51 protein-coding genes and 1 pseudogene (2 of these 52 running past the window's edge) are annotated in these 57671 nt (G+C 70.9%); 21 read left to right on the forward strand and 31 right to left on the reverse strand.

Features of this window, described 5'->3' with window-relative positions; all coding sequences use genetic code 11:
• On the forward strand, positions 1-22 hold the end of the coding sequence (locus tag RBJ65_RS11040) for a serine protease (RefSeq protein WP_306318069.1). The gene continues 1205 nt to the left of window position 1, outside the view; 22 of the gene's 1227 nt are visible here — the last part of the coding sequence; its start codon lies off the left edge, out of view; its stop codon occupies positions 20-22.
• A 95-nt stretch (positions 23-117) separates the two neighbouring features.
• Here RBJ65_RS11040 and hflX read toward each other — a convergent pair whose 3' ends face one another.
• The 6 genes from hflX to miaA all read right to left on the reverse strand — a co-directional run bounded on the left by hflX (position 118) and on the right by miaA (position 8091).
• Positions 118-1626 carry a GTPase HflX gene (gene hflX, locus RBJ65_RS11045; protein ID WP_306318068.1) on the reverse strand — a complete coding sequence of 503 codons (1509 nt, stop codon included), beginning with the start codon at positions 1624-1626 and terminating at the stop codon, positions 118-120.
• Positions 1627-1839: 213 nt separating this feature from the next.
• Positions 1840-3312: a M1 family metallopeptidase gene (locus tag RBJ65_RS11050; RefSeq protein ID WP_306318067.1), complete on the reverse strand. Its 1473-nt coding sequence runs from the start codon at positions 3310-3312 to the stop codon at positions 1840-1842.
• 86 nt (positions 3313-3398) lie between these two features.
• Positions 3399-5522: a bifunctional (p)ppGpp synthetase/guanosine-3',5'-bis(diphosphate) 3'-pyrophosphohydrolase gene (locus RBJ65_RS11055; protein ID WP_306318066.1), complete on the reverse strand. Its 2124-nt coding sequence runs from the start codon at positions 5520-5522 to the stop codon at positions 3399-3401.
• Positions 5523-5661: 139 nt separating this feature from the next.
• On the reverse strand, positions 5662-6531 hold the full coding sequence (gene dapF, locus RBJ65_RS11060; protein ID WP_306318065.1) for a diaminopimelate epimerase: 870 nt from the start codon (positions 6529-6531) through the stop codon (positions 5662-5664).
• 46 nt (positions 6532-6577) lie between these two features.
• Positions 6578-7045 carry a hypothetical protein gene (locus tag RBJ65_RS11065; RefSeq protein WP_306318321.1) on the reverse strand — a complete coding sequence of 156 codons (468 nt, stop codon included), beginning with the start codon at positions 7043-7045 and terminating at the stop codon, positions 6578-6580.
• Between the two features lie 107 nt (positions 7046-7152).
• Positions 7153-8091: a tRNA (adenosine(37)-N6)-dimethylallyltransferase MiaA gene (miaA, locus tag RBJ65_RS11070; RefSeq protein ID WP_306318064.1), complete on the reverse strand. Its 939-nt coding sequence runs from the start codon at positions 8089-8091 to the stop codon at positions 7153-7155.
• A 230-nt stretch (positions 8092-8321) separates the two neighbouring features.
• Here miaA and RBJ65_RS11075 point away from each other — a divergent pair, with 230 nt between their 5' ends.
• Both RBJ65_RS11075 and RBJ65_RS11080 read left to right on the forward strand, forming a co-directional pair.
• Positions 8322-8558: a gliding motility protein gene (locus RBJ65_RS11075; protein ID WP_306318063.1), complete on the forward strand. Its 237-nt coding sequence runs from the start codon at positions 8322-8324 to the stop codon at positions 8556-8558.
• Between the two features lie 36 nt (positions 8559-8594).
• Positions 8595-8888, forward strand: coding sequence for an antitoxin (locus RBJ65_RS11080; protein WP_306318062.1), 294 nt, complete (start codon positions 8595-8597; stop codon positions 8886-8888).
• Here RBJ65_RS11080 and RBJ65_RS11085 read toward each other — a convergent pair.
• The 5 genes and pseudogenes from RBJ65_RS11085 to RBJ65_RS11110 form a co-directional block, all read right to left on the reverse strand.
• Entirely contained in the window at positions 8864-9550 is a 687-nt protein-coding gene (locus RBJ65_RS11085; protein ID WP_306318061.1) for a class III extradiol dioxygenase subunit B-like domain-containing protein, read from the reverse strand. The two genes, RBJ65_RS11080 and RBJ65_RS11085, sit on opposite strands and share 25 nt — an antisense overlap.
• 46 nt (positions 9551-9596) lie before the next feature.
• Positions 9597-11120: a tRNA (N6-isopentenyl adenosine(37)-C2)-methylthiotransferase MiaB gene (gene miaB, locus RBJ65_RS11090; protein WP_306318060.1), complete on the reverse strand. Its 1524-nt coding sequence runs from the start codon at positions 11118-11120 to the stop codon at positions 9597-9599.
• Between the two features lie 50 nt (positions 11121-11170).
• A pseudogene (locus RBJ65_RS11095) lies at positions 11171-12246 on the reverse strand (Ldh family oxidoreductase).
• A gap of 40 nt (positions 12247-12286) precedes the next feature.
• On the reverse strand, positions 12287-12757 hold the full coding sequence (locus tag RBJ65_RS11105; protein ID WP_306332127.1) for an alpha/beta fold hydrolase: 471 nt from the start codon (positions 12755-12757) through the stop codon (positions 12287-12289).
• Positions 12691-12960 (reverse strand): VOC family protein, encoded by a 270-nt coding sequence (locus tag RBJ65_RS11110; protein ID WP_306318341.1) that lies wholly within the window; start codon positions 12958-12960, stop codon positions 12691-12693. Before RBJ65_RS11110 ends, RBJ65_RS11105 begins: the two co-directional genes overlap by 67 nt.
• Before the next feature lie 186 nt (positions 12961-13146).
• Here RBJ65_RS11110 and RBJ65_RS11115 point away from each other — a divergent pair, with 186 nt between their 5' ends.
• Positions 13147-14142: a TAXI family TRAP transporter solute-binding subunit gene (locus tag RBJ65_RS11115; protein ID WP_306318059.1), complete on the forward strand. Its 996-nt coding sequence runs from the start codon at positions 13147-13149 to the stop codon at positions 14140-14142.
• 110 nt (positions 14143-14252) lie between these two features.
• Here RBJ65_RS11115 and RBJ65_RS11120 read toward each other — a convergent pair whose 3' ends face one another.
• Both RBJ65_RS11120 and RBJ65_RS11125 read right to left on the reverse strand, forming a co-directional pair.
• Positions 14253-15848 (reverse strand): HAMP domain-containing sensor histidine kinase, encoded by a 1596-nt coding sequence (locus RBJ65_RS11120; RefSeq protein ID WP_306318058.1) that lies wholly within the window; start codon positions 15846-15848, stop codon positions 14253-14255.
• A 21-nt stretch (positions 15849-15869) separates the two neighbouring features.
• Positions 15870-16556, reverse strand: a complete 687-nt coding sequence (locus RBJ65_RS11125) for a response regulator transcription factor (RefSeq protein ID WP_306318057.1) — start codon at positions 16554-16556, stop codon at positions 15870-15872.
• Positions 16557-16805: 249 nt separating this feature from the next.
• Between RBJ65_RS11125 and RBJ65_RS11130 the strand changes: the two genes are divergently transcribed.
• The 8 genes from RBJ65_RS11130 to RBJ65_RS11160 all read left to right on the forward strand — a co-directional run bounded on the left by RBJ65_RS11130 (position 16806) and on the right by RBJ65_RS11160 (position 23419).
• On the forward strand, positions 16806-17585 hold the full coding sequence (locus tag RBJ65_RS11130; RefSeq protein WP_306318056.1) for an amino acid ABC transporter ATP-binding protein: 780 nt from the start codon (positions 16806-16808) through the stop codon (positions 17583-17585).
• A gap of 93 nt (positions 17586-17678) precedes the next feature.
• On the forward strand, positions 17679-18599 hold the full coding sequence (locus RBJ65_RS11135) for a glutamate ABC transporter substrate-binding protein (protein WP_306318055.1): 921 nt from the start codon (positions 17679-17681) through the stop codon (positions 18597-18599).
• 156 nt (positions 18600-18755) lie between these two features.
• Positions 18756-19403, forward strand: coding sequence for an amino acid ABC transporter permease (locus tag RBJ65_RS11140; RefSeq protein WP_306318054.1), 648 nt, complete (start codon positions 18756-18758; stop codon positions 19401-19403).
• A complete protein-coding gene (locus tag RBJ65_RS11145) occupies positions 19400-20398 on the forward strand; it encodes an amino acid ABC transporter permease (protein ID WP_306318053.1) in 999 nt (332 codons plus the stop codon). The genes RBJ65_RS11140 and RBJ65_RS11145 overlap by 4 nt, the downstream gene beginning before the upstream one ends.
• Positions 20399-20585: 187 nt before the next feature.
• Complete coding sequence (locus RBJ65_RS11150) at positions 20586-22244, forward strand: FAD-dependent monooxygenase (protein ID WP_306318052.1); 1659 nt, start codon at positions 20586-20588, stop codon at positions 22242-22244.
• A gap of 76 nt (positions 22245-22320) precedes the next feature.
• Positions 22321-22392, forward strand: coding sequence for a putative leader peptide (locus tag RBJ65_RS42080; protein ID WP_372342327.1), 72 nt, complete (start codon positions 22321-22323; stop codon positions 22390-22392).
• An 80-nt stretch (positions 22393-22472) separates the two neighbouring features.
• Positions 22473-23021, forward strand: coding sequence for a cysteine dioxygenase (locus RBJ65_RS11155; protein WP_306318051.1), 549 nt, complete (start codon positions 22473-22475; stop codon positions 23019-23021).
• The gene (locus RBJ65_RS11160; RefSeq protein WP_306318050.1) at positions 23018-23419 is read left to right on the forward strand and encodes a rhodanese-like domain-containing protein; all 402 of its coding nucleotides are present in this window, start codon (positions 23018-23020) and stop codon (positions 23417-23419) included. Before RBJ65_RS11155 ends, RBJ65_RS11160 begins: the two co-directional genes overlap by 4 nt.
• A gap of 249 nt (positions 23420-23668) precedes the next feature.
• On the opposite strand, the gene recX is transcribed toward RBJ65_RS11160, so the two are convergent.
• Both recX and recA read right to left on the reverse strand, forming a co-directional pair.
• Positions 23669-24454, reverse strand: a complete 786-nt coding sequence (gene recX / locus RBJ65_RS11165; protein ID WP_306318049.1) for a recombination regulator RecX — start codon at positions 24452-24454, stop codon at positions 23669-23671.
• A 6-nt stretch (positions 24455-24460) separates the two neighbouring features.
• The gene (gene recA / locus RBJ65_RS11170) at positions 24461-25579 is read right to left on the reverse strand and encodes a recombinase RecA (RefSeq protein ID WP_306318048.1); all 1119 of its coding nucleotides are present in this window, start codon (positions 25577-25579) and stop codon (positions 24461-24463) included.
• Between the two features lie 228 nt (positions 25580-25807).
• Here recA and RBJ65_RS11175 point away from each other — a divergent pair, with 228 nt between their 5' ends.
• From RBJ65_RS11175 to RBJ65_RS11185, 3 genes are all read left to right on the forward strand, one after another.
• The gene (locus tag RBJ65_RS11175; RefSeq protein ID WP_306318047.1) at positions 25808-26284 is read left to right on the forward strand and encodes a hypothetical protein; all 477 of its coding nucleotides are present in this window, start codon (positions 25808-25810) and stop codon (positions 26282-26284) included.
• Positions 26285-26394: 110 nt separating this feature from the next.
• A complete protein-coding gene (locus RBJ65_RS11180; RefSeq protein ID WP_306318046.1) occupies positions 26395-27309 on the forward strand; it encodes an aminoglycoside phosphotransferase family protein in 915 nt (304 codons plus the stop codon).
• Between the two features lie 167 nt (positions 27310-27476).
• On the forward strand, positions 27477-28259 hold the full coding sequence (locus tag RBJ65_RS11185; protein ID WP_372341236.1) for a hypothetical protein: 783 nt from the start codon (positions 27477-27479) through the stop codon (positions 28257-28259).
• 47 nt (positions 28260-28306) lie between these two features.
• Here the strand turns inward: RBJ65_RS11185 and RBJ65_RS11190 are convergent, their stop codons facing one another.
• Positions 28307-29563, reverse strand: a complete 1257-nt coding sequence (locus RBJ65_RS11190) for an AI-2E family transporter (RefSeq protein WP_306318045.1) — start codon at positions 29561-29563, stop codon at positions 28307-28309.
• A gap of 57 nt (positions 29564-29620) precedes the next feature.
• Positions 29621-29815, reverse strand: coding sequence for a DUF3046 domain-containing protein (locus tag RBJ65_RS11195; RefSeq protein ID WP_306318044.1), 195 nt, complete (start codon positions 29813-29815; stop codon positions 29621-29623).
• Between the two features lie 79 nt (positions 29816-29894).
• On the opposite strand from RBJ65_RS11195, the gene RBJ65_RS11200 reads away from it, so the two are divergent.
• Positions 29895-30845, forward strand: a complete 951-nt coding sequence (locus RBJ65_RS11200) for a hypothetical protein (protein WP_306318043.1) — start codon at positions 29895-29897, stop codon at positions 30843-30845.
• 71 nt (positions 30846-30916) lie between these two features.
• Here RBJ65_RS11200 and RBJ65_RS11205 read toward each other — a convergent pair whose 3' ends face one another.
• The gene (locus tag RBJ65_RS11205) at positions 30917-32095 is read right to left on the reverse strand and encodes a CdaR family transcriptional regulator (protein ID WP_306318042.1); all 1179 of its coding nucleotides are present in this window, start codon (positions 32093-32095) and stop codon (positions 30917-30919) included.
• A gap of 155 nt (positions 32096-32250) precedes the next feature.
• On the opposite strand from RBJ65_RS11205, the gene RBJ65_RS11210 reads away from it, so the two are divergent.
• Positions 32251-33654, forward strand: coding sequence for an alkyl sulfatase dimerization domain-containing protein (locus RBJ65_RS11210; protein ID WP_306318041.1), 1404 nt, complete (start codon positions 32251-32253; stop codon positions 33652-33654).
• Positions 33654-34943, forward strand: a complete 1290-nt coding sequence (locus tag RBJ65_RS11215) for an MFS transporter (RefSeq protein WP_306318040.1) — start codon at positions 33654-33656, stop codon at positions 34941-34943. The genes RBJ65_RS11210 and RBJ65_RS11215 overlap by 1 nt, the downstream gene beginning before the upstream one ends.
• On the opposite strand, the gene RBJ65_RS11220 is transcribed toward RBJ65_RS11215, so the two are convergent.
• The 3 genes from RBJ65_RS11220 to RBJ65_RS11230 are packed head-to-tail and all read right to left on the reverse strand — an operon-like array spanning position 34933 to position 36889.
• Complete coding sequence (locus RBJ65_RS11220) at positions 34933-35241, reverse strand: AzlD domain-containing protein (RefSeq protein WP_306318039.1); 309 nt, start codon at positions 35239-35241, stop codon at positions 34933-34935. The genes RBJ65_RS11215 and RBJ65_RS11220 overlap by 11 nt on opposite strands.
• Positions 35238-35990 (reverse strand): AzlC family ABC transporter permease, encoded by a 753-nt coding sequence (locus RBJ65_RS11225; protein WP_306318318.1) that lies wholly within the window; start codon positions 35988-35990, stop codon positions 35238-35240. Before RBJ65_RS11225 ends, RBJ65_RS11220 begins: the two co-directional genes overlap by 4 nt.
• Positions 35885-36889, reverse strand: a complete 1005-nt coding sequence (locus RBJ65_RS11230) for an AraC family transcriptional regulator (protein ID WP_306318038.1) — start codon at positions 36887-36889, stop codon at positions 35885-35887. The genes RBJ65_RS11225 and RBJ65_RS11230 overlap by 106 nt, the downstream gene beginning before the upstream one ends.
• 89 nt (positions 36890-36978) lie before the next feature.
• Between RBJ65_RS11230 and RBJ65_RS11235 the strand changes: the two genes are divergently transcribed.
• The 3 genes from RBJ65_RS11235 to RBJ65_RS11245 all read left to right on the forward strand — a co-directional run bounded on the left by RBJ65_RS11235 (position 36979) and on the right by RBJ65_RS11245 (position 43492).
• A complete protein-coding gene (locus RBJ65_RS11235) occupies positions 36979-41733 on the forward strand; it encodes an ATP-dependent helicase (RefSeq protein ID WP_306318037.1) in 4755 nt (1584 codons plus the stop codon).
• Between the two features lie 102 nt (positions 41734-41835).
• Complete coding sequence (locus tag RBJ65_RS11240) at positions 41836-42642, forward strand: DNA-formamidopyrimidine glycosylase family protein (protein WP_306318036.1); 807 nt, start codon at positions 41836-41838, stop codon at positions 42640-42642.
• A gap of 73 nt (positions 42643-42715) precedes the next feature.
• Positions 42716-43492: an SDR family NAD(P)-dependent oxidoreductase gene (locus RBJ65_RS11245; RefSeq protein ID WP_306318035.1), complete on the forward strand. Its 777-nt coding sequence runs from the start codon at positions 42716-42718 to the stop codon at positions 43490-43492.
• On the opposite strand, the gene RBJ65_RS11250 is transcribed toward RBJ65_RS11245, so the two are convergent.
• The 10 genes from RBJ65_RS11250 to RBJ65_RS11295 form a co-directional block, all read right to left on the reverse strand.
• Entirely contained in the window at positions 43440-43775 is a 336-nt protein-coding gene (locus RBJ65_RS11250) for a hypothetical protein (protein WP_306318034.1), read from the reverse strand. The two genes, RBJ65_RS11245 and RBJ65_RS11250, sit on opposite strands and share 53 nt — an antisense overlap.
• A 110-nt stretch (positions 43776-43885) precedes the next feature.
• Entirely contained in the window at positions 43886-44359 is a 474-nt protein-coding gene (locus tag RBJ65_RS11255; protein WP_306318033.1) for a Dps family protein, read from the reverse strand.
• 163 nt (positions 44360-44522) lie between these two features.
• Positions 44523-44903 carry a helix-turn-helix domain-containing protein gene (locus RBJ65_RS11260; protein WP_306318032.1) on the reverse strand — a complete coding sequence of 127 codons (381 nt, stop codon included), beginning with the start codon at positions 44901-44903 and terminating at the stop codon, positions 44523-44525.
• Between the two features lie 109 nt (positions 44904-45012).
• Positions 45013-45582, reverse strand: coding sequence for a CinA family protein (locus RBJ65_RS11265; RefSeq protein ID WP_306318031.1), 570 nt, complete (start codon positions 45580-45582; stop codon positions 45013-45015).
• Positions 45579-46259 carry a CDP-diacylglycerol--glycerol-3-phosphate 3-phosphatidyltransferase gene (pgsA, locus tag RBJ65_RS11270; protein WP_306318030.1) on the reverse strand — a complete coding sequence of 227 codons (681 nt, stop codon included), beginning with the start codon at positions 46257-46259 and terminating at the stop codon, positions 45579-45581. The genes RBJ65_RS11265 and pgsA overlap by 4 nt, the downstream gene beginning before the upstream one ends.
• Entirely contained in the window at positions 46256-47716 is a 1461-nt protein-coding gene (rimO, locus tag RBJ65_RS11275; RefSeq protein WP_306318029.1) for a 30S ribosomal protein S12 methylthiotransferase RimO, read from the reverse strand. Before rimO ends, pgsA begins: the two co-directional genes overlap by 4 nt.
• Positions 47717-47792: 76 nt before the next feature.
• Positions 47793-48647: a helix-turn-helix domain-containing protein gene (locus RBJ65_RS11280; RefSeq protein ID WP_306318028.1), complete on the reverse strand. Its 855-nt coding sequence runs from the start codon at positions 48645-48647 to the stop codon at positions 47793-47795.
• Between the two features lie 220 nt (positions 48648-48867).
• Positions 48868-51633 (reverse strand): DNA translocase FtsK, encoded by a 2766-nt coding sequence (locus tag RBJ65_RS11285; RefSeq protein ID WP_306318027.1) that lies wholly within the window; start codon positions 51631-51633, stop codon positions 48868-48870.
• Between the two features lie 137 nt (positions 51634-51770).
• The gene (locus RBJ65_RS11290) at positions 51771-52457 is read right to left on the reverse strand and encodes a two-component system response regulator (protein ID WP_306318026.1); all 687 of its coding nucleotides are present in this window, start codon (positions 52455-52457) and stop codon (positions 51771-51773) included.
• A 274-nt stretch (positions 52458-52731) separates the two neighbouring features.
• A protein-coding gene (locus tag RBJ65_RS11295; RefSeq protein WP_306318025.1) for a HAMP domain-containing protein crosses the window boundary here: on the reverse strand, positions 52732-57671 show its 3' portion. The gene runs 610 nt beyond the window's last position; only the last 4940 of its 5550 coding nucleotides appear in the window; the start codon falls outside the window, past its right edge — the gene reads right to left on this strand; the stop codon is at positions 52732-52734.

The following is a 57671-nucleotide window of genomic DNA, read 5'->3' on the forward strand; positions in this document are numbered from 1 at the left end:
CAGGAAGTTCGCCGGTCAGTAGGCCACGACCGCACGCACGACCGAGCCCCTCTCCGGTGGACCGGAGAGGGGCTCAGCCTTTGTACGTACGAGCCCGTCAGCCCGCGGCGCGAGTTCTCAACCCGCGACGGACGCCGGAACGTACGGCGCGAGTTCCGCCGCGAGTTCCTCGTGGACGCGTGCCTTCAGGAGCGTGCCCTCCGGGGTGTGCTCCTCGGAGATCACCTCGCCGTCGGCGTGCGCCCGCGCGACCAGCTGGCCGTGCGTGTACGGCACGAGGGCCTCGATCTCGACCGCGGGGCGCGGCAGTTCGTCGTCGATGAGCTGGAGCAGCTCCTCGATGCCCTGGCCCGAGCGGGCCGAGACGGCGATCGCGCGCTTCTCCACGCGCAGCAGCCGCTGCAGCACCAACGGGTCGGCCGCGTCCGCCTTGTTGACCACCACGATCTCGGGCACGTTCGTCGCGCCGACGTCGCGGATGACCTCGCGTACGGAGGCGAGCTGCTCCTCCGGCGCCGGGTGCGAACCGTCGACCACGTGCAGGATCAGGTCGGAGTCGCCGACCTCCTCCATGGTGGAGCGGAACGCCTCGACGAGGTGGTGCGGCAGGTGTCGTACGAAGCCGACCGTGTCGGCCAGCGTGTACAGCCGGCCGCTCGGGGTCTCGGCCCGGCGCACGGTCGGGTCGAGGGTGGCGAACAGCGCGTTCTCCACCAGCACGCCCGCGCCCGTGAGGCGGTTGAGGAGCGAGGACTTGCCGGCGTTCGTGTACCCGGCGATGGCCACCGAGGGCACCTTGTGCCTGCGGCGCTCCTGGCGCTTGATGTCGCGGCCGGTCTTCATCTCCGCGATCTCACGGCGCATCTTCGCCATCTTCTCGCGGATCCGGCGCCGGTCCGTCTCGATCTTGGTCTCGCCGGGACCACGGGTGGCCATGCCGCCGCCCGAGGAGCCGGAGCCACCGCCACCCATCTGCCGGGACAGCGACTGACCCCAACCACGCAGGCGCGGCAGCATGTACTGCATCTGCGCGAGCGCGACCTGCGCCTTGCCCTCTCGGGACTTGGCGTGCTGGGCGAAGATGTCGAGGATCAGGGCGGTGCGGTCGACCACCTTGACCTTGACGACGTCTTCGAGGTGGATGAGCTGGCCGGGGCTGAGCTCACCGTCGCACACGACGGTGTCCGCTCCGGTCTCGAGCACGATGTCGCGCAGCTCCATGGCCTTGCCGGAGCCGATGTACGTCGCCGCGTCGGGCTTGTCGCGGCGCTGGATGACGCCGTCGAGCACGAGCGCGCCCGCCGTCTCGGCGAGGGCGGCGAGCTCCGCGAGAGAGTTCTCCGCGTCATGAACCGTTCCCGACGTCCACACGCCGACGAGGACCACGCGCTCCAGGCGGAGCTGTCGGTACTCGACCTCGGTGACGTCCTCGAGTTCGGTGGAGAGGCCCGCGACGCGGCGCAGAGCCGCGCGCTCGGAGCGGTCGAACTGCTCGCCGTCCCGCTCTCCGTCGATCTCGTGGCTCCAGGCGACGTCCTCTTCCATCAGGGCATCGGCCCGAAGACTCTCGGGGTTGTTCTGCGCCATGTGCTGCGCGTCCTGGGAAGGGGAAGAAGAGGAGGTCATTGGATCCTTACGTCTGTGGGATTCGGGATACGTGACGGGCGCCTCGCCCGTCATCTTTCACAACGCGCGGACCACTCGGGGGATTCCCGCGATTCCCGCGAGGGCCGATCCGCGGGGCCCGCGCCGTCGACATCGTCGATGTTCGCACGGTACGGGGCGTCTCGTCACTCGGATTTTTCCCGCTGTGACCGGGTCGACGCCCCGCGCTCGCGGCTATTTCGGCACCGGGTCGGACGTCCACTTCGGGTGCCCCGGCATGGGCGGGGTCTTCTTCCCGTACAGCCAGGCGTCGAAGAAGCCGCTCAGGTCCTGCCCGGCGATCTGGGAGGCGAGCCTGGTGAAGTCCGCGGTCGTGGCGGTGGAGTCACGGTGCGTACCCACCCACGCGCGCTCCAGGCGCTGGAAGGCGTCCTTGCCGATCTCCTGGCGCAGGGCGTAGAGGACGAGGGCGCTGCCGTCGTAGACGACGGGCCTGAAGATGCTGATCTTGCCGCCGGAGGGTGCCTTGGGCCTGGCGGGCGGTCCGCCCTCGGCGCGCCAGGCGTCGGAGGCGCGGTAGGCGGAGCGCATCCGCTTCTCCATGGGCTGGTCGGCCTTCTCCTCGGCATACAGGGACTCGTACCAGGTGGCGTGGCCTTCGTTGAGCCACAGGTCGGACCAGGTGCGGGGGCTGACGCTGTCGCCGAACCACTGGTGCGCCAGCTCATGCACCATGATCGATTCGATGTACCACTTCGGGTAGCCGTCCCGCAGGAACAGGTCTCTCTCGAAGAGAGAGAGCGTTTGCGTCTCGAGCTCGAAGCCGGTGGACGCGTGGGCCATCAGCAGCCCGTAGTTCTCGAAGGGGTAGCGCCCGACCTTCCCCTCCATCCAGGAGATCTGGCCCGGCGTCTTCTTGAGCCACGGCCGCAGCGCCTTGGCGTCCTTGGCCGGTACGACATCGCGTACGGGAAGTCCGTGCGGCCCCTCCTGGTGCAGCACGGCGGAGCGCCCGATGGAGACCTGGGCGAGTTCCGTGGCCATGGGGTGGGCGGTGCGGTAGGCCCACTGCGTGGCGCCTCCTTGTCGCGTCTTCGCGACAGGAAGGCCGTTGGCGACGGCCGTGTACCCCTTGGGGGCGGTGATACGGAAGGTGAAGTAGGCCTTGTCGGAGGGGTGGTCGTTGGACGGGAACACGCGGTGCCCGGCGTCGGCCTGGTTGGCCATCGCGAGCCCGTCCTTGGTGCGCACCCAGCCGTTCTCCTTCTTGCCCGGCCGCGGGTCACTGGTGTGCCGCACGGTGACGTCGAGCGACTTCCCCGCGGCCACGGGCCGGTCGGGCGTGACGATGAGGTCCTCGCCGCTGCTGGTGAAGTGCGCCGACGCCCCGTTGACCAGCACCGAACTCACGGTGCCGTGCGAGAAGTCGAGGTTGATCCGGTCGAGCCGGGAGGTCGCCCGCGCGTCGATCTTCGTGATGGCGCTGAGGGGCTTGCTGTTGTCACCGTGGTACGTGAAGGAGATGTCGTAGTCGGTGACGTCGTAGCCCGGGTTGCCCAGGTGCGGGAAGAGCCGGTCGCCGATGCCGAGCGGCTCGGCGGGTCCTGGCGCGGCCGCGGCGACGAGGGCGAGCGAGGCGCCGGCGGCGAGCAGCGCGGCCGCGCGGGGCGTTCGGGAACTTCGGGACCTTCGGGAACTGGGCAGCATGACTTACCGCTATCAGCGCCCGCCCTTGTACGTGGTGCGGGGCGCGCCGCACCACCCGAACGAGGGTTCTGGGTGGGCGGTTGGACCTACAGGGCGCCCGCCGCCGCGTGCCGCGTGCGCCCGACGTCGTACACGCCCGGCACATTGCGCATGGCCCGCATGAGGCCCTGGAGGTGTCCTGCGTCCGGGAGTTGGAGCGTGTACGTGTGCCGGACGCGGCCCTGGTCGGGCGGGTCGACGGTCGCCGAGATGATGGCGACGCCCTCCAGCGCTATGGCCTCGGTCAGGTCGGCGAGCAGGTGCGGGCGGCTGAAGGACTCGGCGATGAGGGTCACCCGGTACTCGGCGGCCTCGGCGTCCGCCCAGCGCACACCCACCTCGGCGCGTCCTGCGTCCTTCATGCGCGCCACTCCGGAGCAGGCGACGCGGTGCACGGTGACGACTCCGCCGCGTACGGAGAACCCGGTGACCTCGTCCGGCGGTACGGGCGTACAACAGCCCGCGAGCCGCACCGTGGCGCCCGGCTGGTCGACCACGGCGTTCGCCGTCGAGGGGCGCGCCGAGGGGCCGTTGTACGGGGCTCTGGGCGCCGAGGCGGGCGCGCTCGGCCCCTCCGGGTGGGTGGCGAGCCAGCGGCGGATGGCGATGCGCGCGGCGGGCGTACGGGCGTGGTCGAGCCAGGCGACGGACGGCTCGGAGGCGGCGGCGCCCTCGGCCCCCGCCATGAGCAGCTGCACCGTGTCGCCGTCGCCGAGGACCGTACTGAGCGTCGCCAGGCGGCCGTTGACACGCGCGCCGATGCAGGCGTGCGCGTCCTCGCCGTACTGCGCGTAGGCGGCGTCTACGCAACTGGCGCCCGCGGGGAGGCCGATGGAGCCGCCGTCGGGCCGGAAGACGGTGATCTCGCGGTCCTGGGCGAGGTCCTCGCGCAGCGTCGACCAGAAGGTGTCGGTGTCCGGCGCGGACTGCTGCCAGTCGAGCAGCCGGTTCAGCCAGCCGGGGCGCGTGGGGTCGGAGCGCTCGCCCACGGTGTCCAGGTGTTCCTCTGCGGAGGGCGCGTACGGATTGCCGAGCGCCACCACGCCCGCCTCCGCGACCTTGTGCATCTGGTGCGTACGGATGAGGACTTCGGCGACCTCGCCGTCGCCGCGGGCCACGGCGGTGTGCAGCGACTGGTACAGGTTGAACTTCGGTACGGCGATGAAGTCCTTGAACTCCGAGACCACCGGCGTGAAACAGGTGTGCAGTTCACCGAGGACTCCGTAGCAGTCCGCGTCCTCGTTCACGAGGACCAGGAGGCGTCCGAAGTCGGCGCCGCGCAGCTCGCCGCGCTTGCGGCGCACCCGGTGGACGGAGACGAAGTGCCGCGGCCTGATGAGGACTTCGGCACTCAGTCCGGCATCGCGCAGGACGCCGCGCACCTCGGTCGCGAATCCGGCGAGGGAGTCCTCGGTGCGCTGCGCGTAGGCCGTCATGAGCTCGCGGGTCTGCGTGTGCTCCTCGGGGCGCAGGATCGCGAACACGAGGTCTTCGAGCTCGGTCTTCAGGGCCTGCACGCCGAGGCGCTCGGCGAGCGGGATCAGGACGTCGCGGGTGACCCTGGCGATCCGTTCCTGCTTCTCCTGGCGCATGACGCCGAGGGTGCGCATGTTGTGCAGGCGGTCGGCGAGTTTGATCGACATGACGCGCACGTCGTTTCCGGTCGCCACCAGCATCTTCCGGAACGTCTCCGGCTCGGCCGCCGCTCCGTAGTCGACCTTCTCCAGCTTGGTGACGCCGTCGACGAGGTAGGCGACCTCCTCGCCGAACTCCTCGCGCACCTGGTCGAGCGTGACCTCGGTGTCCTCGACGGTGTCGTGCAGCAGGGAGGCCGTCAGCGTCGTGGTCTCGGCGCCCAGCTCGGCCAGGATCAGCGTCACGGCGAGCGGGTGCGTGATGTACGGCTCGCCGCTCTTGCGCATCTGGCCCCGGTGCGAGGACTCGGCCAGTACGTAGGCGCGGTGCAGCGGGTCCAGAGCGGCGTCGGGGTAGTGCGCGCGGTGGGCCTCCGCCACGTGACCGATCGCGTCGGGGAGGCGGCCGCGGGCGGGGGCGCCCAGGAGTGCGGCGCGGCCGAGACGGCGCAGGTCGATCCGGGGGCGGCCACGTCGACGATGCGATCCGGGCGTGATCGGCCCCGTATTCGCGGGGTTGGTCGCCTCCGCACTCATGAGCACCTCCGGCTTTGTCGACCGGCGGCGGGCTGGCGGCGGCACCCGTCCGGACCGGTGCTTGATGCTACCGAGCCCATCACGTGGCGCAGTCCCGCTCTCGCCGAGCGTGAAACGGATCACCCATTCGAGCGAAGGTTCACTGGTTTACGGTTTCGATCGCAGAGAACCAGTCGGCGTCGATGTCACCCTCAGCGACGATCACCGCCGGTCCCGTCATCTCGATCTCGCCGTCCGGACGCTCGGTGATCGTCAGCCTGCCACCGGGCAGATCGATCTCGTACGTGACAGAAGACCCGGTCACGGCCGGGTCCAGGCCGTCCCTGCGGGCGGCCGCGACGGCCACGGCGCAGGCGCCGGTGCCGCAGGAGCGGGTCTCGCCCGAGCCGCGCTCGTGCACGCGCATGGCGACGTGCTTCGGGCCGCGGTCGATGACGAACTCGACGTTCACACCCTCCGGGTACGCGTTCGCCGGAGCGAAGGCGGGTGCGGCGTACAGGGTGCCCGCGTGCGCGAGGTCGGCCACGAAGGCGACCGCGTGCGGGTTCCCCATGTTCACGTTCGTCGCGGGCCAGGTCCGCTCGTCGACGGTGACCGTGACGTCGCCCTCGGGGAGCGCCGCCTTGCCCATGCCGACCGTGATCAGGCCTTCCTTGTCGATGTGCACCGTCTTGACGCCGCCTCGGGTGGCCACGGCGAGGTCGCCCTCGCCGATGTGTCCGGCGTGCTGGAGGTAGCGGGCGAAGACCCGCACTCCGTTGCCGCACATCTCGGCCACCGAGCCGTCGCCGTTGCGGTAGTCCATGAACCACTCCGCCTCGTCGGCCATGTGCCGCGCCTCGGGGTGGGCGGCGGCGCGCACGACATGGAGCACACCGTCGGCCCCGATGCCGGCCCGGCGGTCGCACAGGGCGGCGACGGCGGTCGGCGAGAGCGCGATGGCGTTCTCCGGATCCGGGATGATCACGAAGTCGTTCTCGGTCCCGTGACCCTTGAGGAAGGTCGTCATTTCTCGATCGTACGAGATGGGTCGGACATCCCGGCCGCCGGTGTGGTCAGCGCAACCGTGCGACGCGCCACACCGCGAGCACGGCGACGGCCGCGACCACGACGACGTACGCGCCCACGACCCGCCAGTCCGGCCAGCTGCCCGAGCCGCGCGGCGGGAGGCCGGGCAGCGTGTAGCCCACCTTGCGGGCCGCCATCATGCCCCAGCCCGCGGCGCAGGAGCTGATCAGGAGGCCGAGCATGGCCACGACCGCGCCGCCGTCGCCGAACTCGAAGAACAGCGGGAACGCGAACATCAGGGAGCCGATCGCGGCCAGCATCACGATGGGTGCCAGCTGCCAGATGCGGAGCCTGCGCTGCGGGCGCAGCTCGACCTCGACCTCCTGGGCCTCGTCCTGCGCGGCGAGCTCGTCCACGCTCGGACCGTCGGCGATCACGCCGTCGGCGGTCGCCTCCGGGCCGTCGGTGCTGAGCTGCTCTCCGCCTGGTGCGGTGTCACGAGGGCCGGCCTCCATCGCCACGCGCCCTCCCACTCCGGACTCCACTGGTCGATCGATGGTCGATGATGGCACGCCCACAGAGGCCGGGATGACGAGCGGAGCGTCCCGATGCCATCACGTGATCAGGCTGTAACCGGTCGTTCGACCAACGACATTGCGCGAGCCGGGAGTTCCCCGCGTTCCGCCGCGGCCCCACTGAGCCAATGCACCCGCGGGTCGCGCCTGAACCACGAGTCCTGGCGGCGCGCGAAGCGCTTGGTGGCGCGGACGGTCTCCGCGCGCGCCTCGTCCATCGTGCACTCGTCGGCGAGGGCCGAGAGGACCTGCTGGTAGCCGAGGGCCCGGGACGCCGTGCGCCCCTCGCGCAGGCCCTGGCCCTCCAGCGCGCGCACTTCGTCGACGAGTCCGGCCTCCCACATGCGGTCCACGCGCGTGGCGATGCGTTCGTCGAGTTCGGGCCGCGCCACGTCCACGCCGATCTGGACGGTGTCGTAGACGGAGTCGTGTCCCGGCAGGTTGGCGGTGAACGGTTTGCCGGTGATCTCGATGACTTCGAGGGCGCGGACGACGCGCCGCCCGTTGCTCGGCAGGATCGCCGCGCCCGCCTCCGGGTCGGCGGCGGCGAGGCGCGCGTGCAGGGCGCCGGAGCCGCGCAGCCGGAGCTCGTCCTCCAGGCGGGCCCGGACCTCGGGGTCGGTGCCGGGGAACTCCATCTTGTCGACGGCGCCCCTTACGTAGAGCCCCGATCCGCCGACGAGGACGGGCCAGCGGCCTGCCGCGAGCAGCCGGTCGATCTCCGCGCGGGCGAGGCGCTGGTACTCGGCGACGCTGGCGGCCTCGGTGACGTCCCAGATGTCCAGGAGGTGGTGCGGCACGCCGTCGCGCTCCTCGGGCGTCAGTTTCGCGGTGCCGATGTCCATCCCCCGGTACAACTGCATCGAGTCGGCGTTGACCACCTCGCCGCCGAGTTCCTTGGCGAGGAAGACGCCGAGATCTGACTTTCCTGCCGCGGTCGGCCCGACGACGGCGATGACCCGCGGGGCGGGAGCTGCGCTACTCACCGCCCCAGTCTCGCAAACCCGGACGCCTGTTCACGAATGAGCTACGTGACGCCACAGGTTCGGGTTCGTTGCCTGTTGCGAGGTTCCAGCCGCCGGATTCAAGGACCGGCGCCCCGGTCGCCGCAATGAGACGCACCGGGTAGGGCGGGATTTCGCCCACACGAGTAACGTATGGAGTTGAAATGGGCGTGTTTTCCAGGTTTCGTCGGAAGGCCAGCGAAGCGGGCGAGGTGTCAACCACCGAGGCACAGGGCTCCACTCTGACGGCCGCTCCGGAGACGGAGGACGCCGAGGGTTCCGGTGAGGCCACCGAGGCCGCCACGGCGGAGCAGGAGGCCACGGAGGCCGCTGCCGAGGGCGCGACGGCGGAGGCCGCCGCCCCGGAGGCGGAGAGCGTGGAGATCCCGAAGCAGCAGTCCGCGGAGCAGGCCGCCGACAACGAGGCCGGCGAGGGCGTCCGCAAGTAGCTCCCACGGGAGCTCTGGGCAACAGAAGGTGCAGTCATGGGCTTCCTGGACTCTTTGAAAGCCAAGCTCGGCCCCGCCAAGGGCAAGGTCTCCGACCTCGCGCAGCAGCACGGGGACAAGATCGACCAGGGCTTGGACAAGGCCGGCAAGATGGTCGACGAGAAGACCAAGGGCAAGTACAGCGACAAGATCCAGATGGGCACGGACAAGGCGAAGGACGCCGTCGACCGGATGTCCGCGTCGGACGGCAAGAGTCCCAAGGACAGCGACGGCGGGGACACCCCACCGTCGCCGTGTGTGCCGCGTTACGTCCAAGAAGCCACGAAGTAGCCCACTCCGTAGGGCGCGTCCTCGTACAGGAGGCGGCCCGTGCCGTCACGCTTGTCCCAGGCGGCGCTGAGGAGTTGCCAGGGGGCGCGGCCGGAGATCTTCAGTTCGCGGGCGAGGTCGGCGTCGAGGTTCGCGAGCGTGCCGTCGGCGTCGAGGTCGCGCAGGGCGGCGCCGATGGCGGCGTCCACGCCCGCTGCGCGCTCGTCCAGATAGCCGGGGGCCTTGAGCGTGCGGCAGGCCGTGCCGTCGCCCATGACGAGGAGCGCCACGCGCTCCGCTCCCCCCTCGGACGGGTCGAACGCCGGGCCGTCGCCCGTCACCTCGTAGCCGCGTACGTCGCCGGTCCATCCGGCGCGCGCGAGCAGCCACGCGCCTACGGAGAGGGACGGCGGCAGCGTCGCCTCAGTGGCGTCGGACGGGGCGCCCAGGTGCACGTCGAGGTCGACGCCGAAGGGGCGGAAGGTGCCGCGGGCGCCCGGCTCGTGGACGGTCGCACGCGGGCCCTCGCCGATGACGCACACCAGGTCGGGCTCCGCCGCGAGCAGCGCCGCGAGCGCCTCGTCGCAGGCCGCGCGCGCGGCGTCCAGTTCGGGCGCCGCGCCCGCGGCGACCTCGGGCACGAGCAGGGGCGGGCACGGGCAGGCGGCAGCGGCGACAAGCATGATCGACAGCCTAACCGGTCGGCCGGCCCGTGAACCGCCCCGTAGGTCAGTCGACGGCGCAGCCGCCGGTGACCGCGGGCAGCGGTTCGGGGACGCCGACCTGCGGGAGGCCGAGGAGCACGCCCTGCTTCTTGTCCTGCTCCTCCTGGTTGCGCTTCTCCCAGGCGTCGCCCGCGCGCGTGCGGCGCACGTCCCGGACCTCGCCCTCGGCGAGCAGGTGGTGCGGGGCGGCGTACGTGATCTCGACGGTCACGACGTCGCCGGGGCGCACCTCGGCCTCGGGCTTGGTGAAGTGCACGAGGCGGTTGTCGGGGGCGCGGCCGGAGAGGCGGTGGGTGGAGCCGTTCTTGCGGCCCTCGCCCTCGGCGACCATGAGGTCCACGGTGCGGCCGATCTGCTTCTTGTTCTCCTCCCAGGAGATCTCCTCCTGGAGGGCGACGAGGCGCTCGTAGCGGGCCTGCACGACCTCCTTGGGGATCTGGCCCTCCATGGTCGCGGCCGGGGTTCCGGGGCGCTTGGAGTACTGGAAGGTGAAGGCCTGCGCGAAGCGGGCCTCGCGCACGACGTGCATCGTCTGCTCGAAGTCCTCCTCGGTCTCGCCGGGGAAGCCCACGATGATGTCGGTCGTGATGGCCGCGTGCGGCATGGCCTCGCGGACCTTCTTGATGATGCCCAGGAACCGCTCCTGACGGTACGAGCGGCGCATCGCCTTCAGGACCGTGTCCGAACCGGACTGCAGCGGCATGTGGAGCTGCGGCATCACGTTCGGCGTCTCGGCCATGGCGGCGATCACGTCGTCCGTGAAGTCGCGCGGGTGCGGGGACGTGAAGCGGACGCGCTCCAGGCCGTCGATGTCGCCGCAGGCGCGCAGCAGCTTGCTGAAGGCCTCGCGGTCGCCGATGTCGCTCCCGTAGGCGTTCACGTTCTGGCCGAGCAGCGTGATCTCGGAGACGCCCTCGCCGACCAGGGCCTCGATCTCGGCGAGGATGTCGCCGGTCCTGCGGTCCTTCTCCTTGCCGCGCAGCGCCGGGACGATGCAGAAGGTGCAGGTGTTGTTGCAGCCGACCGAGATCGACACCCAGGCCGCGTACGCGCTCTCGCGGCGGGTGGGGAGCGTGGAGGGGAAGGCCTCCAGGGACTCGGCGATCTCGACCTGCGCCTCCTCCTGGACGCGGGCGCGCTCCAGGAGGACGGGCAGCTTGCCGATGTTGTGCGTGCCGAAGACGACGTCCACCCAGGGCGCCTTCTTCACGATGGTGTCGCGGTCCTTCTGGGCGAGGCAGCCGCCCACGGCGATCTGCATGCCCGGACGCGCCGCCTTCTTGGGGGCGAGGTGGCCGAGGTTGCCGTAGAGCTTGTTGTCAGCGTTCTCCCGTACCGCGCACGTGTTGAAGACCACGACGTCGGCGTCGCCGTCGGAGCCTTCGGGGGCGCGCACGTAACCCGCGCCCTCCAGGAGACCCGACAAGCGCTCGGAGTCGTGGACGTTCATCTGGCACCCGTAGGTGCGTACTTCGTATGTCTTGGGTGAACGGTCGTCCACGGCCGGACGCGGGTCGCTGCTGCTCATAACCATCAAGGGTATGGGGTTCGCGGAGTGGTCATGTGCCGCCTTCGGGACTACGCCCGCTCCGCCGTGCTCGTCCCCACCGTCGGCGGCAGCGCCACCCCCCGCTCCCCCGCCGCCTCGGTCAGCCGCTGCCACACCTTGGGGGCGAGCGGTATCCCGTGCTCGGCGCGCTCCCGTGCCGTCGCCGCGCCGCGCTCGCCGGGGTAGTGCGCGCCGTCCGCGGCGGGGAGGCCCTTGAGGGTGCTCAGGGTGGCGTCCACGTCCGCCAGGAAGCCGTCCGTGGCGCCGCCGAAGGCCGCCGGGTCCACGGCGATGAGGAGGGCGCTCTGGCGGTGCTCGCGGCCCGCCGGGTCGTCCCAGTGGAAGGCCGTGAGGATCGGGGCGCCGACCATGACGCTGGTGAGGAGCTCGAAGGCCAGGGACATGCCCGAACCCTTGGCGCCGCCCAGCGGGAGCGGCAGCGCCGCCCGCTCCGGGTCGGTGGTCGGGGTGCCGTCCGCGGTGGCGGCGGCGACCTCGGGCAGCGGCGTCCCGGCGGCCTTCGCCTGGCGGATCTTCCCCAGGGCGATGGTCGCCGTGGCCATGTCGAGGAGCAGCGGCGCGTGCTCCCGCGCGGGGACGGCGACGGCGAGCGGACTGGTGGCGACGGCCCGGCCCTTGGCGCCGGTGTAGCCCATGTTCGGCATGCCGGCGACGAAGCCGATGCCGACCAGACCCGCCTCGGCGATCTTCGCCACGTAGTAGCCGATGGCCCCGGTGTGCACGGTGGTGCGCACGCCTACGGAGGCGATGCCGTACGTCTTCGCGCGCGTGGCCGCCTCCTCGGCCGCGGCGGTCATGGCGACGGGGCCCGGCGCCCGGGCGGCGTCGAGGACGGCGGCGGCCGGGGTGGTCGAGGTGATCTTCATGTCGGGGCGGCGTTGGCGACGCCCTTGGCGAGCAGGCCGAGATACGGGGGCACGCGCGCGATGCCGTGCGATTCGACGCCGCGCCGGGCAGCCCAGACGAAGACGTCGGCCGTGGTGGCGGCGTGCTCGGCGCTCAGTCCGCCCTTCTCCAGGAGGGCGGCGGCGAAGGCGCGGAGGTCGTCGGGGGCGACCAAGGTCCTTTCTGGCATGGGGCGCATCCTTAGGGGGCCTGGGGAGAGATCCTGAGCGGTCCTTGGCTCAGCGGCTGACGAGCACGTCCACCACGGCCGTGGTGCCGGACGCGACCGCCTTCAGCGCCCGTGCGAGCCCGGCGCGCAGCGCGGCGACGGAGCCGATGGACTGGCCCACCAGCATGGCGTCGTGGACGTCCTCCTGGTCGAGGACGGCGACGACGTCGCCGGGGAAGTCCTGGCCGTCGGACTCGGCCATGGACGAATCGGACCCGCCGAAGCCGCGCAGGTCCACCGTGGGGACGGTGAACTCCTCGCGGAGTGCCGCGACTTGCTGCCACCAGGCGGCGTGGTGGCAGCCGGAGCCGTGCACGAACAGGATCGGCGGCCCGGCACTCCTGGAAACAACACAGCAGGTCGGTCGGGTCAGCCCGGTCGGTCGGGTCAGCCGAGTCGGTCGAGTCAGCCGGGTCAGTTGGGACGCTTGGCGTGGTGCACGAGTTCGATCATGGTGTGGTCGGGATCGTGGATGTAGCAGAACTTCGACTGGTTCTCGGGGCGCTGGACGGGCCGGGTGTGCCGGATCCCCGGCTCCTTGAGGTGGCCGAGGAACTCGTCCCAGTCGTCGACCTCCACGGCGAAGTGGTAGGGCGCCATGCGCTCCATCTCCTCGACCGGGGTGAAGTGCAGATCGAAGTTCCCGCGGGTCATCAGGACCACCCGGGTGTTGGACTTGGGCATGATCCGCTCCGGGTACGTGACCCGGACGTTCACGGAGACCGGGAGGACGGTGGAGCACCTGTCGGCCGAGGACCAGATGGGCGAGGACTGAACCCGGCCCGACACCCGGACAGGCTCTACGGAGCGTGACGACACCGGGACCCTCCGAACCTGGTCACCGCGCACCCCAACTGGCAGGATCGCGCCATGCCGCAGCCACCCTTCCGGGTCACCCGCAGCCGCGCCCTCATGGGGTCGGCGGCGGCGTTCGTGGTGTGCGGGCTGCTGCTGTGGTGGCTGCTGCCGCTCGGCGAGCAGTCCCCGCAGGGCCGGGTGACCTTCAGTACGGGCGCGCGGACCGGCGTCTACGAGAAGTACGGCAATCTCCTGAAGCGGGCCATGGACCGCGACCTGCCGGACGTCGGCGTCACCCTCAACGGCAGCCAGGGCTCATGGGAGAACGTGCGGCGCGTCGCCACCGGCCGCGCCGACTTCACCATCGCGGCAGCGGACGCGGTCGCCAAGTACCGGTCCGAGAAGCAGACCGGCGCGGACCGCCTGCGCGGCTGCGCCCGCCTCTACGACGACTACATGCAGCTCGTGGTCAAGCGGGACTCCCCCGTGGAGAAGGCCGCCGACCTGCGCGGCATGAAGGTGGCCGTGGGCGGGCGGAGTTCGGGGGTGCGGCTGATCGCCGAGCGGATCCTGAAGGCGGCGGGGCTCGACGTCGCCAAGGACGTCACGGAGGTCGGCATCGGCATAGACGCCATGCCGCGCGCCCTGGAGTCCGGCGACATCGACGCGTTCTTCTGGTCCGGGGGCCTGCCCACCAACCACGTACGGGAGCTGTCCGAGGACGCGCCGATCCGGCTCGTGGAACTCGGCTCGCTGGTCGACAAGTTGCACGCCATGGGCGGGTACTCGCGCTACTACCGGGCCGCCGTGATGCCCGCCGACGCCTATCCCGCGGCTCAACAGGGCGATCCCGTCGATACGTTGGCCGTGGCCAACCTCCTGGTCACGACCGACCGGGTGGATCCGGAGCTGACCGAGGCGGTCACCCGTACCGTCATCGACAGCCGCGACCACATCGGGGCGCAGGTGCACGCGGCCCAACTCGTCGACCTCAGAACGGCCGTCTACACGGACCCGCTCACCCTGCACGAGGGCGCGCGCCGCTACTACCGCTCGGTCAAGCCCTGACGATCAGCCGGCCCGGCTCCGACTACCGCTCGGTCAAGCCCTGACGATCAGCCGGCCCGGCTCCGACTACCGCTCGGTCAAGCCCTGACGATCAGCCGGCCCGGCTCCGACTACCGCTCGGTCGAGCCCTGAGCGGCCGTCTCCTGCCCCGAACCGTTCTCCTCGTCCTCCGCGCCGCGGCCGTCCTCCGCGGCCGCCTGCGACGGCACAGGAGCCGTCCTGGGAACACGCAGCGTGACCGCGAGCCCGTGCGGTTCCCGGCGCGCGTAGCCGATGGCGCCGCCGCCCGCGGTGAGCAGGGCCCGCGAGATGGACAGGCCGAGCCCGGAGCCCTTGATGTTCTGGTGCCGTCCGCTGCGCCAGAACCGGTCGCCGATCCGGGCGAGTTCCTCCTCGCTCAGGCCGGGCCCGCCGTCCGCGACCTCGATCACCGTCGCGTCGCCGGTGGCCCGGGCGGAGACGGTGACCCGCTCGCCCTCGGGGGTGAACTTCAGGGCGTTGTCGACCACGGCGTCCAGGGCGCTGGACAGCGCGACCGGATCGGCCCAGCCCGTCACCGCGGGGCAGTCGGCCACGAGCCGGACGCCCTTGTCGTCCGCGGTCGGGCGCCAGGCCTCCACCCGCTCGGCGGCCAGCTCCCCGATGTCGGTCAACTGCAGGTCGGCGGCGGCGTGTTCGGCGAGGGCCAGGTCGAGCAGGTCGTCGAGGACCCGGCCGAGGCGCTTGCCCTCGGCCTTCACGGACGAGATCTCCTCGTTCCCCTCCGGTAGTTCGAGTGCCAGTACGTCGATGCGCAGCAGCAGGGCGGCGAGCGGGTTGCGCAGTTGGTGCGAGGCGTCGGCGACGAAGGCGCGCTGCTGCTCCAGGACGTCTTCGACGTTGTCCGCCATCTCGTTGAACGACCGAGCCAGGCGCTGGAGTTCCGGCGGGCCGCCGGCCGCCGCGACCCGTGACTTCAGGCGGCCCGTGGCGATGTCGTGGGTCGTCGCGTCCAGGATCCGTACCGGCCGCAGCACCCAGCCGGTCAGCCGCAGCGCCGCGCCCACGGCGAGCAGCATCGCGGCCACCTCTCCGGCCCCGATGACCAGCCAGCCGCGCAACGTCTTGCTGCGCATCGCGCCGGTCGGCGACTCGGTGACCACGACGGCGACGACGTCACCGTCCCGGATGACGGGGGACGCGACCACGAGCGTGCCCCGCTGCCAGGGCCACACCTGTGGCGGGTCGTGGCTGCCGCGCGAGTACAGCGCCTCGTCGAACGCGGCGCGCAGGTCTCCGCCGGAGCCCGCCGGCGGCACCCGGAAGTCGAGGGGCGCGCGCCCCATGGGCTGCTCGTCCCGGTAGAAGACGCCCGCCTTGATGTCGTACACCTCGTGGTAGCGGGCGAGTTCGGCCCGCAGCGTCTGCTGCCGCTCGTCGCTCACCAGCGCCGTCCCCTTGGACCCCGCGGAGCCCTTGGCGCCTGCGGAGCCGTTGGACCCCGCGGAGCCCTTGGCGCCCGTCGCGCCGGTGGCCCCCTTGCCCGCCTTGTCCGGGCGCGTGGTCACGAACTGCGCCAGGGAGGCGAACCGCGCGGTGTCGTCGATGCGGTCGACGACGACCTTCTGCTGCTGGGCGGAGGCCACGCTCACGGCCAGCGGGAAGCCGAGCGCGAGCAGCACACCCGCCATGAGGACGATGAGCAGGGGAAGCAGGCGGGCGCGCACGCCAGGACTCTACGGCTTCTGTTACGCGGCCGGGGCGACGAGCCGGTAACCGACCCCCCGCACGGTCTCGATGAGCGTGGGCATCCGCAGCTTGGAGCGCAGCGAGGCGACATGCACCTCCAGGGTGCGCCCCGTGCCTTCCCAACTGGTCTGCCACACCTCGCTGATGATCTTCTCCCTACGGAAGACGACGCCCGGCCGCTGCGCCAGGAGGGCGAGCAGGTCGAACTCCTTACGGGTGAGTTGAACGACCTCGCCCGCGACCGTGACCTTACGGGTGGGCAGTTCGATGCCCACGGCCCCGAACCGCACCTCGTGGTCGACGACCGCGACGGGCTCCTCCTGCGCCGTGCGGCGGCTCACCGCGTGGATACGGGCGAGCAACTCCCCAATGTCGTACGGCTTCACTACGTAGTCGTCCGCGCCGAGGTTGAGCCCATGGATGCGCGAACGTACGTCCGCACGCGCCGTCACCATGATCACGGGCGTCGCGGTGCGCTTGCGGATCTTGCCGCACACCTCGTAGCCGTCCAGGTCGGGCAGGCCCAGATCGAGCAGCACGACACCGAAGGCGTCCGCCTCGGGCACCAGCGCCTGGAGGGCCTCTTCGCCGCCACGCGCGTGCTGGACCTCGAAGCCGTGCCGGGAGAGGACCGCCGAGAGGGCGCCCGCCACGTGGTCGTCGTCCTCGACGAGAAGCAGTCTCATTTCGGCCCCCTCACCTCTCCCGCACGGTTCACCAAGGCATCCACGCCGATAAGTAAGGACGACGTCAAGAGCCTTCTGGTTACGGCCGTGTTCCGTTACGCAGCCGGTATCCGCACCCCCGCGTCCCCTTCACGCATAGTGTCCGGTTGCGGCCGGATCGTTATGCTCAATTTCCCCTCAGATGTAATGACGCTGGTCGTATGGGGTTACTACTGTCCTCCCAACCGAGGAGGACGGAGCAAGACCCCGATGACCGAAGTTTCGGTGACCAAGGACGCCACTCCCCCTGCGGGCGACGCACTGGTCGCGCTGAGTCGAGTCAACAAGCACTTCGGCGCACTGCACGTGCTCCAGGACATCGACCTGACCATCGCGCGAGGCGAGGTCGTGGTCGTCATCGGCCCGTCGGGCTCCGGCAAGTCCACGCTGTGCCGCACGATCAACCGCCTGGAGACCGTCGACTCCGGCGACATCGCGATCGACGGCAAGCCGCTGCCCCAGGAGGGCAAGGAACTGGCCCGCCTGCGCGCCGACGTGGGGATGGTTTTCCAGTCCTTCAATCTCTTCGCGCACAAGACGGTGCTCGAAAACGTGACGCTGGGCCAGGTCAAGGTCCGCAAGACGGACAAGAAGGCGGCCGAGGAGAAGGCTCGCGCGCTGCTCGACCGGGTCGGTGTCGCCGCCCAGGCCGAGAAGTACCCCGCACAGCTCTCCGGAGGCCAGCAGCAACGCGTCGCCATCGCACGGGCGTTGGCGATGGACCCCAAGGTGATGCTCTTCGACGAGCCGACGTCGGCGCTCGACCCGGAGATGATCAACGAGGTCCTGGAAGTGATGCAGCAGCTCGCCCGGGACGGCATGACGATGGTCGTGGTCACGCACGAGATGGGCTTCGCCCGTTCCGCCGCGAACCGTGTCGTCTTCATGTCCGACGGCCGCATCGTCGAGGAGGCCGTCCCCGACCAGTTCTTCAGCAATCCGCGCAGCGATCGGGCCAAGGACTTCCTGTCGAAGATCCTGCACCACTAGACACGCGCCCGCGCGGGGGCCCAAACAGCCGTCATACGCGCGCGTGTTGCCTTTTTCCCACTGCCGTATCTGCCGACACGAAGGATGTTCACCATGAAGCTCCGTAAGTCCGCCGCAGCGGCCGCCGCCGTCGCCGCGCTCGCGCTGACCGCCACCGCCTGTGGCGGCGAGTCCGGCAACGCCGGAGACAAGCCCGCCGGGGCCTCGGGTGGCAAGAACCAGCCGAAGCTGCCCACGTACGCGGTGAAGAGCGACGTGAAGGTCGACTCGGCGACCCTGAAGAAGGCCCAGAAGGCCGGCAAGATCGTCATTGGTTCCAAGGACGACCAGCCGTTCCTCGGCTTCCAGGACTCCAGCGGCAAGCGCACCGGCTTCGACATCGAGATCGCCAAGATGGTCGCGGCCGACCTCGGCTTCAAGGCCGACCAGATCACGTTCAAGACGATCGACTCCGGCGTCCGCGAGACCACCATCTCCAAGGGCGATGTCGACCTCTACGTAGGCACGTACACGATCAACGACGAGCGCAAGAAGCAGGTCGGCTTCGCGGGCCCGTACATGATGGCCGGCGCCGACCTCCTCGTCCGCAAGGGCGAGAAGGACATCACCGGGCCGACCTCCCTGAAGGGCAAGAAGGTCTGCTCCATCAAGGGCTCGACCCCGCTCCAGGAGATCAAGAAGCCCAAGTACAAGGCCGAGACCGTCGAGTTGGCGAAGTACTCGGAGTGCGTGCAGCAGCTGCTCAACAACGAGGTCGACGCCGTCACCACCGACGACGCGATCCTGAAGGGCTACGCGGCGCAGAACCCGAAGAAGCTCGAGGTCGTCGGCAAGCCCTTCACCAAGGAGCCGTACGGCGTGGGCATGGGCAAGGACGACAAGGCCCTGCGCGACGCGGTCGCCGACGCCCTGGAGGCGCACGAGAAGAACGGCGACTACAAGAAGGCGTACGACGCGACGCTCGGCCTCTCCGGCGCCGAGTACACCGAGCCGCCGGCCCTGGAGCGCTACTGAGCCTCCGCGCGTTCAGCCGCCTGTCGCCTGTTCCGCAGGCAGTGAGTTGACCGTTCCCTGTACGCCGGTCCGCGCGGTGCCGATGTCGGTTTCCGCGTCGGCGTACAGGGGGCGGCTCCCTCTGCCCGACCGCTGCCGCCCCACGAGGAACTCCCCGTGAATGTACTGCTCGACCACCTTTCGGAATTCCGCGAGGGATTCCTCGGGACCATCGGCCTGACCCTGGCCAGTGGCCTGCTCGCGATGCTGCTCGGCACGATCCTCGCCGGTTTCCGGGTCTCGCCGGTACCGCCCCTGCGGTACTTCGGCACCGTCTGGGTCACGCTGTTCCGCAACACCCCGCTGACGCTGCTGTTCCTCGTCATCTGGTTCGCGGTGCCGCAGGTCCTCGACTTCGGCTTCAGCCCGTGGGTCAAGGCCCTGATCGTGCTGAGCTTCTACACCTCGTCGTTCGTCTGTGAAGCGGTGCGCTCCGGCATCAGCACGGTGCCGCTCGGGCAGGCCGAAGCGGCGCGCTCGATCGGCATGACGTTCTTCCAGACGCTCGGCCTGATCATCCTTCCGCAGGCGGTGCGGACCGTGCTGCCGCCGCTGAGCTCCATCTTCATCGCGCTGACCAAGAACTCGGCCATCGCCGGTGCCTTCAGCGTCACCGAACTGTTCGGCTGGCAGAAGCTGTTGAGCGACCAGGGCTACCCGATCGCCTGGGTCTTCCTGTGGGTGGCGCTCGGCTACCTGGTCATCACCTTCGCCATCAGCATCTTGTTCCGGGTGCTCGAGAGGACCCTGGAGGTCGCCCGATGAGTGCCAGCGTTCTCTACGACGCCCCGGGCCCCAAGGCCCGTACGCGCAACCGGATCTACACCGTCGTCGGTACGCTCGCGGTCCTCGGCCTCATCGCCTTCGTGGTCGCGCAGCTCGCGTCCAAGGACCAGTTCACCGCCGCCAAGTGGGACATCTTCAACTACGCGAACGTCCGCACGGCGATCCGCGACGGCATCCTGACCACCCTCAAGGTGTTCGCCGCCGCGGGCGCGCTCTCGCTGATCTTCGGCGTCGTCCTGGCGGTCGCCCGCTCCTCGGAACACCGGCCGATCCGCTGGCTCGCCACGGGCTTCATCGAGCTGTTCCGCGCCGTCCCACTGCTGATCACCATTTACGCCCTGTGGGTTCTTTTCCTCACCTACAAGAGCGACTTGGGCGTCATCGGCCAGAACAACGCCTTCTGGGCGCTCGTGATCGGCCTGACCGTCTACAACAGCTCGGTGCAGGCGGAGGTGTTGCGCGCCGGCTTCCAGGCCGTGCCGCGCGGGCAGGTCGAGGCGGCGTACGCGCTGGGTCTGCGCAAGTACCAGGTGATGACCACGCTGCTGCTGCCGCAGGCCATCCGGTCGATGCTGCCGACGATCATCAGCCAGTTGGTGGTCACCCTCAAGGACACCTCGCTCGGCTACATCATCACGTACGCGGAGCTCCTGTACGCGGCCCGCAAGCTGGCCAACAACACGCTGGTCGACGGCGTGTACCCGTACGTTCCCGTACTCATCGTGACCGGCGCGATCTACATCCTGATGTGTCTGGCGCTGTCCGGGCTCGCCAACTGGATCGAGCGGCGCGGCCGTCGCGCCAAGACGGGCATCAAGGTGGCCGCGGCCGCCGAACCCGTCGGCGAGGGCGGCCTGATGGACGCCGCGGACCTGCCGGGCGGAGCGGGCCACGGCGCGGGCGCCGTCGACGGGGACGCCGAGCAGCCGGCGAGCGATGACCGGTCCGAAGGACCCGGTACCACGAAGAGTTGACCCGGCCTCGGCCGTAGGGTCGAGCGGTACGGCGGCAGTGGCGATCACGCTACTGCCGCCGTCACTTGACGCAAGCACCGGCAGTGGGTTGCATACGCTCTGTGAACGCGCACCCCGCTCCAACTGCCCGTCCTTGTATGACCAGTACGCCGTCCGTGCGGCCCTCCGGGGCAGGAGGGGCCGCGCCGTGGACCCGGTGATCGTCGTCGGCGCCGGCCCCGTCGGGCTCGCGCTGTCCCTCGCTCTCGCCCGCCATGACGTACCGTCCGTGATCCTCGACGAAGGGCCCGGCAAGGACGAACCGCGCCCCGCCCGCACGGTGGTGCTGCGCGAGGACACCGCGGCCCTCGCCGAGCGCCTCGCGGGGCAGTCGTTCGACGGCGTGGGGGCCCGCTGGACCGGCTGGCGCTCCATGCGCCGCAAACAGGAAATGGGTGTGCTCACCTTCGGTGAGCCCGGTCGACCCGGCCGGCCCGGCGCGTCGGGTACGGCCGGGGATCCGCTGCCCGCCCCGCTGCACATCGCCCAGCACGACCTGACCGGCGCCCTGCGCAAGGCCGTCGCCGCCGAGCGGCTCATCAAGGTCGCCGTCGACAGCCGCCTCGACTCGGTCGAGGAGGAGAAGAGCGGCCTGACCGCCCACACACGCGGCCCCAAGGGCACGTGGTGGCGCGGCAGTTACCTCGTGGGCTGCGACGGACCGCGCTCCACGGTCCGCAAGCTCCTCGACATCCGCTTCCCCGGCCGCACCGCCGTCGAACGGCACGCGGTCGCCGCGCTGCGCGCGGAACTTCCGTGGCCCGGTGAGGCGTTGCTCCATCGGAGCCCTCCGTGGCGGACCTCGGGTCGATCGGGCTCGGAGGTCGTCGGCCGCCCCCTGGCCGACGGCGTCTGGCGCCTGGACTGGCTGCTGCCGCCCCGCAGCGACCTGGTGACCCCGGATGCCCTGGTGACGCGCATCCGGGAGACCCTCGCGGGCTGGTGCGGAGGCTCCACCCCGCCGTACGAACTGCTCGACACCGGAGTGCACACGGTCCACCACCGGCTCGCCCGCCGCTGGCGCGTGGGCCGGGTCTTCCTCGCCGGGGACTCCGCGCACCTGCTCGGCGCGCTCGGCACCCAGGGCCTGGACGAAGGGCTGCGCGACGCCGACAACCTCGCCTGGAAACTGGCCCTGGCCTGGCACAACGGCTCGCACGCCGCCCCCGAAGCGCTGCTCGACAGCTATCAGACCGAGCGCCGCGCGGTGGTCGCCGGGCGGCTGCGCGCCGCGGATCAGGCGCTGCCGATACTGCGCGGCGGTGGCGGGCTGCGCGCGTACGTTCCCGGGGCCGCGCGCGGGCACGACGCGCTGCTCACGGACGGTCACTTGGGGCACGGCCCGCTCGGCGCGCCGGGGTCGTACGCCGACTCGCCGCTCGCGCCCCCGCACTCCGTGTCGCAGGTGGAGGTGGGGACGGCGCCCGGCGCACCGGTCACCGACGTCGAAGTGACGGCTCCCGACGGCTCGTTCGTACGGCTCCGGGACCGGCTCGGCCAGGGACCGCTGCTCGTCGTCCTCGTCGCCCCCGGGACGGGCGTGTGGGAGCGCAAGCACTGGATGTCGGCGGGCCTGATGCCCCGGCTCGCGGCGGCCGTCGCCGCGCTCCCCCACGAGGCCGAGCTGCTCGTCGCGGAGAGCTACCCGCGGGCCGCGGCGCACACGGTGCTGCTGATCAGGCCCGACGGCCATCTGGTCACGGCCCTGAGCGGCGTACGCCCCGCGGAGCTCTACGAGGCGGCGCGCGCGGCCCTCGCCAGGCCCGCGGAGGAGAGCGGTCCGGTGAAGAGCGGCGCGGGGCGGTGAGTGGGCGGGGGCCGAAGGTGAGTTGACCGGCCCCTGACCCCGTGGTGTACTCCGGAGCGTGACGGTCGACAGCGATGTGCGCCTGTGGCGGAGGGTCCATATGGACCTGGTCCGCTACGCGGGCTGCGTGTGTCACTCGTCCTGCTGAATTCGCATCCTTCCTTCCGCGCGCACGCCGTACGGCGTGCGGTGCGCGCGTGCTGCTCGCGAACTCCCAGGACGGTTCCGGTGTCTTCTTCTCTGGTTTCTGCTTCCCGTACGTCGTCTTCTCGTACGTCGTCGGCCGCGCCCACGCAGGCCGACCTCCTCGCTTTCGTCCGCCGCGTCGCTGCGGACCACGACCTGATCGCCTCACTCCCGCTCGATCCGGAGGGCCGCACATGGGTGCGGCTCGAAGGCCCCGACGGCAGCGAGGCCTGGCTGATCGGCTGGCCGCCGCGCACCGGCACCGGCTGGCACGACCACGCCGAGTCCGTCGGCGCCTTCCTGACCGCGCGCGGCGCGCTCAAGGAGAACTCGCTCGCCGCCCGTCTGCCCACCGACGGCTGGAAGACCCTGGAGCTGTCCGAAGACGTCGACAGGCAGCGGCAGTTGACGGCCGGCGAGGGGCGCGCCTTCGGCCGCCACCATGTGCACGAGGTGCTGAACGAATCCCCCACCGAGCACGCCGTCTCGGTGCACGCCTACTACCCGCCGCTCCCGCGGATCCGGCGCTACAGCCGCACAGGTCCGGTGCTGCGCCTGGAGTCGGTGGAGCGCCCGGAGGACTGGCAATGAGCGATCCCCGACCACGTCCGGTGGGCATCGACGAACACCTGGAGCGGGTGCGGTCCGGGCTCGACCGGGTCGAGGCACGGGACGCGTTCGACGCGGCGTCGCGTGGCGAGGCACTCCTTGTCGACATCCGGTACGCGGCGCTGCGGGAGCGCGACGGCCTGATCCCGGGAGCCCTGGTGGTGGAGCGCAACGAACTCGAGTGGCGCCTCGACCCCTGGGGCAGCCACCGCGCCCCTGAGGCCACCGACCACGACCTGCGCGTCGTCGTCATCTGCAACGAGGGCTACGCCTCAACCCTCGCCGCCGCCTCCCTACACCAACTGGGCCTGCACCACGCCACGGACTTGGTAGGCGGCTTCCAGGCGTGGCGCACGGCGGGGTTGCCGGTGACCCGGTAGGCCTGGCACCACCCGCTAAGCGCTTCCACTGCCCCCCGTTGAGCCCCTCCGGCCCCGCCATTCAAGCCCCTCCGGCGCCACCACTTAAGCCCCTCCGGCGATTGAGGAGCGGGGTCCGGGGCAGAGCCCCGGGGGGCGCACCCCACGATGGGCGCCTCCATGGCAACCGTGGGGAACGGCCACCGTGGGGAACGCCCCGGCCCCCCGCAACCACGGCACCCGCAACAACCCCCGGCCCCCCGCGGAGCGCTACTCCCCGAACCCCAAGTCTCCGGTCTCTTCCCCCTCTTCCTCCAAGGCCCGCCGCACCACCCGCAACGCCATCCCCTCCGAATACCCCTTCCGCGCCAGCATCCCCGCAAGCCTCCGCAACCGCTTGTCCCGCTCAAGCCCCCGCGTGGAACGAAGCTTGCGCGCGACGAGCTCGCGCGCGGTCTCCTCCTCCCGGTCGGAGTCCAACTGCCCGACCGCCTCGTCGATCACCGTCGACTCCACGCCCTTGGTGCGCAGTTCACGCGCGAGCGCCCGACGGGCAAGCCCCCGGCCGTGGTGCCGCGACTCGACCCAGGCATCCGCGAAGGCGCTGTCGTTGATGAGCCCCACCTCTTCGAACCGGGTCAGCACCTCCTCCGCCACGTCCTCGGGAATCTCCCGCTTGCGCAGCGCGTCGGCCAACTGCTTGCGCGTGCGCGGAGTCCCGGTGAGCAGACGCAGACAGATGTTCCGCGCCCGCTCAGCCGGGTCTCCTGACGGCGCCCCCTGCTCGGCCCTCGACGAGTCAGGGGGGCCGTCGTCCTGTGCGGCGCCGGACGGATCCCCGAATCCGCCCCGGCGCCGACGTCCACGCGGACCGGCCCCGCCCCGCGAACGTCGTCCTCCGCGGCGCGCCCCGTCCGCCGCTCCGTGCCCCGCTTCTACGTCATCCCCGGCCTCGCCGTACGCCATGTCGTCGTACGCCCCGCCGTCCCCGCTCCCCCGGCCCTCGGGGACGGCGAAGCGCACGTCGTCATCGGCCCAGTCGGTTCGTCGTGTCACGGCGGACTAGCTCTTGGCCGCCGCGGCCTTGGACTTGGCGGCCTTGGGCGCGGGCACCGTCTTGGCCGCCTCCTCGGCGGGAGCGGCCTCCACCGCGTCCGTGCCCGGCTCGCTGCCCGGCTCCTCCGGGTGGACGCCTACGCCCAGCTTCTCCTTGATCTTCTTCTCGATCTCGTTGGCCAGGTCGGGGTTGTCCTTCAGGAAGTTGCGCGCGTTCTCCTTGCCCTGGCCGAGCTGGTCGCCCTCGTACGTGTACCAGGCGCCGGCCTTGCGGACGAAGCCGTGCTCCACGCCCATGTCGATCAGGCCGCCCTCGCGGGAGATGCCCTGCCCGTAGAGGATGTCGAACTCGGCCTGCTTGAAGGGCGGCGCGACCTTGTTCTTGACGACCTTGCAGCGGGTGCGGTTGCCGACCGCGTCCGTGCCGTCCTTCAGGGTCTCGATACGCCGGATGTCGATACGCACCGAGGCGTAGAACTTCAGCGCGCGGCCACCGGTCGTGGTCTCGGGCGAGCCGAACATGACGCCGATCTTCTCGCGCAGCTGGTTGATGAAGATCGCGGTGGTCTTGGACTGGTTGAGCGCGCTGGTGATCTTCCGGAGCGCCTGGCTCATCAGTCGGGCCTGCAGACCCACGTGCGAGTCGCCCATCTCGCCCTCGATCTCCGCGCGCGGCACGAGCGCGGCGACGGAGTCGATGACGATCAGGTCGAGGGCGCCGGAGCGGACCAGCATGTCGACGATCTCGAGAGCCTGCTCGCCGTTGTCCGGCTGGGACAGGATCAGGTTGTCGACGTCGACGCCGAGCTTCTTCGCGTACTCGGGGTCCAGGGCGTGCTCGGCGTCCACGAAGGCCACCTGGCCGCCGGCCTTCTGTGCGTTGGCCACGGCGTGCAGGGTCAGGGTCGTCTTACCGGAGGACTCCGGGCCGTACACCTCCACCACACGGCCGCGCGGGATGCCGCCGACGCCGAGGGCCACATCGAGCGCCGTCGAGCCGGTCGAGATGACCTCGATGGGCTCCTGGGTTCGGTCGCCCATGCGCATGACCGCGCCCTTGCCGAATTGCCGTTCAATCTGCGCGAGCGCGGCGTCGAGCGCCTTCTCGCGGTCGGTTCCTGCCATGGGTTCCACCCGGTTTGCTTGAGTCGATCGCTTCACGCCAAAGACGCTAACGCCTGCCACTGACAATCGGCCTCGACGCCTGTCTCGCCTGTGGATAACTCGAGGCCCTTCGCCTGGCCACCTTCCCCGAATCCCTTGGAAACACTGGGGAGAATGGCTCTGGACACTCCATAAGAATGGATGTTCGATTTTGGTGTCAAGCGCACCACGCGGTTCGGGGGAGATGCGATGGACGACTCACGGAGCGACACCTTCCGCCTGCGACGGGGCTCGACCGGGTTCCATCACCTCGGCGCCCCGCCGGCGCCGGGCACCGGTCCCAGGGCATGCCGCACCGCCTGGTACGCGGCGGCCCGTGCCGCCCACGGGCAGGTCGGGGACTTCGCGGAGCGGCGGTACCCGCGGAACTTCCACACCGCCACGATCGACGACCGGGGCGGTACGCACTTCGCGCTGTTCCACGCCTCCTGTCCGCTGGTCGCCTTCGTGAGCGGACAACACCACTGGTACACCGACGAGTTCCGGGACCCCCCGGCCTGGGCGGCCACCCTCGACGCCCACGGGTACACCGTCCTGAACGCGTCGCAACTCCTGTCGCCGCTCTCGGAGTCGGACACCTCTGACCTGTCCGCCGATGAGTGGCAGCAGATCAGGTACTGGAAGCCGGAGACCGTCGGCGCGGTGCTCTTCAACTCGTGGGACTGACGGCTCGGCTCGTGGGACGCACGGCCGGACCGCCCTTCGATGTCACAGGTCCGCAGTGGATCGCCCGACGCTACGGGCGCGTGCGTCACCTCCGGCTACCGTGGCTCCGCATGACCCACACCGCGATCGAGATCACCGCCGAGTTCGTCCGGGAACTGCTCCACGAACAGCATCCCGACCTGGCCGACCACCCCGTGCGGCTCGGCGCGCGCGGCTGGGACAACCAGTTGTGGCGGCTCGGCGACGACCTCGCCGTCCGGCTGCCCTGGGCCACCGAATCCGCGGACACGCTGCTGCGCAAGGAGCACGCCTGGATCCCCGGTCTCGCCCCGCGTCTCCCGTTGCCGGTCCCCGTTCCGCAGCGCCTCGGCGAGCCCTCCGAGCGGTTCCCCCGCCCCTGGATCGTCACCACGTGGGTGCCGGGAACGCCCGCCGACCACGCCCCCGCCACCGCGGCCGAGTCGGCCGACACCTTGGCCGCCTTCCTGAGCGCTCTCCACCAGCCCGCACCCGAAGGGGCGCCCGACGGCCGCGACCGGGGCGGGCCGCTGGCCGAGCACGCCGACGGCTTCGCCGAGCTGCTCGCCGAGGCCGTCGGACTGGGGTTGATCCCCGACCCGGACGCCGCCCGCGCCGTCTGGGAGGACGCCGCCGGTGCACCCGTGTGGTCGGGCCCGCCGCTCTGGCTCCACGCCGACCTGCACCCGGCCAACGTCCTGACCGCGGACGGCACGTTCTGCGGTGTGGTCGACTTCGGCGACCTCTGCGCGGGCGATCCGGCCTGCGATCTCGCCGCCCCTTGGCTGCTGCTGCCGGAAGCCGCCATCGAGCGCTTCCACGCCGCCTATGGGCCGGCCGCCGACGCAGCCACCCTGCGCCGTGCCCGCGGCTGGGCCCTGATGAAAGCCGTCGTCTGCATCCTCATCGGGCACGCCGGCGACCACGGCCGGCCCGGCGGCAAGCCCACCTGGGGCCCGCCCGGCCACACCGCACTGCGCCGCCTCCTCGCAACGGCCTCCCACTGACACACGCGTCCTCCACCGACGCGTCCGTACTCCCCGCGTCGTACGAAGAGTGTCTTCAGCCGGACGACGACCGCACGCGCGCGTGTGACGAGCCTTGTCCCCATGGACACCTGCCCGAACCGCCCCTCGCCCCGCCGCAAGGAGGTGCGCGGGTGATCACCGCACGCGTGGCGGCCTCGCCCGCCACACCCCACGGCCGGGGCCTGTGGCGCGCGGCCCGCCCCGCAGAGCGCCTGTGCTACCTGGTCGGCTCCCTCCTGGTCGTGTCCGGCCTCGTCCACGTCGTCGTCTTCGGGATCGACGGCGGCCCCTGGTACGGACCGGTCTCCTGGCGCAAGCCCATTACCTTCGGGCTCTCCTTCGGCCTGACGCTCATGGCCCTCACCTGGGTGACCTCGTATCTCAGGATCGGTGCCCGGCTGCGCGGCGCCCTGCTCGTGGTGTTCGCGGCGGACTGCGTCCTGGAGGTCGCCGGGATCACCCTTCAGGCGTGGCGCAAGGTGCCGTCGCACCTCGACATGGAGACCACCTTCGACAGCGTCGTCTCCATGTCCCTCGCGGTCGGCGGCGGCGTACTGGTGGCGCTCCTGACGTCGTTCGCCGTCGCGTCCTTCAGGAACCGGCCGAGCGGCCCCACAGGGATGCCCCTCGCCGTGCGCACCGGGTTCACCGTCCTTCTGGTGGCCCTCGCCTCAGGGGCGGCGATGATCGCGCGCGGTGTCGTCCTGACGCGGACCGGGCACCAGGAGGCGGCGTACCACTCGACGGCCGCCCTCAAGCCGCTGCACGGTGTCAGCCTGCACGCCGTCCTCGTGCTCCCCGCCCTGGCCTGGCTGATGTCCCGCACGGCCTGGAGCGACCGCCTCAAGCTGCGCGTCACGTACGTGGCGGTCGGCTGCTACGTAGCGGCGGTCCTCGCGTCCGCGCTCTGGGCAGCCTTCACGTACTGAGCTGAGGCACCGCGCGTACTGAGTCGCACCGCGGCCCGGGTTCTCGCCTACAGGTCCCCGGAATTCGAGTCCTTGGGGCCCGGCTCCCTGGACTCCGGGTCCTTCACGATGCGCCGCATCCGCGCGAGAAGGGACGCTCCCCGTATGCGGTGCCCATGCACGCGCGGGTCGTCGGTCACGTCGTAGCGCTTCACGTACGCCCCCAGGAACGCCTGCAGCGTCGCGACGGCCGGGATCGAGATCAGGGCGCCCACGGCCCCCAGCAGCGCGGTCCCCGCGATCACCGAGCCGAAGGCGACGGCCGGGTGGATGTCCACGGTCTTCGCGGTCAGCTTCGGCTGCAGCACATAGTTCTCGAACTGCTGGTACACGACGACGAAGACGAACACCCACAGCGCGTACCAGGGGTCCACGGTGAAGGCGATCAGCATCGGCAGCGCGCCCGCCAGATACGTGCCGATGGTCGGGATGAACTGCGAGACGAGGCCCACCCACACGGCGAGCACGGGCGCGTACGGGACGTCGAGCACCGCGAGCAGGATGTAGTGCGCGATCCCGGAGATCAGCGCCATGAGGCCGCGCGAGTAGAGATACCCGCCGGTCTTGTCGACGGCGATCTCCCAGGCGCGCAGCACCTCGGCCTGCTTGGCGGGCGGCAGGACCGAGCACAGCGCACGCCGCAGGCGCGGGCCGTCGGCGGCGAAGTAGAACGAGAACAGCAGGACCGTCAGGAGCTGGAACAGCCCACCGAGCACCTGCGCGGAGACGTCCAGAACGCCCGTGGCGCTGTTCTGGACGTACTTCTGGAGCCAGTCCGAGTGCAGCAGGCTGTCCTGCACCTCGACCCTGTTGAGCTCCGTGTGGAACGTGTCGTTGACCCAGCTGATGAGCTGGTCGAGGTACTTCGGGAAGTCGTCGAACATGTCCACGATCTGGCCCGCGAGCATCGACCCGAGGAGCACGACGAAGCCCAGGCTCACGATCGTCACGGCGAGGAACACCAGGAACGTGGCGAAGCCGCGGCGTAGCCCGCGCGCCGACATCCGGCTGACCGCCGGCTCCACGGCGAGCGCCAGGAAGAACGCGATCAGCACGTTGATCAGCAGGCCGATCAACTGGTGGAAGGCCCAGTAGCCCAGTTGAAAGCAGGCGATGAGGGCCAGAGCGAGCACCATGGCGCGCGGCAGCCAGCGCGGCATCCCCGCGCGTGGGGACGGCGCCGCGCCCGGCGGCCGCTCGGGCGGCGTGGTGCCGGGCGGCGCGGCGTCGTCCGCCACCTGGAAAGTCTCGTCTGTCGGTGCCACGCTGCCAGTCTCGCCCACGCCGCCGACAATCGTCGGCCGCCCCCGTTCCGTCACTCTTCAGCGCTTCTCGTCCGGTACGTCCATCGTGGTGCACACGACGCGCCAGACGTCCTTGGCCTCCCAGCCGGAATCGAGCGCCTGGTGGACCGTCCGCCCACCAAGTCCCGCCATCACATGGTCACGCGCGAACGTGTCGGCGTAACCGGATCCGAAGTGATCCGCCATTCTCTGCCAGAAGACCGTCAACCGCATACGTCCAGTATCCCGCCCCTGAGAGTGCAGCCGTGCCCGGGAGGCTTGCCGAGAACGCTTTCCGTCCTACGGTCGACGCATGGCCGAAACCGGAGCTTCCCCACTCCCCCCGTCGCCCCCGGCACGCTCCCCGCTCTCCCGTGCCGAGACATTCATCTGGCTGACCGCACGCGTCCTGGAGCAGCGCCGCTTCGCCTACCACTTCCTGGACGGCTCGACCGCGGCGGCGGACGCCGTGGAGACGGCACTGACCGCGTACCGCAACGAGGACGAGGGCTTCGGACACGCCCTGGAGCCGGATCTGCGCGGCCCGGTCAGCCAGCCCCTGCACACCGGGCACGCGCTGCGCGTCCTGGACTCGATCGGGCGCTGCTCGGGTCAGCGCGTGGAGCATGTGTGTCGCTATCTGACCGCCGTCTCCACCCAGGAAGGCGCGCTTCCCGCGGTGCACCCCAGCCAACGCGGCTATCCCTGCGCCCCGTTCGTGCCGATCGTGGACGACCCGCCGAGCGAGCTGCTGGCCACCGGGCCCGTCGTCGGCCTGCTGCACCGCAACGAGGTGTGGCACGCCTGGCTGTTCCGGGCCACCGACTTCTGCTGGGCCGCCGTCGAGTCCCTGAAGACGTCCCACCCGTACGAGGTCCAGGCCGCGGTCGCCTTCCTGGACAGCGCACCCGACCGCCCGCGCGCGCGAGTGGCCGCCGACCGGCTCGGCCGCCTCGTGCGCGAGCAGCGGCTCGCGGTGCTCGATCCGGAGCGCAGGGAGAACTACCCGGTCGCGCCCGGTTACGCGCCGAATGAGCACCACTTCCCGTACGACTTCGCGAAGGCGCCCGAGTCCCTGGCGCGCTCCTGGTTCACCGACGAGGAGATGGCCCGCTCACTCGACCACCTGGTGAGCGAGCAGCAGGAGGACGGCGGCTGGCCGATCAATTGGCGGCAGTGGGCGCCGACGACGGCTGTGGAGGCGCGCCCCATGGTGACCATCGAGGCCCTGCGCACACTGCGCGCCTACGGACGCCCCTTGTAGCGCGACGTCCGCGCGACGTCCGCGCGGCGTCCGCGCAGCGTCCGCGCAGCGTCCGCCCACCGGTCCGCCACTCACTGGTCCGCGTCGCGCAGCAGCAGCGCCGCGATGGCCAGGGCCGTTCCACGCGGTGAGGACAGTTCGATGCCGGTCGACTCGGCGATCTTCGCGAGCCGGTTGTCGACCGTGTTGGGGTGCAGGCCGAGCGTTTCGGCGGTGGCCCTGCGGTCCTGTTGGTGGGCCAGGTGCGTGCGGAGCGTCTCCAGGAGCTCGGGCCGCTCGGCGACCGGGTCGAGGAGGGCGGCGATGAGGTGGCTGCTCTCGTTGCGCCGGGAGAGGTGGTACTCGAGCAGGACGTCGTCGAGGCGGTGCAGGCCCGGCGGCAGGCCGCAGACGCGCGCGATGCGCAGGACCTCCGTCGCGGTGCGGGCCGCGTCGGGTATGTGCTCCGGGCCCTCCGCCCGCACCGTGGCCACCCGTACGTGCAGGCCGCTCGCCCGGCTCAGGTGTCGCGGCAGGTCGGCGGGTGGCGGGCAGTCCTTCGGGACGATGACCCGCCCGCCGGCGCCGTCCAGAAGGGCGAGCGCTGCCACACCGAAGGTGTGGTCCAGAACGCTCTGCAGACGCCGCAGCCGGCGGCGCACCGCGACGGGCCCCTCCGAAGGCGCCACGTCCATCCCGAGCGCCAGCACGTACGCGGGGCCCGCGAGCTGGAGCTGGTCGAGGAGCACGTGTCCGGGCGGGACCATCCCGTCCAGCAGCCCACGCACCAACGACCGCTGCTGCGCGTGCTGCTCGGCCTCCAGGGCGGAGCGCTCGTCCAGGTACGTCTCGGCGACCGCTCCGACGATGGCGGGGTGGGTCCGCAGCAGGACATCGACGAGTTCGACGAGGGCGGCCTCGTCGCCCGGCTGTGCCGCCTCGCACAGCGCCCGCCACAGGACGTACGCGCCGAGGGCGTGAGTACGCAGCAGGAGGTGCAGCGGCATGCCCTCCTCGGCGCGCTGAGCGGCCCTCTCGCGGAACAGCCGGTGGCTTCCGGGCCGCTCCGCGTCGGGGTCACCGACGTGCCGGAGGAACAGCCGTACGCCGTAGCGCGCGGTCGCCGCGATCTCCAGGTCCTTCACGTCGTCCGGCAGATCCCCGTAGCCGGGCAGTTCCTCGAAGGCCTCCCTGGCCATGCGACGCGCCAGTTCGTTCACGCGCGGTTCGCAGCGCGCGGCAAGGGAGCGCGCCTCCGGTGACAACGGCACGGATCCTCCCGCGAAATCGGCTGCAGAGCGCCCATTGTGACGCGTCACATCGGCACGACGACCAAGGTGTGACGTAAAACGCTGGTCCACGACGCGCGGGGCGCCTTGACTCGGAGAGAGCCGAAGGACCGCCGCCACCAGCTGGAGCCGCGCCCATGACCGAGCACAACACACCATCCGCCACGGCATCACGAGAGCCGTTGGACTACGCCGCCTACGCGGACGGCGTCTGGCAGGGGACACAGACACTGCTGCCGCACCTGACGGGCGCCTACACGGGGGACGAGCTGGTCCGGCTGAGCCCGCAGGTGGGCTTCTTCCCCGCCTTCTCCAACGTGAGCGTCTTCGACACCGGCGACGGCGCGGTGCTCGTGGACTCGGGCGACTTCCGTACGGCGGAGCAACTGCACGCGGCGGTGAAGGGGTTCGGGGCAGGTCCGGTGCGCTCCGTGGTGTTCACGCACGGGCACGTGGATCACGTCTTCGGGGTGTTTCCCTTCGACAAGGAGGCGGAGCAGAACGGGACCGCACGCCCCGAAGTGGTCGCCCACGAGGCGGTGTCCGCCCGCTTCGACCGCTACATCCAGACGTCCGGCTACAACTCGTGGATCAACCGGCGGCAGTTCGGCGTGCCCTCCCTGGAGTGGCCCACCACGTACCGCTACCCGGACACCACCTACCGGGACCGGACGACGTTCCGCCGCGGCGAGCTCACCTTCGAACTCGTCCACGCGCGCGGGGAGACCGACGACCACACCTATGTGTGGGTGCCGGAGCTCAAGACCCTGTGCACGGGCGACCTGTTCATCTGGAACACGCCGAACGCGGGCAACCCGCAGAAGGTGCAGCGCTATCCCGAGGACTGGGCGCGGGCCCTGCGCTCCATGCAGGAGCTGGGCGCGGAGCTGCTGCTGCCCGGCCACGGCGTGCCCATCATGGGCGTCGAACGCGTGAACCGCGCCCTGGACGACACGGCGCGCTTCCTGGAGTCGCTGTGCGAGCAGACCAGGGACCTGATGAACGCGGGCCACCGGCTCGACACGGTGATCCACGAGGTGAAGGTCCCCGAGGAACTGCTGTCCCTCCCGTACCTCCACCCCGCCTACGACGAGCCGGAGTTCGTCGTCCGCAACCTGTGGCGCCTGTGGGGCGGCTGGTACGACCAGAATCCGGCCCACCTGAAGCCGGCCCCGGAGGCGGACGTCGCGGCCGAGTACGCGCGCGCGGCGGGCGGCGCCGCGGCCCTGGCGAAGCGGGCGCGGGAGTTGCTCGCCGCGGGCGAGACACGGCTCGCCTCGCACCTCGCGGAGACTGCGGCCCTGGCGGCGCCCATAGATCCCGAAGTGGCACGCGCGCGTGCGGAGGTGTTCGCGCACCGCGCCCGCAAGGAGACGTCGACCATGGCGCGCGGCGTCTTCTCCTGGGCGGCGGCCGAGTCCGCCGCGGTGGCCGAAGGCACGGACGTGGCCACGGAGTTGACGCGCTCACCCGAGGGCCGCAAGCGGGCCCAGGGCGCGATCAGCGTGGGCGTGGTCGACGACGCGGACGGGTGCTGCTGATGCGCGGGGCCTGGCGCACCACATGGCTGCTGCTCGCCTTCATGGTGGTGAACTTCGCGGACAAGGCGGTGCTGGGGCTCGCGGGTCCCGAGATCCGGGCGGACTTCGGCATCACCCGCCAGGAGTTCGGCACCGCGCAGTCGGCGTTCTTCGCGCTGTTCTCGGTCGCCGCCCTGGGGGTCTCGGCCCTCACGAAGCGGGTGCGTACGACGCCGTTGCTCCTGGGGCTCGCCCTGCTGTGGTCGGCGGCGCAGCTGCCGATGCTGTGGGGCGCGGCCGGGTTCGGCACGCTGGTGGCCACCCGCGTCCTGCTGGGCGCCGCCGAGGGCCCTGCGGCCCCGGTCGCGATGCATCACGTGCACGGCTGGTTCCCGCAGCGCGAGCGGGCGTTGCCGACGGCGCTGCTGCTCGTCGGCGCCGCGGCCGGGGTCGCGGTGGCCGCGCCGGCCCTGAGCTGGGTGATCACGCACTGGGGCTGGCGCTGGTCGTTCGGCGCGGTGGGCCTGGTGGGCCTCGTATGGGCGCTGGTGTGGCGCCTGTGGGGCGCGGAGGGGCCGTTGGCACCCGCCGTCGGCAAGGGCATGCCGCAGTCCCAGCAGGACATGCTCACGGTGCCGCTGCGCCGCATCCTGCTGTCGCCCACGTTCCTGACCGCGGCGTACGCCTCGTTCGCCGCCTACTGGTCAATGAGCACGCTGCTCACCTGGGCGCCGGACTACTTGGAGAGCGTCGTCGGCTGGGACCTGCACCAGGCGAGCACCATGGTCGGCCTCGGAGCCCTCGCCAACGGCGCCGTCCTTCTGGTGCACGGTTTCGTCACGCGCCGCTCGGCCCTGCGGGGCACCCCACCGCGCCTCCCCGTAGGCATGGGGGCGGGCCTCCTTGTCGTGCTCGCGGGCTGTGCGAGCGCCGCGTACGGCCTGTCCGACTCGCTGGCCGTGAAGGTGCCCATGATGCTGGGGCCGATGGCGCTCGCCATGGTGATGCTCACGTTCGCTTCGACAGCCTGTGCCCGCATCGCGCCGCCCTCTCAACGGGGCGTCGTCCTGGGCGTGTTGACGTGCGTGTACGCCCTCGGGGGCATCCTGTCGCCACTCGTACTCGGCGGCATGGTGGACAGCGCGGCCACCGTGCCCGCGGGCTACGAGCACGGCTGGCTGCTGACCTCGGGGCTCCTGGTGACGGGCGGCATCCTCGCGGCCGTGTTCTGCCGCCCTGAGCGCACGGCGGAGCGGCTCGGCGTACCGGAGACACCGGCCGCCGCCCCCGCGCAACACGTCACCCCGTAAGGGCTCGCACCCCCGCGGTGACCACTACGGCCGCCGCGACCACAACGAGGAACGGTGCCCGCAGCACGAGCGCGAGGGCGGCCGCGGCGAGCCCGGCCGCCCTGGCGTCGAGGACCAGCACCCGCTCGTCCGCGAAGGTCTGCTGGGCCGTGAGCGCGGCCAGCAGGGCCACCGGGAGCAGCGCCGAGAGCCGCTTCACCATGGGCCGTTCCAGGGCGCCCGCGGGCACCAGCAGGCCGATCAGTTTCACGGCGTAGCAGCCGACCGCGGTGACCGCGATGGCGATCCAGACGTTCAACGGTCTTCTCCTTGTGGTGCGTTGGACCCCGCGGCACGGCGGCGCCCCTCTACGTAGAGCGCCGCCGGAGCCGCGAGGGCGGCCACGAGCACGGGCACCCCGGCCGGCAGTACGGGCAGCAGTCCGAGCATCAGCACGACGGCGGTTCCGGCGACGGCACGCTCGGTGGTGGTCTTCACCATGGGCGCGAGCAGCGCCAGGAACACCGCGGGCCCGGCCGCGTCGAGCCCCCAGGCGTCGGTGTCACCGATGGCCTCGGCGCCCAGGGCGCCGAGCAGCGTGGTGAGGTTCCACAGCACGTACAGGGTCAGTCCGGTGACGGTGAACCCGAGCCGCACGCCGCGCCGCGTCGGCTGCGCGAGCGCGACGGCCGACGTCTCGTCGATGACCCAGTGCGCGGCGAACGGCCGCACCGCGCGCGGGAGGGCCAGCAGCTGGGAGAGCCGCAGCCCGTAGAACGCGTTGCGCACGCCCAGGAAGAACGCTCCCGCGGCGGCGGTGAGCGGATTCCCGCCGGCCGCGAGTGCCCCGACGAGCGCGAACTGCGAAGCCCCCGTGAAGACAAGAAGGCTGAGCGCGCAGGACTGCAGCACGCTGAGGCCGCTGCCCGCCGAGGTCACTCCGAAGGCGAATCCGGAAAGGCCTACCGCGACTCCGACGCCGAGCGCGTCACGGACGACCGCCGCGTCGGGCTTGCCTGTCTCGTCCGTGTGCCCGGGGCCGGGAGGGCCGGCCTCGGCTCTACGTATGTCTGGGGATGCTGTCTTGTCTGCCACGCCTCGCACGGTACGAGGAGGGGCGCGTCCTGTTCTTGTACGTTCTTGCGCTCGCGCTGGTAGGCGCCCGGAGGTACCCCGACGATCCGGGTGAAGTGCCGGTTCAGGTGCGGCTGGTCGGTGAAGCCGACGGCCACCGCGGCTTCGGCGGGCGCCGTCCCCGCCTCCAGGAGCCGCCGGGCCACCCGCACCCGCGCGTTGGTGAGCCAGGTGTGCGGCGGCATCCCGTACGCGTCACGAAAGGCGCGCAGCAGCGCGAAGGGGCTGGTGCCGAACTCGGCCGCGAGGGCCTCCAGGGAGGGCGGGTCCGCCAAGCGCTCCTCGAGGAACTCACGCGCGCGTGCGGCTGCCGTGGCCCCCGCGGACCGCGAGGGCCGCGCCGCGAGGGAGGTCCCATGGGCGCGCAGCAGCCGGGCGAGCACGACCCGCAGGAGGCTGTCGGCGGCCAGCGCGTTGCCCTGCTCGGCGGCCCGGTGCACGTCGTTGATCATCCGCGAGGCCTGTGGATCGCTGACGATCGGTTCGCCGAACACCGCGGTGCCGCGCACCGTGCCGGTCTCCGCGGCGATCTCGGCGACGACCTCGGCGGACGGGTAGAGCGTGGCGTACGCCCAGCCGTCGGGTCCGGCGGCGCGCGCCGTGTGCGCCACTTCCGGATTGAGCATCACGACGCTTCCGGGGCCCGCGTGCAGGGTCCCGTCGGGCAGGCCGACCGCCTCGACACCCCGCGTGACCGCGCCGAACACGAAGCCGTCGTGGCTGTGGCGGGGGAAGGTGTGCCGGACGTAGCGGGCCCGAAGCAGGTCGAGCCCCGGCAACTGCTCGTACCGCCAGTGCCGCGCCCATTCGCTCTTCCCCGCCGACCGTGCCATGGCCCCATTCTGCGTCAGGCCACCCTCGACGAACCACCCGTTTGTGCAGGTCACCGCCATTGTCAGTGGTGGGGTGCAGGATGGGGGGCATGGTCAGGTCCAGGCAAGGGGGCCCAAGCGCCTCGCAGGCCCTCAGCGGCTTCTCCCCCGCGACCCGCGGTTGGTTCGAGGGGGCATTCTCCGCGCCCACGTCCGCGCAGGCGGGGGCGTGGCAGGCGATCGGCGAGGGTTCGGACGTGCTGGTCGTCGCGCCGACCGGCTCGGGCAAGACGCTCGCCGCGTTCCTCGCCGCGCTGGACCAGCTCGCGTCGACGCCGCCGCCGGCCGACCCGAAGAAGCGCTGCCGCGTCCTGTACGTGTCCCCGCTGAAGGCCCTCGCGGTGGACGTGGAGCGCAATCTGCGCAGCCCGCTGACCGGCATCCGCCAGGAGGCGGTGCGGCTCGGCCTTCCGGAGCCCGAGGTGAAGGTCGGCATCCGCTCCGGCGACACCCCGCCCGCCGAGCGCCGCGCGCTGGCCACGCGCCCGCCGGACATCCTGATCACGACACCCGAGTCGCTGTTCCTGATGCTGACGTCGGCCACGCGCGACGCGCTCACCGGCATCGAGACCGTGATCCTCGACGAAGTGCACGCCGTGGCCGGCACCAAGCGCGGCGCCCACCTGGCGCTCTCCCTGGAGCGCCTGGACGAGCTGCTGCCCCGCCCGGCCCGCCGCATCGGCCTGTCCGCGACGGTCCGGCCGGTCGACGAGGTGGCGCGCTACCTGTCGCCGCAGCGCAAGGTGGAGGTCGTCCAGCCGCCGTCCGGCAAGGAGTTCGACCTGTCGGTGGTCGTCCCGGTCGAGGACCTGGGCGAGCTGGGCGGATCACCGGTCGCCGACGCCAATGGCGAGGGAGCCGACCGCCCCTCGATCTGGCCCTCCGTGGAGGAGCGGATCACGGACCTGATCGAGGCCCATCGCTCGACGATCGTGTTCGCCAACTCGCGCCGCCTGGCCGAGCGATTGTGCAACCGCCTGAACGAGATCGCGTACGAACGCGCCACCGGCGAGCCACTGCCCGAGGACCACTCCCCCGCGGAGCTGATGGCTGAGGCGGGCGCCGCGAAGGGCGCTCCCCCGGTGATCGCGCGCGCCCACCACGGCTCGGTGTCCAAGGAGCAGCGCGCGCTGGTCGAGGAGGACCTGAAGGCGGGCCGGCTCCCCGCCGTCGTCGCGACGTCGAGCCTGGAGCTGGGCATCGACATGGGCGCGGTCGACCTCGTCGTCCAGGTCGAGTCGCCCCCGTCCGTCGCGTCCGGGCTGCAGCGCGTGGGCCGCGCGGGCCACCAAGTGGGCGCGGTGTCCACGGGAGTGGTGTTCCCGAAGTACCGCGGCGACCTGGTGCAGTCGGCCGTCGTGACCGAGCGCATGCGCTCCGGCGCCATCGAGTCCCTGCGCCTCCCGGCGAACCCTTTGGACGTGCTCGCCCAGCAGCTCGTCGCGATGACCGCCCTCGACACCTGGCAGGTCGACGACCTGCTGGCCCTGGTCCGCCGCGCCGCCCCCTTCGCCTCGCTGCCCGAGTCGGCGTTCACGGGCGTGCTCGACATGTTGGCGGGCCGCTACCCCTCGGACGCCTTCGCCGAACTGCGCCCACGCGTCGTGTGGGACCGCGTCGCAGGCACGGTCCAGGGCCGCCCCGGAGCACAGCGCCTCGCCGTCACCTCCGGAGGCACGATCCCCGACCGCGGCCTCTTCGGGGTCTTCCTCGCGGGCGCCGACCCCAAGAAGGGCGGCGGCCGGGTCGGCGAGCTCGACGAGGAGATGGTCTACGAGTCCCGTGTCGGGGACGTGTTCACGCTCGGCACCAGCTCCTGGCGCATCGAGGACATCACCCGCGACCGCGTCCTCGTCTCGCCCGCCCCCGGAGTGCCGGGACGCCTCCCCTTCTGGAAGGGCGACCAGCTGGGCCGCCCGCTCGAACTGGGCCGGGCGCTGGGCGCGTTCCTGCGCGAGGTCGGCTCCCAGAAGCCCGACGACGCGCGCGTGCGCCTGACGGCGGCGGGACTCGACGAGTGGGCCGCGAACAACGTCCTGTCGTACCTCGCCGAGCAGCGTGAGGCCTGCGGCCACATCCCGGACGACCGCACGATCGTGGTCGAGCGGTTCCGGGACGAGCTGGGCGACTGGCGGGTCGTCGTCCACTCCCCGTTCGGGGCCCAGGTGCACGCCCCATGGGCGCTCGCGCTGGGGGCCCGGCTCAACGAGAAGTACGGCATGGACGCCCAGGTGATGCACGCCGACGACGGCATCGTGCTGCGCCTGCCCGACGCCGACCTGATGGGCCTGGACCTCCTCGACCAGGAACCCACCAAGCCGGGCATGGAGTACGACGACGAGCAGGCGCCCATCGGAGCGTCCGACGTCGCCTTCGACAAGGGCGACGTGGACCAGATCGTCACCGACCAGGTGGGCGGCTCCGCCCTGTTCGCCTCACGCTTCCGCGAGTGCGCCGCCCGCGCGCTGCTGCTGCCGCGCCGCAACCCCGGCAAGCGCACCCCGCTGTGGCAGCAGCGCCAGCGCGCGTCCCAACTGCTGGAGGTGGCGAGCGAGTTCGGCTCCTTCCCCATCGTCCTGGAGGCGGTGCGGGAGTGCCTCCAGGACGTCTTCGACGTGCCGGGCCTCGCCGAGCTGATGGGCGACATCGAGTCCCGCAAGGTCCGCCTCGTCGAGGTCACCACCCCGGAGGCCTCCCCCTTCGCCCGCTCGCTGCTGTTCGGCTACGTGGCGCAGTTCCTGTACGAGGGCGATTCCCCGCTGGCCGAGCGCCGCGCGGCCGCGCTCTCCCTGGACTCCCGGCTGCTCGCCGAACTCCTCGGCCAGGCCGAACTGCGCGAGCTGCTCGACGCGGATGTCCTCGCCGACCTGGAGCAGGAGCTGCAGTGGCGCACGGAGGACCGTCGTGTCAAGGACGCCGAAGGCGTCGCGGACCGGCTGCGCCTCCTCGGGCCGCTCACGGACGCCGAGTTGACCGAGCGGGGCGCCGAGCCCGGCTGGGCCGAAGACCTCGCGGCCTCCCGGCGCGCCATCCGCGTACGGATCGCGGGCACCGACCACTGGGCGGCGATCGAGGACGCGGGCCGGCTGCGCGACGCCCTCGGCACAGCGCTTCCGGTCGGCGTCCCCGAAGCCTTCACGGAGCCGGTCAAGGACCCGCTCGGCGACCTCCTGGCCCGCTACGCCCGCACGCACGGACCGTTCACCTCCACCCAGGCGGCGGCCCGCTTCGGCCTCGGCGCGGCGGTCACGGACGGCGCGCTGCACCGCCTGGCGGCGGGCGGCCGTGTCGTCCAGGGCGAGTTCCACCCGGCGGGCATCGGCCAGGAGTGGTGCGACGCCACGGTCCTGCGCCGCCTGCGCCGCCGCTCGCTCGCCGCGCTGCGCCACGAGCTGGAACCAGTACCGCCCGCGGCGCTCGCCCAGTTCCTGCCCCAGTGGCAGCACGTGGGCGGCCACGGCCTGCGCGGCATCGACGGCCTGGTCCGGGCGGTCGAGCAACTCCAGGGCGCCTCGGTACCGGCCTCCGCCCTGGAGAAGCTCGTCCTGCCCTCCCGCGTCTCCGGCTACGCGCCGGCGCTCCTCGACGAACTCACGGCATCCGGTGAGGTGTTGTGGGCCGGAGCGGGTTCGCTGCCCGGCAAGGACGGCTGGGTCAGCCTCTACCTCGCCGACACGGCCCCGCTCCTCCTGCCGCCCGCACACCCCTTGGAGCTCACCCCACTCCACCAGGCCATCCTGGACGCCCTCTCCGGCGGCTACGGACTGTTCTTCCGCCAGATCGCCGACCAGGTCCGGGCCGCCACGCACCCCGAGGCCACCGACCCCCAACTGGCCGACGCGCTCTGGGAGCTGGCCTGGTCGGGCCGGCTCACGAACGACACGCTGGCCCCGATGCGCTCCCTCCTCGGCTCGGGCCGCACCGCGGGCTCCACCGCGCATCGAGCCCGCAGGGCCGTGCCACGCGGCCGCTACGGAGGCCTCACGGCAGGCGCCCGCCCCACCACATCCCGTACGGGCCCGCCCACGGTCGCCGGACGCTGGTCCCTGCTCCCCACCCAGGAACCCGACGCCACGGTGCGCGCCCACGCCCTGGCCCGCACCCTCCTCGACCGCCACGGAGTGGTCACCCGTGGGGCGGTCGCCGCCGAAGGCGTCGAGGGCGGCTTCTCGGCGACGTACCGAATCCTGTCCGCCTTCGAGGAGAGCGGTCAGGCACGACGTGGCTACGTGGTGGAGGGCCTCGGCGCGGCCCAGTTCGCGATGGACGGCGCCGTGGACCGCCTGCGCGCAGCGGCGAACGCCCAGGAACGCGGCGCCGCGCCCCAGGACCCGTACGCCCCGACCGACACCCCCACGGCCAGAAACAAGGGAACCGCCCCCCGCGCCCTCGTCCTGGCGGCAGCCGACCCGGCCAACGCCTACGGGGCGGCGCTGCCCTGGCCCGATCCCCCCACCGGCACGGGCCAGAAGCCGGGCCACAAACCGGGACGCAAAGCGGGCTCCCTCGTCGTCCTGGTCGACGGTGAACTGACGCTCTACATGGAGCGCGGCGGCAAGACCCTCCTGGCCTGGCCCACACCCGAGCCGACCGACACCACCGCACCGAGCCCCGCCCAACTGGCCCAGGACCCCCGCATGCCCCCGGCCACCCAGGCACTCGCCGAGGCCGCCCGCTCCGGCGCCCTCGGCACCATCACGGTCGAACGCATCAACACCGAACCCGCCCTCACCTCCCCCTACGCCCCCCTCCTCGAAGCCTCCGGCTTCCACGCAACCCCCCGCGGCCTCCGCCTCCGCGCATGACCTATCAAGCCCCGCCTTTCGTACGAGAGCCAGCGGGGCCCGGGGCAGAGCCCCGCGACGTAGGCAGACGCTCCCAGCCACCACCCGGCCTACCCTGACCCCATGCCCGAAGGAGACACGGTCGCGCAGACGGCAAAACGCCTGCACAACGCCCTCGCAGGCCACCCCCTCACCCGCTCCGACCTCCGCGTCCCCCGCCACGCCACCGCCGACCTCACCGGCCGCACCGTCCTGGACGTCACCCCCCGCGGAAAACACCTCCTGACCCGCATCGAGGGCGGCCTCACCCTCCACTCGCACCTACGGATGGACGGCTCCTGGAAGGTCTACGCCCCCGGCGAGCGCTGGCGCGGCGGCCCGACCCACCAGATCCGCGCGATCCTCGCGAACGAGAAACACACGGCGGTCGGCTACCGACTCCCGGTCCTCGAACTCCTGCGCACCACCGACGAGTCCAAGGCCGTCGGCCACCTGGGCCCCGACCTCCTCGGCCCGGACTGGAACCCCGAAACGGCCCTGCGGAACCTCCTCGTCGACCCCACCCGCCCCCTCGGCGAAGCACTCCTCGACCAGCGCAACCTCGCGGGCATCGGCAACATCTACAAGTCCGAGCTCTGCTTCCTCCTGCGCGCCACCCCCTGGCTGCCCGTCGGCGAACTGCCCACCGAGACCGCCGACCGCCTCCCCCTCCTCGCGAAGAAACTGCTGGAGGCCAACCGCGACCGCCCGGCCCGCGTCACCACCGGCCGCCCCCGCCCCGACGAACGCCTCTACGTCTACGGCCGCACCCGCCGCCCCTGCCTGCGCTGCCGCACCCCCATCCGCACGGCCGACCAGGGCGACGGCTCCCGCGAACGCCCCACCTACTGGTGCCCGCACTGCCAACGGGGCCCCTCCCCGACGCCGTAACGCACCCCCACCCCTCCCCCTCACCCCCGCACAATAATTGACGCCCCGTCAGAAAACCTCGTACCGTCCCTGCATGCCTCTCAGCGCGTACGACCTCACCGGACGCACCGCATTCGTCACCGGCGCGGCGAGCGGCATCGGCCGCGCGTCGGCGGCGCTCCTCGCACAGGCGGGAGCCACCGTCCACTGCGCCGACCTCGACCCACAGGGCCTGCACGAAACGGCGGCCCTCATCAAGGAGAACGGCGGCACGGCCCACACCCACACCGTCGACGTCTCCGACCGCACTCAGGTCGCCGAGGCCGTCGCGACCGCGACCGCCACCTCCGGCGGCCTCGACATCATGGCCGCGATCGCCGGCATCATGCACAACAGCCCGGTCCTGGAGACCCGCGACGAGGACCTGGACCGCGTCCTCGCGATCAACTTCAAGGGCGTGCTGTACGCGTGCCAGGAGGCGGCCCGCACCATGATCGCGGCCGGCACCCGCGGCAGCATCGTCACGATGGCCTCCGGCGCCGTCGACACCGGCGGCCCCGGCCTGCTCTGCTACGGCGCGGCGAAGGCCGCCGTCGTCCAGCTCACCAAGACGCTCGCCACAGAGGTCGGCTCGCACGGCATCCGCGTCAACGCGGTGGCGCCGGGCTGGATCCGTACGCCGATGACGACCCGCCACGACGAGAGCGCCCAGGCCCACACCGAGGCCCTGATGGTACGGATGTCACCGCTCGGCCGGGTCGGCGAGGCCGAGGACATCGCGCACGCGGTGCTGCATCTCGCCTCGGACGCCGCGTCGTTCACGACGGGCCAGATCCTCCGCCCGAACGGAGGCGTCGCCATGCCCTGGTGACCTCGCGCCACACCCCCACCGCACCCTCGCGCCCGGCGCGCACCGCCCGCGCCCGCACCCGCCGCGCGCCATGATGGCCGGGCACCCCCGCGACGCCTGCCGCCCGCGACTTCGGCAGCGCGTGCACCGGCAGCAGGCTCAACCCCCAGCCCCCGGCGACCAGCGCCCCTTCGAACACCCCGGCGCCCGGCACGAGGACGAGCCGCAGGGCGCCCCACCACCACAGCGCCCCGCACACGACCGCCGGCGCCCACCGCAGGACCCGCCACCCAGCCCACGCCACCGACCGCTCACCTCCGCCCGACGACCTTCGGGACTATCTGCCCCGCACCTCGCCCGCCAGAACCGGCGGGCGCCCCACCGAAGCGGGGCGCCCGGCCAAGCGCGCTCGGCTCAGCCCCGGTTCTCCGCCTGGAACATCCAGTGATGCTTCTCCAGGTCGGCCGTGATCCCGATGAAGATGTCCTGGCTCACGGGGTCCGCCTCACCGGTCGCGTCCACTCGCGCCCGCATCCGCGCGATGACCGCGCCGAGCGCGTCCACGAGCGTCCCCACCGCGTCCGTGTCCTTCACCCAGCCGTCGGGGGCCACACCCACGCCACTGGTGTCCGCCACCGTCTTCGCACGGCCGTCCGGCGGGACACCCAGCGTCGACGCCCGCTCGGCCACCGTGTCGGAGTGCTGCCGCGCGGTGTCCACGACCTCGTCCAGCTGCAGATGCACCGACCGGAACCGCGGACCGACCACGTTCCAGTGCACCTGCTTCGCCACCAGGGACAGGTCCACCAGGTCCACCAGGGCACCCTGTAGGGCCTCGGCCACAGTCTTCAGATCTGCATCGGGCAGCGGGCTCTTGACGACGTACATACGCCACCTCCATCTCGAAACCACCACCAACAATGGCACACGCGAACTATTCCGGACACATCGGGTCCAACTTCCGCCCACCGGCACAGCAGAAAGCCCCGACCGGTCTCCCGGTCGGGGCTTTCACAGGTTCAAGCTGGGCTCAGCGCACTGAGCGCAGGCGCTACGCCGCTACGACGTCCACGGCCTCCGCAGGCGCCTTGATCGTCACGCGTTCCGGTGGGACACCGGCCACGGAGACGGAATTGAGCATCGGACGTACCGGTGTGGGCACCGGCTCCGACGGGACGGCTGCTGCCGACTCTGCCAGCTCCGCGAGGGCGAGCTCGTCGCTCACCTCGCGCATCAGCTCGGACATCCGTACGTCAAGCGCGTCGCAGATCGCGGAGAGCAGCTCGGAGGAAGCCTCCTTCTGCCCCCGCTCCACCTCGGAGAGATAGCCGAGCGAGACTCGGGCGGACGAGGAGACTTCGCGCAGAGTACGGCCCTGGCGCTGGCGCTGCCGACGCAGCACGTCACCCAGCAGGCGACGGAGCAGAATCATCGGTGGCTCCCTCCTCGGACCGCGTAGCCGCATCCTTCTCGCCCCACCGTACCGCCTCGTGCCGCGGCCGTGCGGGGAGCGATGTCGTGTTCACTCAGGGCTGCAAACATCAAAACCCCCCGTTCTGTTCCGTATCCTGTGCCCGCGCTTTCCCAGTACGTTCACCGGAATGCCCTCCGACCAGCTCTTCGACGAGCAGTCCGAGCACGCTCCGTACACTCTCCATACGGATTTCCGTCCGAACGCCGTTCAACCGCAGCCCGGCCACTTTGTGGCTACCAGCGAAATTGCCCACACCGTCGGAACGATCAGTTCCCGGTCCGACAGCGGCCACATAGACCGTCCCGACCGGCTGTCCGTCCTGCGGCTCGGGCCCCGCGACGCCGGTCGTCGCGACGCCCCAGTCCGCGCCCAGCGCGTCCCGCACCCCGGCCGCCATGGCCAGCGCGACCTCGGGGTGCACGGGCCCGTGCGCGGCGAGCAGATCCGCGTCGACGCCGAGCAGCGTGTGCTTGAGCTCGGTCGCGTACGCCGTGACGGAGCCGCGGAAGGCCTTCGAGGCCCCCGGCACCGCCACGAGCTCCGCGGCCACCAGGCCCCCGGTGAGCGACTCCGCGACGGCGAGGGTCTCGCCCCGCTCGGTCAGCAGCCGCAGCGCCTCGACAGCCTCGTACGTCACTTCTCGGCAGCCCCCGCCGACGCCTGCGCCGCCGCCTTCGACTCGGCGATCCCCGCGCGGCGCAGCACGACGGCCTGCCGCACATAGTCGAGCCCGGTCAGCACGGTGAGCGCGACGGCCACGGCCATCACCCACCAGCGCAGCGTCGCGAGCGGCCCGGTCAACGCCAGGATGTACATGCCTACGGCGGTGCCCTGCGCGAGCGTTTTCATCTTGCCGCCGCGGCTGGCCGGAATGACGCCGTACCGAATGACGATGAATCTCAGCAGCGTGATCCCGAGCTCGCGCCCGAGAATGACTCCGGTCACCCACCACGGAAGATCACCGAGCGAGGACAGACAGATCAGCGCGGCACCCATGATCGCTTTGTCGGCGATGGGGTCGGCGATCTTTCCGAAATCGGTGACCAGGTTGTACGAACGCGCCAAATGCCCGTCGAAAACATCCGTGATCATGGCAACCGCGAACGCCGCCCACGCCCAGGCCCGCCACGCCGGGTCGTACCCGCCGCCGGCCAGCATGAGCACCACGAAGCCCGGCACCAGAAGGAGCCGGATCATGGTCAGGATGTTCGCGATGTTCCACAGGCTCGCCTGATTGACGGCCGCAGACCCCAGCTTGCCCCCGGGCGAGGGCCTGCCGGTCCCGCCCGTGGCGGACGCCGGGACTCCGGTCATCTGTCCGCCTCCTCAGCGATCTCCAGCGGCTCGGCCACGAGGTCGACGCCTTCGGTGCCGACCACCTTTGCCTCGACCATACGGCCGATCGTCAGACCGGCGCCGCTCGTGAGGCGCACCTGCCCGTCGGTCTCGGGCGCCTGGTGCGCGCCGCGGCCGACGACGCCGTCCTCCTCGTCGACGGACTCGACGAGCACCCGCACGGTCTCGCCCACGCGCTCCTCGGCCCGCTGCGACACCAGCTGCTCGGCGAGCCGGGACAGCCGCGCGAGGCGCTGCGCGACGACGTCCTCGTCGAGCTTGTCCTCGTACGTCGCCGCTTCCGTGCCCTCCTCGTCGGAGTAGCCGAACACACCGATGGCGTCGAGCCGCGCGCCGTTCAGGAAGCGCTCCAGCTCCGCGTAGTCGGCCTCGGACTCACCGGGGAAGCCCACGATGAAGTTCGACCGGACACCGGCCTGCGGCGCCTTGGTCCGAATGGTGTCGAGCAGCTCCAGGAAGCGGTCGGTGTCACCGAAGCGCCGCATCGCGCGCAGCACGCCGGGCGCGGAGTGCTGGAAGGAGAGGTCGAAGTACGGGGCGACCTTCTCGGTGCCCGTCAGTACGTCGATCAGGCCGGGCCGCATCTCGGCGGGCTGCAGGTAGCTGACGCGGACGCGCTCGATCCCGTCGACCCCGGCCAGCTCGGGCAGCAGCGACTCCAAGAGCCGGATGTCGCCGAGGTCCTTGCCGTAGGACGTGTTGTTCTCGGAGACCAGCATGATCTCCTTGACGCCCTGCTCAGCGAGCCAGCGCGTCTCGTTCAGTACGTCGCTGGGGCGGCGCGAGATGAAGGAGCCGCGGAACGACGGGATGGCGCAGAACGAGCAGCGCCGGTCGCACCCGGAGGCCAGCTTCACGGACGCCACGGGGTTGCCGTCGAGCCGGCGGCGCAGCGGCGCGCGCGGGCCGGAAGCGGGCGCGAGGCCCTCGGGAAGGTCCGCCGGAGCGTGCCCCGGCAGCGCGATCCCGGCGCCGGCCTCCTGGCGCTCGGCCGGGCTGATCGGCAGCAGCTTGCGGCGGTCGCGCGGGGCGTGCGCCTCCACGTTGCCCCCGGACAGGATCGTCTGGAGGCGGCCGGAGATGTCCTCGTAGTCGTCGAAACCGAGTACGCCGTCGGCCTCGGGCAGCGCCTCGGCAAGGTCCTTGCCGTAGCGCTCGGCCATGCATCCGACGGCGACCACCGCCTGCGTTCTGCCATGGCCCTTGAGGTCATTGGCTTCCAGGAGGGCGTCGACGGAGTCCTTCTTCGCGGCCTCCACGAAGCCACAGGTGTTCACGACGGCGACATCGGCTGCGTCGGCGTCCTCGACGAGCTCCCAGCCGTCCGCCTCCAAGCGGCCTGCGAGCTCCTCCGAGTCCACCTCGTTACGGGCGCAGCCAAGGGTGACAAGTGCGACGGTACGGCGTTCGGGCATGGAATCAAGACTACTTCGTCCCACTGACAGCCCTAGCCGCGAGGGGTTACCGCAAGATCGCCCGCCTCAGCAGGCCTCAGCCGACCTCCGGGTCACCCTTCGTGTACGACAGCCGCTCGACCTGGCCCGCCTTGAACTCGTCCTCGATCTGCTTGCCGTTCACGAACAGCTTGATGTTGCCCGCGTCACCGAGAACGAGGTCGATCTTCTGGTTGTCCTGGAAGGTCTTCGTCTGGCCGTTCTGCAGCAGCCCGTCGAACATGATCCGGCCGTTGTGGTCCTTGGCGGAGATCCAGCTGCGCCCGTCCGCCGCGCTGACCTTGACCGTGACCTTGTCCGCGGGGGCAGCGGCGATCGCGCTGTCGCTCGGCTCCGGCTTCGGATCGGTCGGCTTCTTGGTGCTGGGGCTCGGCTTCGGACTGTTCGGCTTGCTGGTCGCCGGGGTGGAGCCTTCGGCGGCCTGCTGCTGGCCGCCGTCGCTGTCGCCGCCGCTGAAGGCGGTGTAGCCGACGAAGGCGACGACCGCGACGATCGCCGCGACCATGGCGGCCGTCCAGTTGGGCCTGCGCGGCTCGGAGCGGATCCGCTCGGCCTCGAACAGCGGCGTGGCCGGCGTCGGCGCGGTGCTTCCGCCGTGCTCGTCGCCGAACTGCGCGAGCAGCGGTCCGGGGTCGAGGCCCACGGCACGCGCGAGCGTGCGGATGTGGCCTCGTGCGTAGACGTCACCGCCGCAGCGCGAGAAGTCGTCCTGCTCGATGGCGTGCACGATCGGGATGCGCACCCGGGTCGACTGGCTGACCTCGTCGACGGTCAGACCCGCGTCGATGCGTGCCTGCTGGAGGACACGACCGATCGACGGCCGGTCGTCGTCCGCGTGCTGGTTGCGGTCTTCCGAAGGGCGGTCGTCTTCAGGGGAGTTGCCGATGGACACGGGGGCGCCTTTCGAGCGTGTAGCCACCTGCTGGAGGTTCAGTGTAGGGGGGGTGTGAATGGGTGAGGCAACCGGGCGGTCGGACTTTGTACGCCATCAGAATGGCCCACCATCCTGACGCCGACGTACCTGGCTGCCTCCCTCCTCAACTTGACGTAGCCGACGGGGAAACGGTTGCTCCGGTGCCCTTACGGGTGACGTCGGTTCGAGGGGGTTCTTCTTAAGGTTGAGCCTCCCCGCGGATCACCGCGAGCACTCCCTCCAGCTCATCGGCTTTCACAAGAACGTCACGAGCCTTCGATCCCTCACTGGGACCCACGATGTTCCTGGACTCCATGAGGTCCATGAGGCGTCCGGCCTTGGCGAAGCCCACACGCAGCTTGCGCTGCAACATGGAGGTCGAGCCGAACTGCGTGGACACGACGAGTTCGGCCGCGGCGCACAGCAGCTCCAGGTCGTCGCCGATGTCCTCGTCGATCTCCTTCTTCTGCTTGGTGCCCACCGTGACGTCGTCCCTGAAGACGGGCGCCATCTGGTCCTTGCAGTGCTGCACGACGGCGTGGATCTCGTCCTCGGTGACGAAGGCGCCCTGCATACGGGTCGGCTTGTTCGCCCCCATGGGGAGGAACAGGCCGTCGCCCTTGCCGATGAGCTTCTCGGCGCCCGGCTGGTCGAGGATGACGCGGCTGTCGGCGAGCGAGGAGGTCGCGAAGGCGAGACGCGAGGGAACGTTGGCCTTGATGAGGCCGGTGACGACGTCTACGGAGGGACGCTGCGTGGCGAGCACCAGGTGGATGCCGGCCGCGCGCGCGAGCTGCGTGATCCGGACGATCGCGTCCTCGACGTCCCTGGGGGCGACCATCATCAGGTCGGCGAGCTCGTCGACGATCACCAGCAGATACGGATACGGCTTCAGCTCCCGCTCGCTGCCCTCGGGCGTGGTGAGCTTGCCGTCCCTGACGGCCTGGTTGAAGTCGTCGATGTGCCGGTAGCCGAAGGCCGCGAGGTCGTCGTAGCGCAGATCCATCTCCCGTACGACCCACTGAAGCGCCTCGGCGGCCTTCTTGGGGTTGGTGATGATCGGCGTGATGAGGTGCGGGATGCCTTCGTAGGCGGTCAGTTCCACGCGCTTGGGGTCGACGAGGACCATCCGTACGTCCTCGGGGGTCGCCCGCATCATGATCGACGTGATCAGGCAGTTGATGCACGAGGACTTACCGGAACCCGTGGCACCGGCGACCAGGACGTGCGGCATCTTCGCGATGTTCGCCATCACGTAGCCGCCTTCGACGTCCTTGCCGAGCGCGACCAGCATGGGGTGCTCGTCCTCGGCCGCGTCCGCGAGGCGCAGCACGTCTCCGACGTTGACCATCTCGCGGTCGGTGTTCGGGATCTCGATGCCGACCGCGGACTTGCCGGGGATGGGCGAGATGATCCGGACGTCCGGGGACGCGACGGCGTACGCGATGTTCTTCGCCAGAGCCGTGATCTTCTCGACCTTCACGGCGGGGCCGAGCTCGATCTCGTAGCGCGTGACCGTGGGGCCGCGCGTGAAGCCCGTGACGGACGCGTCGACCTTGAACTCGGTGAAGACGGTCGACAGTGATTCGACGACGCTGTCGTTGGCGGCGCTGCGCGACTTCCCCGGGCCACCGCGCGTCAGCAGGTCGAGCGAGGGCAGCGCGTACGTGATGTCACCGGCGAGCTGGAGCTGCTCGGCGCGCGGCGGCAGGTCTCCCCTCGACTCGGGCGCGGCCTTGGTGAGGTCCGGTACTCCCAGCGACGTGGGCGTGGGCTCAGGATCCTGCTGAGCGGCCTTCGAGGCCTTCTTGGCCCTGGCCGTCGGCACGGCCGCCGAGCGGTCGCCTGTGGCCCCCTCACCGCTGTTCTCGCCGGTGCCCTCACCGGAGACGCCCTGCGTGAGGTCCGCGACGAGCGGCGAGGGCGGCATGCCGTTCAGCACGGCCCCGTCGAGCGCGGCTGCCGCGGCGGCGGCCACGTCGACCGCGTCCATCGGCCGCTCCATGGCGGGCTGCACGGACCGCCGCGACTTGCGCCGCTTGGCGAACGCCTCATCCTCGGCCCGGTCCGGGTCGTACGAGTCCGGGGCCGGGGCGGTGGGGCGCTTGCGGGAGCGCGCGGGCGTGGCCTCGCGCCACTCGTCGTCGTACTCGTCCGAGGGCGCGTCGGCGTAGGCCGCTTCCTCGTGCACGACGCCGAGCTTCACGCCGAGCTGGTGCAGGCGCTGCGGGATCGCGTTGACGGGCGTCGCGGTGACCACGAGCAGCCCGAAGACGGTGAGCAGGACGAGCAGCGGGACCGCGAGCACCTGGGTCATCGTGAAGCTCAGCGGCGTCGCGGCGGCCCAGCCGATGAGCCCGCCCGCGTCCCTTATGGCGCGCATGCCGTCCCCGCGCGCGGGTGAGCCGCACGCGATGTGGACCTGCCCGAGCACGCCGATGACGAGCGCGGACAGACCGATCACGATCCGCCCGTTGGCCTCCGGCTTCTCGGGGTGCCTGATGAGCCGTACGGCGATGATCCCGAGCAGGATCGGCACCAGCAGGTCGAGGCGGCCGAAGGCGCCGGTCACCAGCATGTCGACGAGGTCGCCGACCGGTCCCTGCAGGTTGGACCAGGTGCCGGCCGCGCAGATCAGGGCGACGCCGAGCAGCAGCAGCGCGAGCCCGTCCTTGCGGTGCGCCGGGTCGAGCCCCTTCGCGCCACGCCCTATCCCGCGGAACATCGCTCCCACGCTGTGCGCGACGCCGAGCCACAGGGCGCGTACGAGCTTGTAGAGGCCGCCCGTGGGATTGGGTGCCGCCTTCGGGGCGGGCTTCTTCGCCGCGGCCTTCTTGGCGGGGGCCTTCTTGGGGGCCGGTTTCTTGGCGGGGGCTTTTTTGGCAGCGGCCTTCTTCGCCGGAGCCTTGGTCGGCGCCGCCGTCTTCTTCGCGGGCGTCTTCTTGGCTGCGGGACGTGAGGCCATAGGTGTGAGGTTACCGGGGCAGACGACCTTGGACACGTGTGCCCACCGCTTCACCCGTTCGTGTCGCGAACTGACGGGGCGAAAACTGACGCGTCCTCAAAGCCCGAGCGGCGCCCCCGGATCCGGGGGCCGCGGCCTCAGTTCTGGGACGGCACCGAAGGCGCGCCGCTCCCCGTGCCGGGCTCCAGGGCGTCAAGTGCCCTGCGCAGCCCGGTGAGTTTGCGCTCCAGGTGCGCGGCGGTGGCCACGGCGGCCGCGTCCGCGGACTCGTCGTCCAGCTGCTTCGACAGCGCCTCGGCCTGCTCCTCGACGGCGGCGAGCCGCGCCGACAGTTCGGCGAGCAGCCCCGCGGGCTCCTTGGAGTCCCCGATGGCCTTGCCGCCGCCGCTGCCCTCCAGCTGGAGCCGCAGCAGCGCCGCCTGCTCCCTCAGCTGGCAGTTCTTCATGTACAGCTCGACGAACACCGAGACCTTGGCGCGCAGCACCCAGGGGTCGAACGGCTTGGAGATGTAGTCAACCGCCCCCGCCGCGTAGCCACGGAACGTGTGATGCGGTCCGTGGTTGATCGCGGTGAGGAAGATGATCGGGATGTCCCGTGTCCGCTCGCGGCGCTTGATGTGCGCGGCGGTTTCGAAACCGTCCATTCCCGGCATCTGAACGTCCAGCAGAATGACCGCGAAATCGTCCGTGAGCAGCGCCTTCAGCGCTTCCTCCCCGGACGATGCCCGTACCAGTGTCTGATCGAGCGCGGAGAGGATGGCCTCCAGCGCCAGCAGATTCTCCGGCCGGTCATCGACCAGGAGGATCTTGGCCTTCTGAACCATGGCCCGCCCTCCTCGCCCCGGCATGGGGCCGCCCCTGTCCGCAGGACTCGGGGAGGCTCCTTTCGCCACCCCAGGGGACGACTCCCTTGCGTCGTCCGTCCTTGTGCCGGTCATGGTAGCCGCACCCCGCCTGTCGCCACACCCTGTCACCGCGATGTCACCGTGCACGTAGCAGAAACGCGGTGGGAGACCAGAAGGTTCCCCGAATCCCGCGCTTCTACACGGCTTCGACCACACTCAGTCAGCAACTCATCTTGAACATTCCGGTTTCCGGTCACTCACCATGCATCCACCGCTCCATCACAGAGAGCAGATGATCCGGGTCGACCGGCTTCGTAACGTAGTCGGACGCGCCCGACTCGATGGCCTTCTCCCGGTCGCCCTTCATCGCCTTCGCGGTGAGCGCGATGATCGGCAGCCCGGCGAACTGCGGCATCCTGCGGATCGCCGTCGTCGTCGCGTAACCGTCCATCTCCGGCATCATGATGTCCATGAGCACGACTGTCACATCGTCGTGCTGTTCGAGGACCTCGATACCCTCGCGCCCGTTCTCCGCGTACAGGACCGAGAGGCCCTGCTGCTCCAGGACGCTGGTCAGCGCGAAGACGTTACGGATGTCGTCGTCGACGATGAGCACCTTCTCGCCGCCGAACAGGAGCCCGTGCCCGCCTGTGGGCACGCTCTGCTCGGCCGCGCCCGTCGCACTCGTCGTCGCGCCCGCCGTGCCGTCCCAGTGCTCCTCCGCGCGCTCCTGGGCGGGCGTCGGCTGGGGGCCCGGCAGCGCCGTCCGCTCGGGCGGCGTCGAGGCCGGCCTGCGGCGGCGCCGGAAGAGGGCCGCGGGGCCGCTCTGGGTGTCCTGGTAGGACTTCACCTCGGCCGGGGTCTCCACCTCGGCGGGCTCGGGCGCCGCGTCGAGGGCGAGCCGCTCACCCGGTTCGATGGTCGGCGCGAGCTGTGCGTAGCCCTGGGGCGGCAGTTCGCTCGGGTGCATCGGGAGGTACAGCGTGAACGTCGAGCCGCGTCCGGGCTCGCTCTGCGCGTGGATCTCGCCGCCCAGGAGGCGGGCGATCTCGCGGCTGATGGACAGGCCGAGGCCCGTACCGCCGTACTTGCGGCTCGTCGTGCCGTCGGCCTGCTTGAACGCCTCGAAGATGACGCGCATCTTGCTGGCCGCGATGCCGATGCCGGTGTCGGTCACCGAGAAGGCGATGACATCACCGTCGGCGTCGGTCAACGAGCCCGCTTCCAGGAGCTGTTCACGGATCGCGTTCGGTACGTCGGCGCCCGCCGGCCTGATGACCAGTTCGACGGCGCCGGAGTCGGTGAACTTCACCGCGTTGGAGAGCAGGTTGCGCAGCACCTGAAGGAGGCGCTGTTCGTCGGTGTGCAACGTAGTGGGCAGTTCCGGCGACACCCTTACGGAGAAGTCCAGTTGCTTCTCCGCGGTCAGCGGCCGGAACGTGGCCTCTACGTAGTCGACGAGTTGCACCAGGGCGATACGCGTCGGCGAGACGTCCATCTTGCCCGCCTCGACCTTCGACAGGTCGAGGATGTCGTTGATCAGCTGGAGCAGGTCGGAGCCCGCTCCGTGGATCGTCTCGGCGAACTCGACCTGCTTCGGGGTGAGATTCGCGTCCGCGTTGTCGGCCAGCAGTTTGGCGAGGATGAGCAGCGAGTTGAGCGGCGTGCGCAGCTCGTGCGACATGTTGGCGAGGAACTCGCTCTTGTAGCGCATGGAGACCGCGAGTTGCTCGGCGCGCTCCTCAAGGACCTGCCTCGCCTCTTCGATCTCGGTGTTCTTCACCTCGATGTCACGGTTCTGCTGGGCGAGCAGTTCGGCCTTCTCCTCCAGTTCGGCGTTGGACGCCTGGAGGGCCTTCTGCCGGTTCTCCAACTCGGCCGAGCGCTCACGGAGTTGCTCGGTCAGCTCCTGCGACTGCTTCAGCAGGACCTCCGTCTTGGTGTTGACGGAGATCGTGTTGACGCTCGTCGCGATCATCTCGGCGATCTGGTTCAGGAAGTCCTTCTGGATCTGCGTGAAGGGCGTGAAGGACGCCAGCTCGATCACGCCGAGCACCGTGTCCTCGAAGAGGACAGGGATCACGATGACCTGAGCCGGAGGCGCCTCTCCGAGACCGGAGGCGATCTTCAGGTAGCCGCTGGGCGCGTTGTCCACGAGGATCGTGCGCTTCTCCTGGGCGGCCGTCCCGATGAGCGTCTCGCCGGGCCTGAAGGCCGTCGGCATGGCGCCCATGGAGTAGCCGTAGCTCCCGCACATGCGCAGTTCGTACGCGTCCTGGTCGGCGATCGCCGCGTCGGCGCTGTCGTCCAGGGGCAGCGCGAGGAAGAACGCGCCGTGCTGCGCGGAGACGACCGGCGTCAGCTCGCTCATGATGAGCCCGGCCACGTCGTCGAGGTCGCGGCGGCCCTGCATCAGACCCGAGATACGGGCCAGGTTGCCCTTGAGCCAGTCCTGCTCCTCGTTGGCGATCGTGGTGTCGCGCAGGTTCGAGATCATCTTGTTGATGTTGTCCTGGAGGACCTGGATCTCGCCCGCGGCGTCCACATCGATCTTGAGGTTGAGGTCGCCACGGGTCACCGCGGTGGCGACGGCCGCGATGGCGCGCACCTGACGGGTCAGGTTCCCGGCCATCTCGTTCACGGACTCGGTGAGGTCGCGCCACGTGCCGTCGACGTCACGCACGCGTGCCTGGCCGCCCAGCTGGCCCTCGGTGCCCACCTCACGGGCCACCCGGGTCACCTGCTCGGCGAACGACGACAGCTGGTCGACCATCGTGTTGATCGTGGTCTTCAGCTCGAGGATCTCGCCGCGCGCGTCGATGTCGATCTTCTTGGTCAGGTCGCCCTTGGCGATGGCGGTCGTCACCATCGCGATGTTGCGCACCTGTCCGGTCAGGTTCGAGGCCATTCCGTTCACGGACTCGGTCAGGTCCTTCCACGTACCGGACACTCCGGGTACGCGGGCCTGGCCGCCGAGGATGCCGTCCGTGCCCACCTCGCGGGCCACCTTGGTGACCTGGTCGGCGAACGAACTCAGCGTCCGCACCATCGTGTTGAACGTGTCGGCGAGCTGCGCGACCTCGCCGCGCGCCTCGATGGTCACCTGACGGGTCAGGTCACCGTTGGCCACCGCGTTGGCGACCTGGGAGATGTTCCGCACCTGCATGGTCAGGTTGTTGGCCATCAGGTTTACGTTGTCGCTCAGGTCCTTCCAGATTCCGGTGACACCCGGAACCCGTGCCTGGCCGCCCAGTTGACCCTCGGTACCCACCTCACGGGCCACCCGGGTCACCTGCTCGGCGAACGACGACAGCTGGTCCACCATCGTGTTCACCGTCGTGACGAGTTCGAGGATCTCGCCCTTGGCGTCGACGGTGATCTTCTTGGAGAGGTCGCCGCGCGCCACGGCCGTCGTCACTTCGGCGATGTTCCGCACCTGAAGCGTCAGGTTGTTGGCCATGCCGTTCACGGACTGCGTCAGGTCCTTCCACGTACCCGACACGCCCTGCACCTCGGCCTGACCGCCCAGGATGCCGTCCGTACCCACCTCGCGGGCCACCCGCGTCACCTGCTCGGCGAAGGCCGACAGCTGGTCCACCATCGTGTTGAGGGTGTTCTTCAGCTCCAGGATCTCGCCGCGCGCGTCCACGTCGATCTTCTGCGACAGGTCACCGCGCGCCACCGCGGTGGCGACCTGAGCGATGTTGCGCACCTGGGCCGTGAGGTTGCCGGCCATGCCGTTCACGGAGTCCGTCAGATCGCGCCACACACCGGCCACGCCGGGCACCTGCGCCTGGCCTCCCAGCCGGCCCTCCGTGCCCACCTCGCGCGCGACGCGGGTCACCTGGTCGGCGAAGGCGGAGAGCTGGTCGACCATCGTGTTGATGGTGTTCTTCAGCTCCAGGATCTCGCCGCGCGCGTCGACATCGATCTTCTGGGAGAGATCACCGCGCGCCACGGCCGTCGTGACCTGAGCGATCTGCCGTACCTGTGAAGTCAGGTTCCCGGCCATGAAGTTGACGGAGTCGGTCAGTTCCTTCCACGTACCGCTCACGCCGTCCACGCGGGCCTGACCACCGAGGCGACCCTCCGTGCCCACGTCCCGCGCCATCCGCGTCACCTGGTCGGCGAAGCTCGACAGCTGGTCCACCATCGTGTTCACGGTGTTCTTCAGCTGGAGCATCTCGCCGGAGACGTCGACGGTGACCTTCTGCGACAGATCACCGTTCGCCACCGCCGTCGTCACCTGAGCGATGTTGCGCACCTGTCCGGTGAGGTTCCGGAACGCGGTGTTGACGGAGTCGGTCAGATCCTTCCACGTACCGGCGGCGCCGGGCACGAGGGCCTGACCGCCCAGCTCACCCTCGACACCGATCTCCCGTGCCACGCGCGTCACTTCGGAACCGAAAGCGGACAGCTGGTCCACCATCGTGTTCACGGTGTTCTTCAACTCGAGCATCTCACCGGCGACATCGACGGTGACCTTCTGCGACAGATCACCGTTCGCCACCGCCGTCGTGACGGTCGCAATGTCCCGCACCTGAGTTGTGAGGTTCCGGAAAACCGTGTTCACCGAATCGGTGAGGTCCTTCCACGTACCGGCTGCCCCCGGCACATTGGCCTGGCCACCGAGTTGCCCCTCGGCACCGACCTCATTGGCGACGCGCGTGACCTCGTCCGCGAACGTACGCAGCGTCTCCGTCATCTGGTTGATGGTCTCGGCGAGCTGCGCGACCTCGCCGCGCGCCGACACCGTGACCTTCTGCGACAGATCACCATTGGCCACGGCCGTGGTGACCTGCGCGATCCCACGCACCTGAGCGGTCAGGTTGCCGGCCATGAGGTTCACCGAATCGGTGAGGTCCTTCCACACCCCGGCCACACCGGGCACCTGCGCCTGCCCGCCGAGCTCACCCTCCGTGCCCACTTCCCGGGCCACCCGTGTGACCTCGGAGGAGAACGACGACAGCTGGTCCACCATCGTGTTCACGGTGTTCTTCAGCTCGAGCATCTCGCCCGCGACGTGAACCGTGACCTTTCGGGACAGGTCACCCTTGGCCACCGCGGTCGTGACGAGAGCAATGTCACGCACCTGGGCGGTGAGCCGGTACGCCATCGTGTTGACGGAATCCGTGAGGTCCTTCCACGAACCGGACATTCCGCGTACGCGCGCCTGACCACCCAGCTTGCCCT

This window comes from Streptomyces sp. KL109B, assembly GCF_030766935.1.
GTDB lineage: Bacteria > Actinomycetota > Actinomycetes > Streptomycetales > Streptomycetaceae > Streptomyces.

Coding starts and splice junctions, on each gene's coding strand:
- hflX (WP_306318068.1), bottom strand. CDS start 1,626: ATGACCTCCTCTTCTTCCCCTTCCCAGGACGCGCAGCACATGGCGCAG.
- RBJ65_RS11050 (WP_306318067.1), bottom strand. CDS start 3,312: ATGCTGCCCAGTTCCCGAAGGTCCCGAAGTTCCCGAACGCCCCGCGCG.
- RBJ65_RS11055 (WP_306318066.1), bottom strand. CDS start 5,522: ATGAGTGCGGAGGCGACCAACCCCGCGAATACGGGGCCGATCACGCCC.
- dapF (WP_306318065.1), bottom strand. CDS start 6,531: ATGACGACCTTCCTCAAGGGTCACGGGACCGAGAACGACTTCGTGATC.
- RBJ65_RS11065 (WP_306318321.1), bottom strand. CDS start 7,045: ATGGAGGCCGGCCCTCGTGACACCGCACCAGGCGGAGAGCAGCTCAGC.
- RBJ65_RS11080 (WP_306318062.1), top strand. CDS start 8,595: ATGGGCTTCCTGGACTCTTTGAAAGCCAAGCTCGGCCCCGCCAAGGGC.
- RBJ65_RS11085 (WP_306318061.1), bottom strand. CDS start 9,550: ATGCTTGTCGCCGCTGCCGCCTGCCCGTGCCCGCCCCTGCTCGTGCCC.
- miaB (WP_306318060.1), bottom strand. CDS start 11,120: ATGAGCAGCAGCGACCCGCGTCCGGCCGTGGACGACCGTTCACCCAAG.
- RBJ65_RS11110 (WP_306318341.1), bottom strand. CDS start 12,960: ATGCCCAAGTCCAACACCCGGGTGGTCCTGATGACCCGCGGGAACTTC.
- RBJ65_RS11115 (WP_306318059.1), top strand. CDS start 13,147: ATGCCGCAGCCACCCTTCCGGGTCACCCGCAGCCGCGCCCTCATGGGG.
- RBJ65_RS11125 (WP_306318057.1), bottom strand. CDS start 16,556: ATGAGACTGCTTCTCGTCGAGGACGACGACCACGTGGCGGGCGCCCTC.
- RBJ65_RS11130 (WP_306318056.1), top strand. CDS start 16,806: ATGACCGAAGTTTCGGTGACCAAGGACGCCACTCCCCCTGCGGGCGAC.
- RBJ65_RS11135 (WP_306318055.1), top strand. CDS start 17,679: ATGAAGCTCCGTAAGTCCGCCGCAGCGGCCGCCGCCGTCGCCGCGCTC.
- RBJ65_RS11145 (WP_306318053.1), top strand. CDS start 19,400: ATGAGTGCCAGCGTTCTCTACGACGCCCCGGGCCCCAAGGCCCGTACG.
- RBJ65_RS11160 (WP_306318050.1), top strand. CDS start 23,018: ATGAGCGATCCCCGACCACGTCCGGTGGGCATCGACGAACACCTGGAG.
- recA (WP_306318048.1), bottom strand. CDS start 25,579: ATGGCAGGAACCGACCGCGAGAAGGCGCTCGACGCCGCGCTCGCGCAG.
- RBJ65_RS11175 (WP_306318047.1), top strand. CDS start 25,808: ATGGACGACTCACGGAGCGACACCTTCCGCCTGCGACGGGGCTCGACC.
- RBJ65_RS11180 (WP_306318046.1), top strand. CDS start 26,395: ATGACCCACACCGCGATCGAGATCACCGCCGAGTTCGTCCGGGAACTG.
- RBJ65_RS11195 (WP_306318044.1), bottom strand. CDS start 29,815: ATGCGGTTGACGGTCTTCTGGCAGAGAATGGCGGATCACTTCGGATCC.
- RBJ65_RS11200 (WP_306318043.1), top strand. CDS start 29,895: ATGGCCGAAACCGGAGCTTCCCCACTCCCCCCGTCGCCCCCGGCACGC.
- RBJ65_RS11210 (WP_306318041.1), top strand. CDS start 32,251: ATGACCGAGCACAACACACCATCCGCCACGGCATCACGAGAGCCGTTG.
- RBJ65_RS11215 (WP_306318040.1), top strand. CDS start 33,654: ATGCGCGGGGCCTGGCGCACCACATGGCTGCTGCTCGCCTTCATGGTG.
- RBJ65_RS11230 (WP_306318038.1), bottom strand. CDS start 36,889: ATGGCACGGTCGGCGGGGAAGAGCGAATGGGCGCGGCACTGGCGGTAC.
- RBJ65_RS11235 (WP_306318037.1), top strand. CDS start 36,979: ATGGTCAGGTCCAGGCAAGGGGGCCCAAGCGCCTCGCAGGCCCTCAGC.
- RBJ65_RS11240 (WP_306318036.1), top strand. CDS start 41,836: ATGCCCGAAGGAGACACGGTCGCGCAGACGGCAAAACGCCTGCACAAC.
- RBJ65_RS11245 (WP_306318035.1), top strand. CDS start 42,716: ATGCCTCTCAGCGCGTACGACCTCACCGGACGCACCGCATTCGTCACC.
- RBJ65_RS11255 (WP_306318033.1), bottom strand. CDS start 44,359: ATGTACGTCGTCAAGAGCCCGCTGCCCGATGCAGATCTGAAGACTGTG.
- RBJ65_RS11260 (WP_306318032.1), bottom strand. CDS start 44,903: ATGATTCTGCTCCGTCGCCTGCTGGGTGACGTGCTGCGTCGGCAGCGC.
- pgsA (WP_306318030.1), bottom strand. CDS start 46,259: ATGACCGGAGTCCCGGCGTCCGCCACGGGCGGGACCGGCAGGCCCTCG.
- rimO (WP_306318029.1), bottom strand. CDS start 47,716: ATGCCCGAACGCCGTACCGTCGCACTTGTCACCCTTGGCTGCGCCCGT.
- RBJ65_RS11285 (WP_306318027.1), bottom strand. CDS start 51,633: ATGGCCTCACGTCCCGCAGCCAAGAAGACGCCCGCGAAGAAGACGGCG.
- RBJ65_RS11290 (WP_306318026.1), bottom strand. CDS start 52,457: ATGGTTCAGAAGGCCAAGATCCTCCTGGTCGATGACCGGCCGGAGAAT.